55 protein-coding genes, 7 tRNA genes and 2 pseudogenes (1 of these 64 running past the window's edge) are annotated in these 57671 nt (G+C 41.9%); 43 read left to right on the top strand and 21 right to left on the bottom strand.

The genetic code is table 11. The annotated features are described in order from the left end of the window. Positions 1-942: the 5' portion of a tyrosine-type recombinase/integrase gene (locus AC25JC_RS11990; protein ID WP_486924101.1), read on the bottom strand. The gene continues 249 nt to the left of window position 1, outside the view; the window shows 942 of its 1191 coding nt (coding positions 1-942); its start codon is at positions 940-942; the stop codon falls past the left edge of the window. Positions 943-1122: 180 nt separating this feature from the next. Further along, a tRNA-Ser gene (locus AC25JC_RS11985) sits at positions 1123-1213 on the bottom strand. 122 nt (positions 1214-1335) lie between these two features. Here AC25JC_RS11985 and AC25JC_RS11980 point away from each other — a divergent pair. Beyond that, the gene (locus AC25JC_RS11980; protein WP_078193161.1) at positions 1336-3216 is read left to right on the top strand and encodes a potassium transporter Kup; all 1881 of its coding nucleotides are present in this window, start codon (positions 1336-1338) and stop codon (positions 3214-3216) included. Between the two features lie 203 nt (positions 3217-3419). Here the strand turns inward: AC25JC_RS11980 and AC25JC_RS11975 are convergent, their stop codons facing one another. Then, complete coding sequence (locus AC25JC_RS11975; protein ID WP_180116117.1) at positions 3420-4136, bottom strand: hypothetical protein; 717 nt, start codon at positions 4134-4136, stop codon at positions 3420-3422. A gap of 263 nt (positions 4137-4399) precedes the next feature. Here AC25JC_RS11975 and AC25JC_RS11970 point away from each other — a divergent pair, with 263 nt between their 5' ends. Next, positions 4400-5488 carry a DNA/RNA non-specific endonuclease gene (locus tag AC25JC_RS11970; protein WP_078193159.1) on the top strand — a complete coding sequence of 363 codons (1089 nt, stop codon included), beginning with the start codon at positions 4400-4402 and terminating at the stop codon, positions 5486-5488. Between the two features lie 117 nt (positions 5489-5605). Then, positions 5606-5854, top strand: coding sequence for a hypothetical protein (locus AC25JC_RS11965; RefSeq protein ID WP_078193158.1), 249 nt, complete (start codon positions 5606-5608; stop codon positions 5852-5854). A 98-nt stretch (positions 5855-5952) separates the two neighbouring features. Here AC25JC_RS11965 and aqpZ read toward each other — a convergent pair whose 3' ends face one another. Further along, complete coding sequence (aqpZ, locus tag AC25JC_RS11960; RefSeq protein ID WP_078193157.1) at positions 5953-6639, bottom strand: aquaporin Z; 687 nt, start codon at positions 6637-6639, stop codon at positions 5953-5955. Between the two features lie 166 nt (positions 6640-6805). Further along, on the bottom strand, positions 6806-7816 hold the full coding sequence (locus AC25JC_RS11955; protein WP_486924100.1) for an AraC family transcriptional regulator ligand-binding domain-containing protein: 1011 nt from the start codon (positions 7814-7816) through the stop codon (positions 6806-6808). A 112-nt stretch (positions 7817-7928) separates the two neighbouring features. Between AC25JC_RS11955 and AC25JC_RS11950 the strand changes: the two genes are divergently transcribed. Beyond that, positions 7929-8549: a hypothetical protein gene (locus AC25JC_RS11950; protein ID WP_486924099.1), complete on the top strand. Its 621-nt coding sequence runs from the start codon at positions 7929-7931 to the stop codon at positions 8547-8549. A 374-nt stretch (positions 8550-8923) separates the two neighbouring features. Here AC25JC_RS11950 and hisF read toward each other — a convergent pair whose 3' ends face one another. Continuing rightward, positions 8924-9682 (bottom strand): imidazole glycerol phosphate synthase subunit HisF, encoded by a 759-nt coding sequence (hisF, locus tag AC25JC_RS11945; RefSeq protein WP_078190498.1) that lies wholly within the window; start codon positions 9680-9682, stop codon positions 8924-8926. 113 nt (positions 9683-9795) lie between these two features. Between hisF and AC25JC_RS11940 the strand changes: the two genes are divergently transcribed. From AC25JC_RS11940 to AC25JC_RS11930, 3 genes are read left to right on the top strand one after another with little or no spacing between them, the layout of a single operon-like run. Continuing rightward, entirely contained in the window at positions 9796-10746 is a 951-nt protein-coding gene (locus AC25JC_RS11940; RefSeq protein WP_111884520.1) for a homoserine kinase, read from the top strand. Positions 10747-10773: 27 nt separating this feature from the next. Next, complete coding sequence (locus tag AC25JC_RS11935) at positions 10774-11400, top strand: DUF1294 domain-containing protein (protein WP_486924098.1); 627 nt, start codon at positions 10774-10776, stop codon at positions 11398-11400. 38 nt (positions 11401-11438) lie between these two features. Continuing rightward, positions 11439-11831 (top strand): DUF4870 family protein, encoded by a 393-nt coding sequence (locus AC25JC_RS11930; RefSeq protein WP_168378990.1) that lies wholly within the window; start codon positions 11439-11441, stop codon positions 11829-11831. Between the two features lie 90 nt (positions 11832-11921). On the opposite strand, the gene AC25JC_RS11925 is transcribed toward AC25JC_RS11930, so the two are convergent. From AC25JC_RS11925 to hisB, 8 genes are all read right to left on the bottom strand, one after another. After that, on the bottom strand, positions 11922-12809 hold the full coding sequence (locus tag AC25JC_RS11925; protein WP_180077980.1) for a DMT family transporter: 888 nt from the start codon (positions 12807-12809) through the stop codon (positions 11922-11924). Between the two features lie 68 nt (positions 12810-12877). Further along, on the bottom strand, positions 12878-13609 hold the full coding sequence (gene hisA, locus AC25JC_RS11920) for a 1-(5-phosphoribosyl)-5-[(5-phosphoribosylamino)methylideneamino]imidazole-4-carboxamide isomerase (protein WP_078190493.1): 732 nt from the start codon (positions 13607-13609) through the stop codon (positions 12878-12880). A 193-nt stretch (positions 13610-13802) separates the two neighbouring features. Continuing rightward, positions 13803-14567 carry a hypothetical protein gene (locus tag AC25JC_RS11915; protein ID WP_180084402.1) on the bottom strand — a complete coding sequence of 255 codons (765 nt, stop codon included), beginning with the start codon at positions 14565-14567 and terminating at the stop codon, positions 13803-13805. A gap of 433 nt (positions 14568-15000) precedes the next feature. After that, on the bottom strand, positions 15001-15666 hold the full coding sequence (locus AC25JC_RS11910) for a 3'-5' exonuclease (protein WP_180116112.1): 666 nt from the start codon (positions 15664-15666) through the stop codon (positions 15001-15003). A 155-nt stretch (positions 15667-15821) separates the two neighbouring features. After that, positions 15822-16295: a DUF805 domain-containing protein gene (locus AC25JC_RS11905; protein WP_180035467.1), complete on the bottom strand. Its 474-nt coding sequence runs from the start codon at positions 16293-16295 to the stop codon at positions 15822-15824. A gap of 228 nt (positions 16296-16523) precedes the next feature. After that, on the bottom strand, positions 16524-17033 hold the full coding sequence (locus tag AC25JC_RS11900) for a DUF805 domain-containing protein (protein WP_180009276.1): 510 nt from the start codon (positions 17031-17033) through the stop codon (positions 16524-16526). A 130-nt stretch (positions 17034-17163) separates the two neighbouring features. After that, the gene (gene hisH / locus AC25JC_RS11895) at positions 17164-17781 is read right to left on the bottom strand and encodes an imidazole glycerol phosphate synthase subunit HisH (RefSeq protein ID WP_078193147.1); all 618 of its coding nucleotides are present in this window, start codon (positions 17779-17781) and stop codon (positions 17164-17166) included. Beyond that, positions 17781-18374, bottom strand: a complete 594-nt coding sequence (hisB, locus tag AC25JC_RS11890) for an imidazoleglycerol-phosphate dehydratase HisB (RefSeq protein ID WP_180134820.1) — start codon at positions 18372-18374, stop codon at positions 17781-17783. The genes hisH and hisB overlap by 1 nt, the downstream gene beginning before the upstream one ends. 97 nt (positions 18375-18471) lie before the next feature. Between hisB and AC25JC_RS11885 the strand changes: the two genes are divergently transcribed. From AC25JC_RS11885 to AC25JC_RS11840, 10 genes are all read left to right on the top strand, one after another. After that, entirely contained in the window at positions 18472-18861 is a 390-nt protein-coding gene (locus AC25JC_RS11885) for a GNAT family N-acetyltransferase (protein ID WP_078193146.1), read from the top strand. A gap of 194 nt (positions 18862-19055) precedes the next feature. Then, positions 19056-19131: transfer RNA gene (locus AC25JC_RS11880), tRNA-Phe, on the top strand. Between the two features lie 137 nt (positions 19132-19268). Next, positions 19269-19344 (top strand) — tRNA-Phe (locus AC25JC_RS11875). 159 nt (positions 19345-19503) lie between these two features. Next, positions 19504-19953, top strand: coding sequence for a hypothetical protein (locus AC25JC_RS11870; protein WP_486924097.1), 450 nt, complete (start codon positions 19504-19506; stop codon positions 19951-19953). Beyond that, on the top strand, positions 19953-20675 hold the full coding sequence (locus AC25JC_RS11865; RefSeq protein WP_180116111.1) for a hypothetical protein: 723 nt from the start codon (positions 19953-19955) through the stop codon (positions 20673-20675). Before AC25JC_RS11870 ends, AC25JC_RS11865 begins: the two co-directional genes overlap by 1 nt. A 105-nt stretch (positions 20676-20780) precedes the next feature. Next, positions 20781-21515 carry a class I SAM-dependent methyltransferase gene (locus AC25JC_RS11860; protein ID WP_486924096.1) on the top strand — a complete coding sequence of 245 codons (735 nt, stop codon included), beginning with the start codon at positions 20781-20783 and terminating at the stop codon, positions 21513-21515. Positions 21516-21708: 193 nt separating this feature from the next. Next, positions 21709-22236, top strand: a complete 528-nt coding sequence (locus tag AC25JC_RS11855; RefSeq protein WP_257223778.1) for a hypothetical protein — start codon at positions 21709-21711, stop codon at positions 22234-22236. Between the two features lie 192 nt (positions 22237-22428). Further along, positions 22429-23178, top strand: a complete 750-nt coding sequence (locus AC25JC_RS11850; RefSeq protein ID WP_180101567.1) for a hypothetical protein — start codon at positions 22429-22431, stop codon at positions 23176-23178. Positions 23179-23257: 79 nt separating this feature from the next. Then, positions 23258-23536 (top strand): hypothetical protein, encoded by a 279-nt coding sequence (locus tag AC25JC_RS11845; RefSeq protein ID WP_078190480.1) that lies wholly within the window; start codon positions 23258-23260, stop codon positions 23534-23536. 377 nt (positions 23537-23913) lie between these two features. Continuing rightward, positions 23914-25275 carry a GGDEF domain-containing protein gene (locus AC25JC_RS11840; protein WP_486924095.1) on the top strand — a complete coding sequence of 454 codons (1362 nt, stop codon included), beginning with the start codon at positions 23914-23916 and terminating at the stop codon, positions 25273-25275. Between the two features lie 54 nt (positions 25276-25329). Here the strand turns inward: AC25JC_RS11840 and AC25JC_RS11835 are convergent, their stop codons facing one another. Then, a complete protein-coding gene (locus AC25JC_RS11835; RefSeq protein WP_180116107.1) occupies positions 25330-25950 on the bottom strand; it encodes a hypothetical protein in 621 nt (206 codons plus the stop codon). 297 nt (positions 25951-26247) lie between these two features. Between AC25JC_RS11835 and tehB the strand changes: the two genes are divergently transcribed. Then, positions 26248-27120 carry an SAM-dependent methyltransferase TehB gene (gene tehB / locus AC25JC_RS11830; RefSeq protein WP_486924094.1) on the top strand — a complete coding sequence of 291 codons (873 nt, stop codon included), beginning with the start codon at positions 26248-26250 and terminating at the stop codon, positions 27118-27120. 149 nt (positions 27121-27269) lie between these two features. Here the strand turns inward: tehB and AC25JC_RS11825 are convergent, their stop codons facing one another. From AC25JC_RS11825 to fadB, 3 genes are all read right to left on the bottom strand, one after another. Then, complete coding sequence (locus tag AC25JC_RS11825) at positions 27270-27956, bottom strand: YidX family protein (RefSeq protein ID WP_486924093.1); 687 nt, start codon at positions 27954-27956, stop codon at positions 27270-27272. A 404-nt stretch (positions 27957-28360) separates the two neighbouring features. Then, complete coding sequence (gene fadA, locus AC25JC_RS11820; protein WP_180036233.1) at positions 28361-29533, bottom strand: acetyl-CoA C-acyltransferase FadA; 1173 nt, start codon at positions 29531-29533, stop codon at positions 28361-28363. A 12-nt stretch (positions 29534-29545) separates the two neighbouring features. Next, on the bottom strand, positions 29546-31699 hold the full coding sequence (gene fadB / locus AC25JC_RS11815; protein WP_180059365.1) for a fatty acid oxidation complex subunit alpha FadB: 2154 nt from the start codon (positions 31697-31699) through the stop codon (positions 29546-29548). A gap of 471 nt (positions 31700-32170) precedes the next feature. Between fadB and lpxO the strand changes: the two genes are divergently transcribed. From lpxO to AC25JC_RS11800, 3 genes are all read left to right on the top strand, one after another. Then, on the top strand, positions 32171-33085 hold the full coding sequence (lpxO, locus tag AC25JC_RS11810; RefSeq protein ID WP_078190472.1) for a lipid A hydroxylase LpxO: 915 nt from the start codon (positions 32171-32173) through the stop codon (positions 33083-33085). 366 nt (positions 33086-33451) lie between these two features. After that, positions 33452-34534, top strand: a complete 1083-nt coding sequence (locus AC25JC_RS11805) for a diguanylate cyclase domain-containing protein (RefSeq protein WP_180182565.1) — start codon at positions 33452-33454, stop codon at positions 34532-34534. 181 nt (positions 34535-34715) lie between these two features. Further along, positions 34716-35129 (top strand): PH domain-containing protein, encoded by a 414-nt coding sequence (locus tag AC25JC_RS11800; protein ID WP_486924092.1) that lies wholly within the window; start codon positions 34716-34718, stop codon positions 35127-35129. 53 nt (positions 35130-35182) lie between these two features. On the opposite strand, the gene AC25JC_RS11795 is transcribed toward AC25JC_RS11800, so the two are convergent. Continuing rightward, complete coding sequence (locus AC25JC_RS11795) at positions 35183-36229, bottom strand: AAA family ATPase (protein WP_486924091.1); 1047 nt, start codon at positions 36227-36229, stop codon at positions 35183-35185. A gap of 178 nt (positions 36230-36407) precedes the next feature. On the opposite strand from AC25JC_RS11795, the gene uvrC reads away from it, so the two are divergent. The 3 genes from uvrC (at position 36408) to pgsA (ending at position 39830) form a co-directional block, all read left to right on the top strand. Continuing rightward, positions 36408-38207 (top strand): excinuclease ABC subunit UvrC, encoded by a 1800-nt coding sequence (gene uvrC / locus AC25JC_RS11790; RefSeq protein WP_486924090.1) that lies wholly within the window; start codon positions 36408-36410, stop codon positions 38205-38207. A gap of 136 nt (positions 38208-38343) precedes the next feature. After that, on the top strand, positions 38344-39138 hold the full coding sequence (locus AC25JC_RS11785; RefSeq protein WP_486924115.1) for a thioesterase family protein: 795 nt from the start codon (positions 38344-38346) through the stop codon (positions 39136-39138). A gap of 104 nt (positions 39139-39242) precedes the next feature. Beyond that, positions 39243-39830 carry a CDP-diacylglycerol--glycerol-3-phosphate 3-phosphatidyltransferase gene (pgsA, locus tag AC25JC_RS11780; RefSeq protein ID WP_078190467.1) on the top strand — a complete coding sequence of 196 codons (588 nt, stop codon included), beginning with the start codon at positions 39243-39245 and terminating at the stop codon, positions 39828-39830. 845 nt (positions 39831-40675) lie between these two features. Here the strand turns inward: pgsA and AC25JC_RS11775 are convergent. Together AC25JC_RS11775 and argH are read right to left on the bottom strand one after the other, a co-directional pair. Further along, on the bottom strand, positions 40676-40945 hold the full coding sequence (locus AC25JC_RS11775; RefSeq protein ID WP_078190466.1) for an oxidative damage protection protein: 270 nt from the start codon (positions 40943-40945) through the stop codon (positions 40676-40678). Positions 40946-40972: 27 nt separating this feature from the next. Beyond that, positions 40973-42403, bottom strand: coding sequence for an argininosuccinate lyase (gene argH / locus AC25JC_RS11770; protein WP_171319324.1), 1431 nt, complete (start codon positions 42401-42403; stop codon positions 40973-40975). On the opposite strand from argH, the pseudogene AC25JC_RS11765 reads away from it, so the two are divergent. The 19 genes and pseudogenes from AC25JC_RS11765 to AC25JC_RS11675 form a co-directional block, all read left to right on the top strand. Next, a pseudogene (locus AC25JC_RS11765) lies at positions 42394-43547 on the top strand (sensor histidine kinase). The gene argH and the pseudogene AC25JC_RS11765 sit on opposite strands and share 10 nt — an antisense overlap. A 53-nt stretch (positions 43548-43600) precedes the next feature. Further along, on the top strand, positions 43601-44341 hold the full coding sequence (locus tag AC25JC_RS11760; RefSeq protein ID WP_078190465.1) for a LytR/AlgR family response regulator transcription factor: 741 nt from the start codon (positions 43601-43603) through the stop codon (positions 44339-44341). 95 nt (positions 44342-44436) lie between these two features. Continuing rightward, positions 44437-45354, top strand: coding sequence for a hydroxymethylbilane synthase (gene hemC / locus AC25JC_RS11755; protein WP_486924089.1), 918 nt, complete (start codon positions 44437-44439; stop codon positions 45352-45354). A gap of 3 nt (positions 45355-45357) precedes the next feature. Further along, a complete protein-coding gene (locus tag AC25JC_RS11750) occupies positions 45358-46137 on the top strand; it encodes a uroporphyrinogen-III synthase (protein WP_486924088.1) in 780 nt (259 codons plus the stop codon). After that, positions 46134-46976, top strand: coding sequence for a hypothetical protein (locus tag AC25JC_RS11745; protein ID WP_486924087.1), 843 nt, complete (start codon positions 46134-46136; stop codon positions 46974-46976). Before AC25JC_RS11750 ends, AC25JC_RS11745 begins: the two co-directional genes overlap by 4 nt. Positions 46977-46982: 6 nt before the next feature. Further along, positions 46983-48176 (top strand): heme biosynthesis protein HemY, encoded by a 1194-nt coding sequence (locus AC25JC_RS11740; protein WP_180116094.1) that lies wholly within the window; start codon positions 46983-46985, stop codon positions 48174-48176. A 9-nt stretch (positions 48177-48185) separates the two neighbouring features. Next, a pseudogene (locus tag AC25JC_RS11735) lies at positions 48186-48618 on the top strand (acyl-CoA thioesterase). Between the two features lie 142 nt (positions 48619-48760). Further along, positions 48761-49087, top strand: coding sequence for an H-NS histone family protein (locus tag AC25JC_RS11730; RefSeq protein WP_078190459.1), 327 nt, complete (start codon positions 48761-48763; stop codon positions 49085-49087). Positions 49088-49254: 167 nt separating this feature from the next. After that, the gene (gspN, locus tag AC25JC_RS11725; RefSeq protein WP_180092862.1) at positions 49255-49998 is read left to right on the top strand and encodes a type II secretion system protein N; all 744 of its coding nucleotides are present in this window, start codon (positions 49255-49257) and stop codon (positions 49996-49998) included. Continuing rightward, positions 49998-50864 carry a type II secretion system protein N gene (locus AC25JC_RS11720; protein ID WP_180067030.1) on the top strand — a complete coding sequence of 289 codons (867 nt, stop codon included), beginning with the start codon at positions 49998-50000 and terminating at the stop codon, positions 50862-50864. Before gspN ends, AC25JC_RS11720 begins: the two co-directional genes overlap by 1 nt. 42 nt (positions 50865-50906) lie before the next feature. Further along, positions 50907-53138, top strand: a complete 2232-nt coding sequence (gspD, locus tag AC25JC_RS11715; RefSeq protein ID WP_486924086.1) for a type II secretion system secretin GspD — start codon at positions 50907-50909, stop codon at positions 53136-53138. A gap of 77 nt (positions 53139-53215) precedes the next feature. Next, positions 53216-53965 carry an FHA domain-containing protein gene (locus AC25JC_RS11710; RefSeq protein ID WP_180156584.1) on the top strand — a complete coding sequence of 250 codons (750 nt, stop codon included), beginning with the start codon at positions 53216-53218 and terminating at the stop codon, positions 53963-53965. A gap of 77 nt (positions 53966-54042) precedes the next feature. Then, a complete protein-coding gene (gene gph / locus AC25JC_RS11705; protein WP_180113619.1) occupies positions 54043-54711 on the top strand; it encodes a phosphoglycolate phosphatase in 669 nt (222 codons plus the stop codon). A gap of 117 nt (positions 54712-54828) precedes the next feature. Beyond that, positions 54829-56322: an anthranilate synthase component I gene (trpE, locus tag AC25JC_RS11700; protein WP_078193306.1), complete on the top strand. Its 1494-nt coding sequence runs from the start codon at positions 54829-54831 to the stop codon at positions 56320-56322. A gap of 98 nt (positions 56323-56420) precedes the next feature. After that, positions 56421-56496: transfer RNA gene (locus AC25JC_RS11695), tRNA-Thr, on the top strand. 52 nt (positions 56497-56548) lie between these two features. Further along, positions 56549-56632: transfer RNA gene (locus AC25JC_RS11690), tRNA-Tyr, on the top strand. Positions 56633-56670: 38 nt separating this feature from the next. Next, positions 56671-56746, top strand: a tRNA-Gly gene (locus AC25JC_RS11685). A 23-nt stretch (positions 56747-56769) separates the two neighbouring features. Continuing rightward, a tRNA-Thr gene (locus tag AC25JC_RS11680) sits at positions 56770-56844 on the top strand. A 155-nt stretch (positions 56845-56999) separates the two neighbouring features. Further along, positions 57000-57671: GTP-binding protein (locus AC25JC_RS11675; protein WP_486924085.1), on the top strand; the 672-nt coding region annotated here is incomplete at its 3' end.

Here is a 57671-nt window from a genome sequence, read left to right as displayed (position 1 = left end):
AATGGCGCTTAACAGAGCATTATTACTTAATGGTTTTGCAGTACTGTGATTATAGAAAACAAATTGCTTGTTGCCTGTAAGGGGTTGTAGAGCTTGAATGAGCTCCATAGCTTGTCTTGATAATGGAACGATATGAGGTAAAGCCATTTTCATCTTGTAGGCTGGAATTCTCCATAAATGATTCTCAAAATCAATCTCATTCCACTCCATGTTAATAAGCTCAGCAGTTCTTACAAAAGTTAAAGTCATTACTTGTAAGGCAGTTTTAACCAAAATGTTACCGTGATAACGATCCATTCGTTCTAAGAAAGGTGGGAATTCAGAAATATCTAAGCGAGCCATGTGCTTCACTTTACGAGGCTTGAGAGCTTCTTGAAGGTGAGGGGTTGGATCATTATCGATTAACCCTTTACGAATTGCATAACGGAAAATACGCCCAGCTAAAGGTATAGAGCGTTTAGCCATCTCCTGAGCACCACGTGCTTCAATTTGCTTAGCACAAGCAAGGACATCTTTCCCTTTGATTTGATCAATAGGCATATGTCCTAATGCTGGAAAAAGATCTTTTTCAAATACAGATAAGTCGCGTAAGTAAGTCCCTTCTTTAATGACAGCCTTACGATCTTCCATCCATTCCATAGCAAGTGCTTTGAAAAGAATGCTTTCATCGACTTGTTGTTTCTTTTGCTTTTTCTCTTCATTGGGATTAATCCCATCTTTAAGCTTTAATCGTGCTTCATCTCTAGCACGGCGAGCCTGTGCAAGCGTAGTTTCAGGGTATGTACCAATACTGAAGATATTCTCTTTTCCATTCAAACGAAACTTCATTCGCCAATGCATTCCTCCAGAAGGAGTGACCTCTAGATACATGCCTTTTTCATCAGAGTATTTAGTTTTCTTTTCTGAAGGTTTTATTTTTCTGACTTGAGCATCTGTAAGCATGGCAATAATTCCGCAGAATTGGGGGTATAATTTTAGGGATAAAATATTATACCCCCAGTTATACCCCCAACTACATCAAGCTTGCAATAGATCAAGTAGATTGTATGAGACGTAAAAAAAGCTTAAACCCTTTAGATTTAAGCTTTTTTAGACCTTATGAGATTCCATAAGAGTTGAATTTGGCGGTGAAAGAGGGATTCGAACCCTCGAAACGCTATAAACGTTTACACACTTTCCAGGCGTGCTCCTTCAGCCACTCGGACACTTCACCTTTTGCGCGGTGGATAATAGCGAAAAAAATATATTCTGCCAAGAGAAACAATTGAATTAGACAAAAACATCTTGAGCGGTGCTATGATTCGCAAAAATCCTGTCTAAATTGAAGACAATTATATGCAAAGTACTGCACAAAAAGCCGCATTGCCTGCCATCACCTTGGCAGCTTTGGGCGTAGTATTCGGAGACATTGGGACGAGCCCGTTATATGCGCTGCGCCAATGTTTCCTCACAGCACACTTGGCGATTAGCGAAGCGTCTGTGCTGGGTATTCTGTCCCTGATTTTCTGGTGCATCATGCTGACGATTAGTTTTAAATACGTCAGCATCATCATGCGCGCAGATAACAATGGCGAGGGCGGTATTATGTCGCTGTTGGCCTTGAATCTACGAACCACACGAATTGCCGAAAACAAAAAAATCTACCTGATCGCCCTTGGCTTTATTGGGGCATCTTTGTTCTTTGGTGATGGGATCATTACCCCCGCAATCTCTGTGTTATCTGCGATTGAAGGCTTAAGTATTGCGACGCCGATGTTTAACCAATGGCTGCAACCCTTATCGATCGGTATTTTGGCGGGGCTATTTTTAGTGCAACGCCATGGCACAGGCACGATGGGTAAATTCTTTGGTCCCTTGACGCTCATGTGGTTTTTATCCATTGGTGGTTTTGGACTATGGAGTATTTCGCAAACGCCATTTGTGTTGACCATGATCAGTCCGCATTGGGCTTTCAATTTTGTGGTACAGCAGCCTTATGTTGCGTTTTTGACCATGGGTGCGGTTATCTTGACGATGACGGGTGGTGAGGCAATCTATGCCGATATGGGGCATTTTGGCCGACTCCCAATCCGCTTGGCATGGTTTATTGTGGTGATGCCGTGCTTGCTGTTGAACTATGCAGGCCAAGGTGCCTTGCTACTGCGTAATCCAGAAGCTTTAGCCAATCCATTTTATATGCTGATCCCAGAATGGGCACTGTATCCAATGATTGCTTTGGCGACAGCGGCCGCGGTGATTGCCTCTCAAGCGGTGATCACAGGGGTATTCTCTATGGTCAATCAGGCGATTCAATTGCGTTATTTGCCGCGTTTGACAGTGAAACATACCTCTGAAGTTGAACGTGGTCAGATTTATTTGCCATTTATTAACTGGGCATTGTTTATCTCGGTGCTGATCTTGATCTTGCTGTTTGAAAACAGTGCGAATTTGGCCAGTGCGTATGGCGTAGCTGTGACCATGACCATGCTCTGCGGTACGATTTTGATCTCAGTTTTAGCTTATGGTTTATGGCGTTGGCCGGTTTGGAAAGTGGCGATTTTTGCAGTGCCATTTTTATTGATTGATTTGATCTTTGTTGCATCGACATCATTAAAAATCGCAGCGGGCGGTTGGGTTCCAATCCTGATTGGTGCGGTATTGTTTACGATTTTAATGACGTGGAAAGATGGACGGGCATTGGTGCTCAATCGGCTCGGTAAAGATGCTTTGCCTATTGACCTGTTTATTCGCAGTGTCAGCATGGGCAGTGAAACCAAGTTTGTTCCAGGTGATGCGGTATTCTTAACTGGAACGCCTGAGATCGTGCCTCATGCCATGTTGCATAATATCAAGCACAATAAAGTCCTGCATGAACGCAATATTATGGTTACGGTCAACACCCGAGATGTGCCATTTGTACCCGAAAATGAGCGGGTGATCACGGAAAAACTAGATGATCGATTCTATCGAATCACGATGTTTTATGGGTTTAAAGATCAGCCGAATATTCCTGCCGCTTTGGAGCATGCGTATCGTGAATTGGGCTTTGAATTTGATCTAATGCAAATCAGTTTCTTTATTTCCAGAGACCGTATTATTCATACCTTGGGTGAAGGCATGGCACCTTGGCGAGAAAAGCTGTTTATCTCTATGCAGCGAAATACCAGTCCAGTCAGCGATTTTTATCAAATTCCAACCAACCGTGTGGTTGAGTTGGGCAGTCAGATTGAAATTTAAGACTTAGATTGAACTTTTAGGCATAGATTTAAAAGTTAGACACGAAAAAGCCAGATCAATTCTGGCTTTTTTTTATCTGTAATAATTAAACTTTTTTAGTCCAAAGACATAGAGATCATTCTGTTGCTTTTTCCTGGGAGGAGTATGCGAGCAAAACAACAGAATGAAGATGTTGCGTTATTTCATCCTTGAAAATACGCTGATTAGTTGATTGTCGCGTCTACATCTGCAGAGGCTTCAGGCGCAGCTTGGATGGCTTCGTCAGCAACAGGTGCTTCTGGGTTGGCTTGAATTGATGCATCTGCAGGATTTGCACTTTGAGTTTCAGGTGCTGCCATAAAAGCATCTTGTTGTGCTTGAGGAGCTTCAGGCAATGCAGCCGATGCGCTATCGGCATTCACTGGCGCTTCTGCAGAAGAGGCAATGACGGGTGCAGCATTGGCATCCGTTGCTACGGCTTCAGGTGCTTGCTGTGCTGTTTCCACAGGTGCTTCAGTTATAACGGCTTCAGGTGTATTGGCCACTGCTGTTTGTTCAGTTGGAACGGACTGCTCTGTAGGTGCAGCAGCTACACTTTGTTGTTCATTTGCGAGTGCATTTTCCGCTTCAGTCACGGCTTGTTCAGCATTTGCAGGGACTGCAGGGGCATTCGGATCGATTTGGTTTGCCTGAGCTTGTTCAGGGTTTAAGGGCTGTTCTGTTGCAGCGGCATTGACTTGTCCGGCAGGAGCTTCAACCAATTGAACTTGGCCACTTGAAACTAAGTCCTGAATGGAACCAGGTTGACCATTCACGGTGGTCACAATTTTGACTTTAGATAAGCTTTCTAATGTATCACCGGGTTGAATCGGCGGCTCTGCAAATGCTGCTGCGCTCATTAAACCTGAAATTAAACCTAAACCTAAAATTTTAGAATGCATAATCACTCCGTATATTTTTATCGCAATTTTTCGTATTTTTACCTTGTCATAATTCTTGAGGCGAATTCAATGAAACATACGCAACTGCTTCATGACCTCCTATAAAGAACTGCACAACTGCGACATAAAGTTACATCAACTGCTGCTTTGTTAAACAATATTTGTGTGATTGTTAAGCAAATTAAAAAAGAAAAGTGTACTAAAATTTGCACCCTTGCTAAGCTGCGGAAAAATAGTCCTTTTAGAAGTCATTGTTGTAAGTCATGGTCAAAAAGAAACGCAATTCAGCAAATCCGCTTTCACAGTTATTTGGGCAAAATGGCATAAAAGTGCTGTTGGGTCTGGTGGCAACAGGAAGCTTTGCTATTGCTTTCGGGCAAGAAAAAATTCAACAACTTGTTTCTATGAGCAGCACTTCAAATAGCGCCTGTTTGGACCAATTTTATCGTGAAGTGCCACCTTATTTGGTCCGTGAAAGCCTACATAAAAACAGTTTTCCACTGTGTTTTAATGGCTTTAATGTCATGTATTCAGGGATATCCAAGACACCGCTTTGGGTTGCAGAAGCATTAACCCCCGCACGCCTGAGTCAAAAAATTCCGCGTGAAGATAACTTTCATGAAGAGACTCGCGTGCCGTCTGAATATCGGGCTTTGCTTTCAGACTATAAATCTTCAGGCTATGACCGTGGACACATGGCGCCAAATGCCGATATGCCCAATAAAGCTGCGCAGTTAGACAGTTTTTCTTTGGCCAATATGGTGCCGCAAGCTCCAAAAAATAATCAGCAAGTGTGGCGTGAGTTAGAAGAAGCCACACGGGCGATAGTGACCAAACAAAAGCAAGATGTCTATGTGGTAACGGGGCCGGTATATAGTGCGAAAAAATTAAAAACCATCGGGCAAGGGGTCATCGTGCCGACCGCTACTTATAAGGCGATCTATTTGCCGAAAAAAGGTGTTGCAGGCGTGTACTATGCAGACAATACCTTGCGTGATACGGCACCGACAGTCAAAGTCATGAGTATTTGTGCGCTAGAAGAACTGACTGGAATTAATTTCTTTCCAGAATTAACCGAAGACCAAAAGCGTAATACCTACCGTTTGCCACTCAAAGCCACCCAAGTCAAAGCAAATCAAGACATCGCTTATTTGCATTGGGATGCTGAAAGCCAGTGTGCTGCAGATGTCGCAGAAGACAAGATTTTAAGTTTGCAAAAAGAGTTTAAATCGAGTGGTGGTTCTGTGGGAGAGACATCCATGGCAAGCAGTGAAAATGACAACAATCAAGATGCCTTGGTCAAACAATTGATTGAAGAAATTTTGCAATATCTGCTACAAATTTTGAAATAATCGAGTAGATAATAGCGTTGAACTGCGAGCGATGAAGAGGATCATGGCTTGCAGTTGAAATCTTTTTCACGTATTTCTATTGCTGCATCACTACAAAAAGAAAGAAGGATATCCAACATGTTTAAAGCATTTGAAAATGACACAGCGTCGCATGCAATTCATGACTTAACACTAGAAAATGGCCAAGATCGAATTAATATTTATGGCAACTTACAGGTGACGAAAGACCAAGCTGGTTTAGCTGCAGCGAAAGCTTTACAGGCATTTTTCAATGATGTGGTGACCACGCTTGAGGCAGAAACCAACTTAGCTGAAAAAATAGCGCAGGGCGGTGAAGACAACGAAGTGGAAAATCCATTTCTTTAATGCTGTGTCATCGGCTGTCGAAGGACGCAATGCTCAATTCGGGATGAATGGAAAAAAGCTCACAGGTTGTGAGCTTTTTTTGTGGCGTATTTTTCTATTTATGCGTCTTTTGCCATCAGTTTATAGATGACCGCACCAATCACTGCGCCAATGATTGGGGCTACCCAAAACAGCCAAACTTGTGACAGCGCAGCAGTTTCAGCAAAGAATGCGACACCCATACTACGCGCTGGGTTGACTGAAGTATTGGTGACGGGAATGCTGATGAGATGGATCAATGTAAGCGCAAGACCGATCGCAATTGGGGCAAATCCAGCAGGGGCACGTTTATCCGTGGCTCCCATGATCACAATCAGAAAGCCAGCAGTCAGCACAATTTCAATAACTAACGCTGAGAGCATAGAGTATTTGCCAGGAGATAACTCACCATAGCCATTGGTGGCAAAACCGCCGACACCGATAAATCCGGCCTGACCTTGTACAATGATGAATAGAATAAATGCGGCGAGGGTTGCACCCAGTAATTGAGAAATAATATAGGGTGCCAGTTCTTTTGCTTCAAAACGACCGCCTGCCCACAAGCCGATACTCACTGCAGGGTTAAAATGTCCCCCTGAGATATGACCCAGCGCATAAGCAGCCGTTAATACGGTTAGACCGAAGGCCAGTGCCACGCCAGCGAAGCCAATGCCAAGTTCAGGAAAGGCCGCAGCCAAGACCGCACTACCACAACCACCAAAGACCAGCCAAAAGGTACCAATCAGTTCTGCTAAATATTTATTCATTTAAAACTCCATTTGTTTTTGTCATTTGGAATAGATTTTCAATCTTTCACTCAGCATGAGTGCAATCTAGTTGTGAAGTGTTGTTTTATTCATTTATTGAATATGCATAGATTTAATGGATTTTGCTGAAAATCACAACATTTAAAATGATAACTGTGTCACATTTTTAACTTGCTGCTTCAATTTGCGATAAGCGCCATTGCTGTGGGGTTAAGTTTCGCCATTGTTTAAACGCACGTTGAAATGCACTCTGTTCTGAATAACCCAGCAGTAGCGCAATTTCCTGCAAACTTAAATGCGGGTCTCTTAAAAATTCTTCAGCCATCATGCAGCGGACTTCCTGCATACGCTGCTGATAGGTGCTGCCTTGTTGTTGTAAATAGCGTTGTAATTGTCGGACGGAAAGATTGAGTTGCGTAGCGACATGTTCAATTTGGAACTGATTTTTTTGCAAACCCATTAAGATGGCTTGCTGTAAGCGTTGGTCGATTTGCGTGGTATTCGGCAGTTTTTCTAATAAAGACTGTGCCTGTTGCATCAACAGTTTTTGTAAGGTCTGATCGCCTTGGGAAAAAGGGCGAGACAGTTCTTGAATGGGAACGATAACCTTCGACTTTTCTTGGGAAAAACGAACTTTGCAGCGAAAATATTGTTCATACTGAGCGACATTTTTCGGTGCAGGATTATGAAAATGCACTTCGTGTAAATTGATATCTTCAAAACGCATAAATAATTTTAGAAACTGCAGCATTAACGCAATCGCAATTTCATCGGTCAATTGATTGGCCATATTCATGGGTAAATCATTCCAACCGATGGAGAAAAAATCATTTTGAATATCAATCAGCAATGGACTGCCATCGAAGATTAAGCGATGAAAATCATGGTAGCGGAGCAGCGCTTCGCCCAAGTTTTCACAGGACAGGGCAATATACGCAATAATGCCAATATGTTTGGGTTGCACATGTTCAGCAATTTCTAAACCCAGCGCCGGCTTTTGGATCTTTTGATCTAAATCCATCAATAAATCACGCCAAATGGCATAATCAAAACGCTCTAAGTTTTGAACTTTATTCAGTTTTTCAGGAATAGCAATGCCTTGAGCTTGGTGATAAGCATAGAGCAAATGGCCCAGTCCTCCATAGACCGATCCTGTATAGTCCTTGAGTTGTTGCATATTTTTTTTAATTCTAAATTTTGTCGTGTTTTGTCAATAATATTAAAAAAAACGGTCAATATCTAGCCCTTTTCATTACCTATAGTGGAGCTAATAAAAGGAGATATTGGTCATGTTAAAAGGTTTTATTGCAGGGTTGGTCGTCGCCAATGCCTTTGAATGGTTCGCACATAAATATGTTTTGCATGGGACACATCGGTCAGGCACGCCACGTTTTAGTCCAGTACCGAAAAGCATGAAATCACATTGGGAACATCATCGTGAAGTTCGAAAAACAGATTTTCATGATCATGGCTATGTTGAAGGTGTACAGAACTGGCGCACGAAAAATGAAATATTGTCACTGGTGGCAGTTTCAGCGGTATTTGTCCCGCTGTTTTATCCCATTTCCAAAGGAATGAGTTTGTCTGTGCTGTATTGCGCAGGGAATTATTATTATATCCATCGTCGCGCACATCTTGAGCCAGAGTGGGCGATGAAAAAGATTCCATGGCACTATGACCACCATATGAACTCAAATCAGGATGCCAATTGGTGTGTGACTAAGCCGTGGTTTGATTATATTTTAGGGACTCGAGTGATCTCCTCGGCAAAATTACAGGAACAGAACCCATTGGGTGTGTTACTACCGACAGCGATTGCGAAACCATTGTCACACTGGGTCAATCGGGTATTTCCTGCAAAGTGGGTCGCTGAGCGCGAAAAGCCAGTTGCACTGCTTGAAACGGTCTAATATGAATGCGCTGTGCGTTTTGACAACGAGCGTTGCTACCCATTTGAGCTGTCGCAATTTGTCAATAAATTATGAATCTACTGTCAATCAAATACAGTGTAAATGCCCTATATTTAAATCATCAAAAGGCTTGTACACGACGAGTTGATTGATGAAGTTGCTATGTATATTTTTTCATTTGTTTTACGTATCAGACCAAGTGCTGTAGTTTTTCTTGGTTTATAGGAGCCGACAAGGCTCCTTTTTTTATGTCTATAGTAAATCAATTGCATGGGCGATGCTCTGCTGTAACTCCATGTTGTTGCATCAAAAACACCAAAGCAAAAAAAAGAGCGAATCATCGCTCTTTTAAATTTTCATTGAAAACGAATCAATTAAAGGCGCATTTCAATGCCTTGTTCTGCTAGATATTTTTTCGCTTCAGGAATGGTGTGTTGACCAAAGTGGAAAATAGAGGCTGCAAGCACCGCATCTGCACCGCCTTTTAAAATACCATCGGCCAAATGTTGTAGATTACCGACACCACCAGAAGCAATGGTTGGAATGGTCACACGGTCATTAATATTACGCATCAGTTCAATGTCATAACCAGCTTTGGTTCCATCAGCATCCATAGAGGTGATAAGTAATTCACCTGCACCGAAGTCCGCCATTTTTACCGCCCATTCGATGGCATCGATACCGGTTTCTTTACGACCACCGTGGGTGAAAATTTCCCATTTATTATCGCCGGTTTTTTTCGCATCAATAGCAACCACAATACACTGTGCGCCAAAACGCTGAGAGGCTTCTTGTACAAATTCAGGATTATAAATAGCCGCAGAGTTAATCGAAACTTTGTCCGCACCCGCATTTAATAACAGGCGGATATCTTCTACTTTACGCACGCCACCACCGACTGTTAATGGCACAAATACAGACTCAGCCATACGCTCTACTGTACGGTAAGTGGTATCACGACCATTTGAGGTTGCGGTAATGTCTAAGAAGGTAATTTCGTCCGCACCTTGTTCGTTATAACGGCGTGCAACTTCAACTGGATCGCCTGCATCACGAATATCAAGAAATTGAACACCTTTCACTACACGACCGTTGTCCACGTCGAGGCAAGGAATAATACGTTTAGCAAGCATAATTTTTTCCAAAAATAACAGCCGATTATGAAACTTCGCGACTTAGATGCTACACCTTAGTAGTCGGAGCGGTTATTCTATCAAAAATATGTAAGTTTTTTCGCAGGTTTTCTATGTCGGTTTATACCACTTTGACTTTAAAGGAAGTTCAGGATTTTGCAGCACCTTATGGACTGGAGGTGATTGACCTGATTCCGATTCAAGGCGGTATTCAAAATACCAACTATTTTATTGTTTGCGAAAATGGCACGCAGTATGTATTAACCGTTTTTGAAGAGATGGACGAGCAAGGTGCAGGGGAGCTGGTCCCTGTCCTCGAACACTTGGGGCAGGCTGGTCTAGCTGTGCCTGTACCACTGAATCATTCGGGTAAAGCGATTCATAGCTTAAAGGATAAACCTGCACAGATTGCGCCACGCATGCAAGGTCAACATCCCATGCCTGCGAGCTTAGCGCAAGCAGAAGCGATTGCTGTAGCCCAAGCGAAAATGCATGTGGCTTTACAAGATTTCCCTTTGGAACGTGCAGAATATCGTGATCATGCTTATTGGTTACAAGTTTCACGTGATATTCGTCCAACATTAAATGAAGCAGATACCACGTTACTTAACAATCTGTTGGGCTTATATGACATCTTAACGGCGATGTATCCAGACCGTCCTACCGGTTTTATTCATTCTGATCTGTTCCGTGACAATACTCTATTTGAAGGCGATCAACTCAACGGCATTTTAGACTTTTATGAGTTAAATAAAGACGAACTCTTGTTTGATATTGCTATTACTTTAAATGACTTTTGTACTGAATATCCGGATGTACATTTGAATGAAGACAAAGCCATTGCCTTTTTAAATGCCTATGAAAGCGTGCGTCCATTAACCGCAGATGAAAAATCATGCCTAGAGTTATATTTGGCGATGGCGGCAGGTCGCTTCTGGATGATGCGTTTACAGGTGGCACAGAAAAATGCTGCAGAAGGCCGTACAGGGGATGATATTTTGCAGAAAAACCCTGCTGAAATGCGTAATATGCTGATTGAACGATTAAAATTCGTCACAGCATAAATTTTAAAAACAACGAGAGGGAAAAGCATGCGTGATCAAGGACGCTTAGTAGAATGGTTTGATGATAAGGGCTACGGCTTCATTCAACCGAACGATAGCACCAAAGATCGCGTATTTTTGCACATTAAAGACTTTTCCCGTCCCGGCCCACGACCAATCGTGGGCTGCGCGTTGGATTATGCTGTGATCTTAGACGAACGCGGACGCTTTCGTGCGCAGCAAGTGCATTATTTAAAAGCCTCACAAACCAAAGCTACACAACGGCCCAATAAAAAAAATGTGGTGCAGATGCCGCGTCAGGCAGAGCCGATGAAAATCTTGTGCATCATGTATATCCTAGCCTTAGCGGGCTTATCTGTGGCGGGTTTACTCAGTGGCATGGTGCTGCTTTTTGTGAGTATTATCAATGTCCTGACCTATTGGTTCTATGCTCAAGATAAAGAAGCTGCGCAAATGGGGAACCGACGTGTGCCAGAAAATACACTGCATCTTTTGTCTTTTTTAGGTGGGTGGCCGGCGGCATGGCTGGCTCAGCAACGTTTGCGGCATAAAACACAAAAACAACCATTTCGAAAAATATATTTCTGTACTATAGCCTTTAACATATTACTGATTTTATGGCTAATTTCCCCATTTAATATCCTGACTATTTAGGTGGAACGATCCACAAAATCATCATGACGGAGAGCGAAATGAATTATTCCATTGATAAAGATCCAAACCGCCTGCTCACGATTATTTTGTATATTCTTTATATTGTGGCGATTTTTTCTGCCGGCTTGCTTGCGGTCCTCGCGTTGATTATTAATTACGTCAAACGCAGTGATGTGCGCGGCACGATTTTTGAAAGCCATTTTACTTGGCAGATCCGTACGTTTTGGTGGTATCTCATTTGGAATATCATTGCTTTCGTGCCTTTTATTTTTCTGTTCTTTACTGGCAATAATGCCAATGCCTTTGCGGGTGTGGCACTGGGAGCGAGTACCTTCTGCGTCACGGTGATCGGACTGTCTTGGTTATGGATTGTGTACCGCGCGATTAAAGGTTTAATCCGTGTCAATGACAACCGACCGATGTATGAGTAATGCGAGTTCAGAACTTTTTGGCATAAAAATCTTGGCATCAAAAAAGCGACCGTATGAGTCGCTTTTTTGATCTAATAGAGGATGCAGAAATTAGCGTTTCTTTAACCATTTCGGCCGCCATTCACTCACAATCACACCAAGCACTACACACAGTCCGCCAATGAGAGCGAGCGGTGTTAAGCGTTCACCCGCAAGTCGCCCAATGATTGCGGCCCAAACCGGTTCACCTGCATAGATGATTGCCGCCTGTGCAGGATCAACCATACGCTGCGCCCAGTTCATCACCAGTTGAATCACGGCGCTGGCCAGCCCCAATCCGCACAGTACAGCGATTAATGGCCATTCAAATTTGGGCAATGTGGTTTCACCTACCAGTGGAGCAAAGCAAAAACAGAACAGTGAGGCAAATGCCAATTGTAGAACCGTCACTCTGCGTAGATTGACGCGGGGTGCAAAATAACTGATCAAGATAATTTCAAAGGCAATGGCAATCGACCCGAGCAGCGTAATGATTTGTCCAAAGTTGAGCTGAATGGCGCCAAAACCATTACCCGTTAAAAAGACCAAACCAACAAAAGCCAAACACACACCCAGCCATGTCATCACATGCGGTTTATGCCGAAAACAGAGCCACATAAAAATCGGCACAAGCGGTACATACAGCGCTGTTAAAAAAGCTGATTCACTGCTGCTGATGCTTTGCAGGCCGATTGTTTGCGTCGCATAGCCGATCGCAATCACCGCGCCGATACTTGCGCCCGCAATGACATCATATTGAGAAAAGTGTCTAAGATATTTAAGTGATAAAAGACTCACAGCCAGTGTTGCTGCGGCAAAACGTAGACCGACAAACAGCACTGGACTGCTAAAATTTAAACCGTATTGCACGGTGATAAAACTGGCACCCCAAATCATGGTAATCAGGATGAGTGCGAGCTGCGGAAACTTGGCTTTCCAGGCAGATTGTACGGTTGGCATGTGTATTTGAATGTTCAAAGAGGAGAAATAAAAAAGAGGCCCGAAGACCTCTTTTCTGCTCGGGCAAATTATAAGCTTTGTTGATCAAGCAGTAATTGAGCTTCACGAAGGTTCAATGTCCCTTCATAAATTGCACGACCAGTAATCGCACCTAAAATGCCCGGTTGGCCTTTTAAGTTACGTACGTCGTCAAGGTTAGTCACGCCACCCGATGCAATAACAGGTAAGCCTGAATATGTTGCAAGGTTTACGGTTTGTTCGACGTTCACACCTTGCATCATGCCATCACGTGCGATGTCGGTGTAGACGATGCTCGATACGCCGGCATCTGCAAAGCGTTTTGCCAAATCAGTAGCTTTCACGTCAGTGACATTTGCCCAACCATCTGTTGCTACCATACCGTTCATGGCATCGATACCGACAATGATATGGCCTGCAAATTTTTTGCACGCTTCTTCAACAAATTCAGGCTCTTTTACCGCTTTTGTACCAATAATGACAAACGAAACGCCTGCATCAAGGTAATGTTCAATGGTTTCAAGAGAGCGGATACCACCACCAATTTGAATTGGTAATTCAGGCTGTGCTTTAGCAATCGCTTCAACCACAGGCTTATGAATCGGTGTACCAGCGAAAGCACCGTTTAAATCTACCAAATGTAAGCGACGCGCGCCTTCATTTACCCAATGCTGTGCAGTTGCCACTGGATCGTCAGAAAATACGGTATCGTCTTCCATACGACCTTGTTTTAAACGGACACATTTGCCATCTTTCAGGTCAATTGCAGGGATGATCAGCATGCTTTCGCTCCTTGCTCAATCAAATTAAGAATGAATTTGTACCTAATCTTATCAAATAAACGGCTATTCACTAAATGCTAATATCAGAATTGATGAATTAAAAAAGCCTGACATAGGTCAGGCTAGTGCAAATAGAGGATTGGATTTTATTGTTGGTCTATAAAAATGCGCTGTGTATTAGTATTTTTAGTCATTAAACATAAGCGGTTGTTTGTAATAAATCGCTGTTTACGGATTGAAGTAAGCTACCGACATCGTATAGGCCTTGATTGAGGGCTGTGGTACTTTCACCGACCACTTGAACAAGATCACCCACCACAGGAAGTTCAGTGGCAATCGATGTAATCGGTACAATGTCATCCAGTAAGGCATCTAAAGTGCCTGAAACATCTTGCACGACACTACCCATACTTGCTAAAGGATCGTTCAGGACGGATGTTAATAATTCGGTAGGATCAATACTGGCTACATAGTCGCCCGTTTCAGCCAACAAGCCTGTTAAATTCCCCGTAGTTTCGCCTACTGCATCCAATAGACCGCCCAGCAATGGCAGGTCAGAAAGTACATCTGTGATTGGTGCAGCCACGCCACTGAGATGATCAACCAAACCTGCAACTTCCGTCACGGTTTGACCGACCACACCAGTTACGCCATTGAGAGCGGTTTGTACACCGCCGAGAAGATCACCTGTCGCTAGTTGATCGGCTACAGCATGTAAGCCATCACCTAAGGTGCCAACCAACTGATTTTCAACCGCGAGTACTTTTTCGATGGTCCCACCAATGAGCGGAAGCTCAGTCAGTGCATCCGTTAAGGGCGCTGTTAAGCTACTTACGGTCTCTAATACGCTGTCTACTGTATCCAAAACAGTATTTAAGACCAGTCCAACCGCTTTACTGATCCCTTGTAAAGTCAGGCTGAGTACACCGCTGATTTTTCCTGTAAATAAGTTCAACATGTCAGGTTCTCCAAGCTTTTAAATTATGATGTGTTATGTATTTGGCAGACTTGTTTTAGCAAAAGGAGATTGATGAAAACAAATTATGAAAGTATAGAAAGAATGAGATAAATCATGTAATTCTGCTAGAAAACCCAGAGAGATCAAAACCTTAGTTGAATAAAAATATAAATGTATATTAATGTAATTAAAATGAGTTAAATCAAAGATATAAATGTACTTAAAAGGTGCAAATTTATTGTTTTTAGGCTGTGCTGTGACTATTTTTAAAGCAATAACGTACTGTTCAAATCTTTAGCGCAAATAAACTGCAAATTCATTGGCACTCTTCAGCCGATCTTTGCACTTGGTCATGCCATAGATTGGGGCAATATCCAGTTACAGAGTGGTTACATCGCTGAACATAAATTAAATCATTAAAATAATTAAGGATTTAAAATTTCATGTGCGGACGAATTCTTAGTTTGAGAGACGTATTGGGAATGGTTTTAGGTAATAAGCCACGTTGTAATAATTCTTCAAAGACCAAAACAGGGGCATAGGCATCGGCAGCGGCATAACGAATTTGTTCTGGATTTAAGCGCTTTTTGGCCCAATTCGAGGTGCTGACCGATTTAGATTTTGGAAAATTCACACGAAAAAGCAGTGCCATGGCATTTTTTAAACCGACGGGTTGGGTTAAGCCAAAAGAAGCAAAGCACTTGGAGAGTTCCAATACACTATTCAGTTCGATGCCTTTTTTACGAAATAAATGTGCATCATTTTTTAAGCCAAAACCTACTTTAATTTGATCACGATTACTCAAGATTGGTCTTAAAAAATCCCAAGTGCATTCGTTCATTTGAAACAACCATGCCTGTTGCGCCGTCGCGAGTTGGATTAAATGTGGGCCGGTAGAGACCTCACCTTTACGAAAAGTCGGCTTAGATTCAGAGTCGAAACCGAATAAGGCAGTTGTCTGTAATTCATCGGACCAGTGTTGGCATTGTTCGGCATTGTGAATGACATGGATCTGCTCTGGCACTAAATTTTGGAACAATGGAAAATCTTTAATCTGTTCTTTTGTTGGCAAAATAGGTGTCAGTAAAGCATCAGTCATTGTGATTCAATTCAAAGGCTTGTTGTTGCAGCCTAGAGTGTTTAGTAGGGAAATGCAAATACCGAGATGTGGCGTTGAGCATGAGCCATTGACTCACCTGCCTGTCATAGCGCGTTGCTATGACAGTGACCAATAGGCTTCAAGTCAGTGACGACTTAAAATAGAAAACGCGCAGTAAATAATACATTTACCAAGATCAGTAAGAATAAACCGATAAAGAGAAAGGCGAGGACCACTTCCCATGTTTTGGATGTACGTGGCTCGCCATATTGATTGGCATTTGCAGACCCCGGGATGAGCATCAGCGCAATGCACATGACGATATTGAGCAACGGAATCAGCTCTAAGAGTGCAAACCAGCCTGAGAGATTAAAGTCATGCAAACGACGCACTGAAAAAATCATCAAAGGGATCAGCATTAAAATATTTAGGATCAATCCAATCACTTGCGTCATTGGATTTTCAGCATGAGCTATTAGGGCATTGAGGGTATTGGGCATCATGCTGACGATCAGTAGCATCAATATGCTCAGCATGAGGCCATAGAAGACATTCCAACCGATAAAAGACATGCGATTAAAACGACCGTCACGGTTCCAACCAGAGTTTATATTGGGTGAATTATTCATATTAAATGATCTTAAATTATCGTAAAAAGTATAGTTATCATTCATTTTTAACCGCAAAAATTGAGCTAAAAACGACATAAAAATGTGAAAAAGTACAGGATTTGATCCTGAACATAAAAAGCGCGTTGATTATAAAGGTAAAGTACAAAAAAAGCCCACATGTGTGAGCTTGTTTGAGTAGATGTATTGCTGTTTAGAGCGATCTAGGCGGCATTTAATGATTTATCATTATTGTTGTTGAATCGTGGTTTGCTGAGAGCGGATCACATAGTTTTGGTAAGACGGAATCATGATCGCAGCAAGTATCCCGACTATAAACACCACGATATACAAAACAGCCAGCACTGTTTCCCAGCCTTTGGTCGGGCGTGGTTGTCCAAAGCTATTACTACCGCTATTACCCGGTGCAAATAACACATAGAGCGCAAATAATATATTCACTACAGGAACTAAGATCAGCAGTGCAAGCCATCCAGAATGGTCTCGGTCATGTAAACGACGGATTAAGAAAATGACGCTGTAATAAATGACGATCGCATACATGATAAAGAAAATAATCATGAGTGGCGTCGACATTGCACCCTCAGTCAACGCATTTTGCGCACCGGGTATGAGCAGGCCGACTACAACAGCAATTAGCGTAAAAATAATGCCGAGAAGTAGATTCCATGCAAGATATGCGCGCCGGCTAAAGCGGCCACTGGCTTGGGTCGGTGAGTCAGATGTGAATGTATTCATTATTATTCCTAGGCTTTGGTATTTTTATAAGTAGGCAAATTCTAAAATGAATATGTAGAAAATAAAAGGATGAAAAATAAACAGTACAAAAAAGCCCGCAAGGAGCGGGCTTTTTTGCGGTGAAGGAATTTTAAATATCCCATTCCACAAAGTTTTTCAGCAATTGCAGACCGGCTGTATGACTTTTTTCTGGGTGAAATTGTGTCGCAAACAAGTTTTCCTTGTGAATTGCGGTACAAAATTCCAAACCATAGTCACAGGTAGCAGCGACAATGCTTGAGTCTTGCGGCTCTACATAGAAGCTATGTACGAAATAGAAACGTGCATCTTGCTCAATGTTTTTCCACATCGGGTGGCTTGGGTCTGCCTGATGCACTTGGTTCCAGCCCATGTGCGGCACTTTTAATCCCTCTACATCAGGGAAGCGTTTAACCGAACCTTCAAAAATACCCAATGCATCTGCACCGCCATTTTCTTCGGAATGCTGCATTAGGGCTTGCATGCCGACACAGATCGCAAGCACAGGTTTATTAAATGCCGCTTTACGGACGACTTCATCAATCCCTGCATCATGCATGCCTTGCATACAGTCACGCATTGCTCCCACACCGGGGAACACAATTTTATCTGCTTGTGCAATCAGCTTAGGATCATTGGTGACATCAACAGTTGCACCCACGTGTTCGAGGGCTTTTGCTGCTGAGTGAAGATTTCCCATGCCATAGTCAAGAAGGGCAATACGGGTCATTACAATGTTCCTTTGGTAGACGCAACAGTATTTTCGGCACGCGGGTCAACTTCACACGCCATACGTAATGCACGGGCAAAGGCTTTAAATACGCTTTCAATTTGGTGGTGGCTGTTTTTGCCTTTTAGGTTGTCGATGTGCAGCGTCATTAACGCATGGTTCACAAAACCTTGGAAAAATTCAGAGAAAAGATCCACATCAAAAGTCCCGATGCGTGCGCGAGTGAATGGAATATCCATCCAAAGACCCGGACGGCCAGATAAATCCACCACAACACGACTCAGTGATTCATCGAGCGGCGCATAGAAGTGACCGTAGCGACGTAAGCCTTTTTTATCGCCTAATGCTTGAGCAAAGGCTTGGCCAAGTGTAATCCCACAGTCTTCTACGGTATGATGATCGTCAATTTCAAGATCGCCATCACAATGAATATCAATATCAAACAGACCATGTCGCTTGATTTGATCAATCATATGATCTAAAAATGGAACACCAGTGTTTAAAGTGCCTTGACCAGTACCATCAAGATTCACACGAACTCGAATTTTGGTTTCGTTGGTGTTTCTTACCACTTCACTGATACGATCTGTCATAGACACGTTCCTCAAATACGTCAAAATGATTGATGTAAAAATATTTTCGCTGTGACGAAAAGTCACCGCATATTAGATTGCTCAGGAGGGTTTATCAATGCCTATTACCGTACATGCCTATACTTCTTTGGAAAATGATGAAGTGCGCAGCCAGCTTGAGCGACTGTATGACACCAGCCCTGAGTTTAGCGACGGTTCCGATGCGATTGAACAACTTGAGCAGAACTTAGCTCAGTATACCTTAGTTTATACTGCAGAATTTAATACAAAATTGATTGGCGCGATTTGGTGTACAGGCCAAGGTGAAAGCAAAACCCTTGAATATATTGTGGTACACCCAGCAAATCGTGGGCGTGGTGTTGCAGAACGTCTAGTGAGTGAAGCGACACGTATGGAGGAAGAAAAAGGTGTAAAAACTTTCGAGCCAGGTTGTGGCGCGATTCATCGTTGTTTAGCACACATTGGTAAAATTGACGTAGTTGAGTAAAGTTCAATTTTTAAAAGACAGTCTCCGTGCTGTCTTTTTTTCGTCTGAATAATTAAATTGACTCAGACTTAAATGTAAATAAGACAAAAAGTAAGCGATTAGTGTGAAATATTGATTTAAAAATAAACATTTGAGAAAAAAGCCCATGCTTATGCTTGACGGCATTCAGCTTAAATTGTTTAATACGCTCCATCGGCGTGATAGCTCAGTAGGTAGAGCAACGGATTGAAAATCCGTGTGTCCCCAGTTCGATCCTGGGTCTCGCCACCATATTCAAAACTGATTTTTCAGTTTATCAATCCCTGATCCCATCAGGGATTTTTTTTGCCTAAAAAATATGCATACGAAAAATATTTTTATAAATATGATTGACTAATTAACTGAGATACGGCTTAATACACCGCATCGGCGTGATAGCTCAGTAGGTAGAGCAACGGATTGAAAATCCGTGTGTCCCCAGTTCGATCCTGGGTCTCGCCACCATATTCGAAAAAACCTCAAACCATTGTTTGAGGTTTTTTTTTGCCTGTTGTTTTTTAGTTGTTGATATTTTGCACGGTTTAACTGCTACAATCTACCGAATATAATTTGACTGATAGTTAAAAAAAATTTTTTTAAAAAATAAAAGGTATGACAATGCATATGAAAAAAATGTTAATGGCTTTAACCGTAATCACAAGCGCTGTATTAACAGCATGTGGCGGTGGAAGCAGTGGGAGTTTTAATTCATCATTTGAAAAAGAATTTACTTTTGGTACTCAAACCTATATTTGCCGCAGTGAAAAAGCAGCAAATGCATGCGGTAGTGCAAGTCGAGATTGTTCAGCGTGTGATCTTAAAACACCGTCTACAAATGTGATCACGGCAATATGTACTCAACCTGTAGCAAATACCCATAAAGTGATAACAGCAGGCTGTGTATTAAAGCTAACAAATGATACCCAGACAGGAATCTGTACATCAGAAGGATTAAGATTATTGTCAGGCAGTAATCGAACTAAAGAAGAAGTGAATCAGGGAGCATTATTTACAAATGGAAGTTTGAAAATCACGCTGGCGAATAACGTGACGGAAACGATTACCTGTAATTAATGCTGATGAAATTCATTGTGCCAATGTTGATTGGCCTCGTCTGTTTGGGATTGGGCTATTTAATAGCCCCGTCTAATACTGTATCTGATGATCCTACAGTTATAGAAAGTAATAGAGATCAGACAGGGAATAGGTTTATTCAAAATTTTCAGCAGAATATACCTGAGCAGTCTGAAAATAATATCGAATTACAACAGCAACTCAAAAATCAAATGACTCAGGTGAATGCCGTCATTGATCAGGCGACACCACAACAGTTGGACCAATATTTAAAACAAGCCTTTCCTAGCTATGATTTATCGGCAATAAAAAACAAACGCGAATTTGCAAAGCATCTTGTACGCGAATTTGTTGATGCAAAAAATAATCCTCATGAGCCTATGAGTGGACGAGCCACGGTTATGGCACAACAAGAATACGGGGTTGAAAATGTACTGCCGCGTGACATTTATGCAGAACAGCAGTTGTTTGCTCACTTTGATACTTTAGGAAAAACTCCGAATAGTGAGCAGGTTTTTGTACGTTGGAGCGATCAATCTACTGGAGAAGTGCTGTTTTTTATGCCTCAACGGATTAGTGCTCAGCGTGAACAGAATTGGGTCAGTTTTAGTCCTGTCGCTGGCTGGAAGCCAGGGCACTATGATGTGAAATATTATCAAATGAATGATCAATTAAGCCCGATTGCACAGACCAGTTTTTATATACAGCACGTGATTGAGTAAATATTTGAAGCTCAAATTTTATCGCTGAAGCTAGGACTTAAGTGCTAGTTTCCGACCCTAAAAATTCGATTAAACTGATAAAAAAATAAATAATGAATTTTTACAATGAAAGACCTTTTCTCTACAGGGAGTGCGCTGTATCAACAATCACGTCCAAGTTATTCTGCTGAAGTCGTCGATAGCATCTTGCAGCATGTTGCCGTGCGTGAACTGGCATGGGACTGTGGTGCAGGTTCAGGTCAATTTACCAAAGGTTTGGCGTCCTATTTTCAACAGGTTTTAGCGACAGATCTGAGTGCCGAACAATTGGCACAAGCACCCAATTTAGACAATGTACGTTATGAGCAAGCTAGCGCAGAACATTGTCCGCTTGCTGACCATTCAGTGGATTTAATCACAGTCGCGCAAGCGATTCATTGGTTCGATTTTGCTGCCTTTTATGCAGAAGTACGACGAGTATTGAAACCCCATGGTCACATCGCCATTGTGGGCTATGGTCTGATTCAATTTGAATATGCAGAATTTAACCAGCTTTTACAGGATCTGTATTTTGTCACCTTAAAAGGCTATTGGGATGCTGAACGTCGTTACATCGACGAAGAATATCGCAGTATTCCGTTTCCATTTCAGGAGTTAGCGACACCTCAACTGTTTTTAAATTATAGGTGGAGTGCACAGCAAATTTTAGACTATTTGCACACATGGTCTGGATTAAAACACTATCAACAGCAACATCCAACACATCAACCGTGTGCAGCTTTGAACGACTTCTTTAGCCGCCATCCGCAGCAAGAGTTTGCTTTGTCATTTCCTGTGCTATTAAGAATCGGGACCGTATAAAAAAGAAAAAGTAGCCGCAATATAGATAGATAAAGGATGAAATCTTAAGTCTAGAATGAGCAATGTGAGGTTTGAATCGGCTGTACTTTCGTGCCGTTTGTCGGGGTTAAATCTAGTGAATTGATTAATTGTTGTACAATAATAGCAGTGTAAATTTTTTCAATTTTCTATTTTTAAATCTCTCGGAATGAACATGATGAATCTCTCTAAATCTGTTTCCGTTTTGGTTTTTGTTAGTGCAGCAATGACGGCTATGTGTACTTTGGCTGCGGAAAAAGCCACTACAAAAGTTGAGGATACCGAACAACAAGCTATTCAGATGCCTGCTTTAACCATTATGGCAGAGCGTGAAATGCGTGCAGAGACGGGCATTGTTGAGTATCAAGAGCAGGTGGATCGCCGTAAAGCTTTACAGCAACGGGTGATGCAACTTGAGCGCGATACGCAAAACAAAGGTGTCGATGCAACAATCGTGTCAAATGTAGATGTCTTGCCTGCCACAGCAGTGCCTGATATGTCGAATTTATCACCTTTGATGCAGCAGCATGTTTTGGATATTGCCGCAGGTTTACAGTCTTCTGACCCACGCAATGGTTTATATATTATGTTGCAACCCTTTGGGATAGACCGTAATGCAACCAATGTGCAAATCAGTCGTGATCAAATCAATCTTGGCAATATTGACCGTCAGTTAAATACCAATCCGATCAAGACCCCATAATCGAATACATCTCTACAGTAAATTGAAGGCGAAAATTCATGTTTTATCCATGAATTTTCGTTTTGATGGCATGCGTAATTTAAGTCTATTTACATTGATGTTTTCAAATAGCCTCCTTAAAAAGCATGGCTATTTTATCGTCAACCTTCAAACTTTTGGTTAAACTGAATAAAAGGGCATTCGGAGCTCATTATGCCGCGTATCTTTGTTGTCTTAGCCAGTGCTACGGTATTGGTCTTTGGATGGATGTTTTATCAATATTCAGTACAGCAAAAAGAAGCTGTGCAACTCTCGACCTATGAAACGGTTTTGCGCGAAAAAACCGAGCAAATTTTTCAGCAAGCTCAGCACTGGGAAGAGCCGATACAACTCAATGTGACAGATGCACGGCTAACGGGTGATTATAAAATCATGTCGGATTTTATTTTGAGCCAAATGCTGCAGCGTGCAGAAGCGCGGAATCAATATATTCGTGATCTTAAAGCACTGAATTGGGATAAATTTCTCGACATCGATCGCTTGTTGCAAGATAAAAAAAACCAATATCAAGAGACTGAGCAAATGCTGCAACAGGTGCATGCTGTGGTCGATGCTTATGAGCAAAAAACCACTCAGCAAGAGGAAAATGGTTTAGCTCAGGCCAAACAGTTGGCGGTCAAACAGGTGTTTCGTCAGCAAATTGCCCAGAGTTTAAGAGACAGTCGTGATAGTGATGAGTCGCATGCTTTATTTGAGTTAGAAAAGCAAAGCTTGGCGAAGGCTGATGAGCTCTTTGCTGTGCTGAAAGCCAATAAATGGGAAAAGAAAAATAAATTATTTATGTTCTATGAAGATGCGCCTTTAAAGCAGTTTAATCAGCTTTATACAGAGATGTTAGCGCTCAATGCGCAAATGGATGAAATCCGCCAAAAGAACCGTTCAGAGTTGAAACAAAAGCTTTAACTGACTGTCATCACTCTTTCAAATTTGCGCGATAAAGTGGCTTATAGCAGGGTTTTACATCATATAGAGGTCCATGCTCATGCGAGCTATTCAGATTTTTGATGATATTCAGCAGGTCTATATCGACTTTATCGCGAACCGCCAATATCCACGTTTGGAAAGTTTAAACAATTGGGGCAAGAACCGTTTTTTCTTCAGTCAGTATTTTCGCATGATTGAAGATTGGCATCTGACTGAACAAATTGTGATTGAATTTAATCAACAATTTTATAGTTTGGATACAGGGACGGCCCCTGACTTTATGGATCAAGATAAATACATGGCTTGGTTGATGGAACAATTACAAATATTAAAATAAGTCCTTTTCATTCAAATTATTCAGCACAGCTTCGAGACATGTTATACAAGTGAAAGCCATCCTTTAGCGGATGGCTTTTTTGTTGCTATCAAGCATCAATTTGGGAGCTGAGTTCCGAACTAGCATGAATAACGCAAAAAACATTGGCTTTAAAAACAGTCTTCGATTGTTTAAATTGCAAATTTAATACAACTATTAATCAATAGTGTGACTTAAATCACTTAAAATACGCCGAAAATTTAAACATAAATTTTTAGCCAGCAGCCCATAACGCATAAGAAGCTGAGCTGTATTGAACTTGCAATCATTCTAACCTTAGACCGATTGGCTTTGAATGAAAGGTTTATCGCCATTTTTAGAGACGATTTTTTTAGCGTATGAAAAAATTAATACTGCTATGGCTTGCCATATGTGCGGTTTCATTGGTGTCGATAGGCTATACCTATGAATTATTCATTAGCCCTGTTTGGGTGGTAAATGCATTCGCTGCCTATGGCATGATTTTAATGCGGAAGCATTTAAGCCACGACTTACTGATCGTGCTCTATGCTTTTAGTGCGATCTTTGTGGCTTCGCTGATGGTCGATCCCGCCAAGACATTAGAGGATAAATTTCTGCTGTGTGCGATTTCGGCATTTCAAATTTGGGTATTTATTAAAGCCTATTTGGCACTGAGCCATTTAAAAAAGCACCGCTTTAAACGAACCCTGATGCTAACTGTTCCGAGTATCGTGGGTGCTTTTGCAGGCAGTCTATTATTCGTGGCATGCTTTCAGATGGACAACCAATACTTTGCCTTTGTTGATTATTTTCTAGAGCAATTTGCAACAAGTTTGGCTGTGGTGTGTTTATTATTTGGTGTTCAGCGCTGGATGAATGTACCGTGGATAGATTATGGCTATCTGATCGTGGCATTGGCCGTGCAATATGTGATCTCAAATGATCAGATCTTCTATGCCTGCATGGTCTTGCCTTTATTGATGTGTTATTACGCGATCAAATACGACCTCAAAACTTTTTGCTGGCTGATTGGTTTAATGACGCTGATCTGTGGCTGGTATGGTGCCATGCCATTGGCTGGGGAATATTGGTCAGATGCACAGGTACATATGCTCTCGCGGATCAGTTCTTATCGTTTGGCATTGGGTATTTATCTGATCATTTTTCTGTTTATTTGTGAGCTATATGCACGAAATAAACGCCTGTATTTGGCTTTGCAACGTGTAAGTTTTTGCGATGAGTTGACGGGGCTGAAAAATCGCCATGCTTTTAAAGAACAAATATTTATAGAGGGTGCGGTTGATAAAGGCTGTGTCATTTTGCTCGATGTCGATAATTTTAAAAAAATTAATGACCAATATGGACACCAAATGGGGGACAGTGTTTTGGTGCATTTGGCAAAAATCTTAAAAAATTGTAGTCCACGCGCGAGTTTTATCAGTCGCTGGGGCGGTGAAGAATTTTTAATTTTGCTTGAAGGTGCCGATTTGGAACAGGGTAAAATGTTGTGTGAAACGATTTTGGAACGCTGTGAACATGTACCGTTTCGAAAAAATCAATTAAGGCTAGATGTCAGCTTTAGTATGGGCTTGGCCGAGTTTCAACAGTTGAGTTTATCCAATTACTCCACGACTCTACAACATGTCGATGCCTGCTTATATCAGGCGAAATCACAAGGGAAAAATCAGTTTGTTTATCAAAAGATTATTCCGTTGGCAGAAAGCAGCATTGCGGTCTAAATCGGCATAAAAAAAGATGCCGAGAAGGCATCTTTTTTAGCATTTAATCAACGATTAAGCTGCTTTTTTGAACCAAGAAAAGAAACCTTTTTTCTCAGCTTTCGCTGCTTCAGCTTTTTTCTCTGCACATTTTTTAGCACAGTCTTTTTTCGCTTCAGCTTTTACTTCTTCAGTTTTAGTTTCAACAGCTTCTTTTGCATCAGTTGCTTTTTCTACAGCTGCATCTTTTGCTTCAACAGTTTTTGCAACGACAGCATCTTTAGTTGCTACAGTTTTTGCTACAGTCGCGTCTTTTGCTGCAACAGTGTTCGCAACAACAGCGTCTTTAGCCGCTACAGTTTTTGCTACAGTTGCATCTTTTGCTGCAACTGCAGTTTCTTTAGTTGCTGCTGCTTTTTCTACAACTGCTTTTTTCATGTCAGCAGTTTTTGCTTTAGTGGTTTCTTTCACTGTTAAAGTTTTAGTTTGAGTCGCTTTTTCTGCAACAGCCACTTGAGTTTTAGCAGCATCTTTAGTTGCTTGAGCAGCAGCTACAGTTGCAGTTTTTGCTTGTGCAGCTTGAGCTTTTACAGCTTCAATAGCAGTCGCAGGTTTTTGTTCTACAGCAGTAGTTGCCATAGCAGAAGTTGTAGCAGCAACTAAAGCAACAGCTAAAGTAGTTTTGATCGCGTTCATAGTCATCACTCTATAAAACTTAGTTAAAATAAGGCATTGTAAATTTTATGCCTTATCAACAGTACTTAGGTTACACGGCACAGAGTGAGGGATTCGATTGTGTGAATATTCCACCAATGTTACAAACGGATAACATGGTGTTACGCAGAAAAACAAACAAAAACAGCGTACATTCCACAGCATTCGAAATTTTCAATTCAAAGCTGATTTAAAATCACTGTTAAAGCCGTTATGGTGAATATACATTTCCGCCATTGGTATGGCATAAAAATAACGTCGCATGAGGGATAACGACAGATGCAGCAGATTATTTGTTATAAACAGCTCCCTGTGTGGACGCAGCAGTCGATTCCACAAGGTTTTAAACAACAGCACAATACCAAAGCAGGCACATGGGCAAAACTCACCGTGCTGCAAGGTGAAGTAAATTTTGCCATGTTAGATGCGTCTGGAAATGTCCTCTCGACGCATGTATTTAGTCCAGACCTACCACCGCCGTTTATCGAACCACAGGCGTGGCACAAGATTGTCTCTGCGAGTGACGATGTGCAATGTCAGTTAAGTTTTTATTGCTTAGCACAGGATTATTTTTATAAAAAGTATCAGCTCAGCCCAACACACTCAGAACTTTTGGCAGCAACACCATATTTGCAAGGTGGTCGAGCTTTGGATGTCGGCTGTGGTCAGGGGCGTAATTCGCTGTACTTAAGTCAGTTGTCTGAGCAGCGTTTTGAGGTGGATGCATGGGATGTGAACCCACACAGTTTGTACAAGCTGGAAGAGGTAATCGCTGCGGAAGGCATTGAAAATATTCATGTACAGCAGCGTGATCTAAACGCTGACCCAAGCATTACAGGTACATACGACTTTATTTGCTGTACCGTGGTGATGATGTTTTTAGAGGCCAATACAGTCAAGCCGCTGATTCAGCAGATGCAGCAAGCGACAAGTGTAAATGGCTATAACCTGATCGTCTGTGCGATGGATACGCCTGATTTACCTGCGCAGCCTGACTTTCCATTTAGCTTTAAAGCAGGAGAGTTAAGTGCGTTGTATGAAGGCTGGAATATTGTGAAATACAATGAAAATGTCGGTGAGCTGCATCGGGTGGATGCCGAAGGGCAGCGGATTCAACAGCATTTTGCGACTTTGTTGGCGCAGAAAATTTAAGCCAAGAATTGTAGGATGTTGAGTTGAAGGATTGGTGATCAACTCAACACTTACTTTACTTAAATTGGAAAAAGGGAACCATTTTTGAGCTAGTCAGGGTGTATGTGTACTTAGAAAATTCAACCAATTGAATATGATCATACTCTGATTTAAGGCTGATAAATAAAGCCTAAAGCTTTTAAAGGCAATTGAATGATGTCGATTGTGAGTGTTAAAGGCAATAGTGGTAATTCTGCCAATTTTTCCTGCCCTGACTTTTTGACATAGCCACTTTGGTCTTCGTAATGCTGGATACGGATCTTATATGGATGGCTTAAGGGCTTTAAATCTGCGGCATTCGCAACTTTTGGGTAAACCGTACCTGCAATTTCTAAGTTAAAGAGATGATCTTGCTGTTCTGCCTTTGAACAATCACATGGTGCTACGCCATATTGGTTGAATAATGCCCTTTCCGTAGGACTTAGTGTTCCATTGGGAGGCGCATAATAAAATTTAAAGCTTCCGCTAAATTTAGTGCTGTTCGGGCTCGGAGAATTAAAGTCAAGTTCTCGATGGAGACGAATATATTGTGGATTGAGTTGGCTAATCAGTTGAATAAAATCAGCACCGCCTTTATTGATCACATAGCTGTATTTATTGCCTGCGACTACGATGCTATCGATTGGTTCATTGGGTATTGCTTTAGCGGGTTTGCCAAATGCGATCACATCATCTTCAAGGATTGTTCTCCATGCATATTTTGTTTCGTATTTTTGAAACAGATCACGGGAGAGTTCACCGATTTCATTATTTGTAGCGCAAGCTGTAAGAAAAATAAAAGTGCTTAGGCAGCTCATCTTTAAGAGGTAGTGAAGTCGTTTATTTATCATTGTTATGCATATTTAAGTTTTAGTTCAGGCCTTACCATAATTCAAAAATCGCTGAAAATCGAGAATTAACGTATTAACTTTAAAAATATGCTGAGACGTTTTTACGGTTTGTTTAGCACGGTTTATTGTTGAAGATTTTTGAACAAAATTTATTTCACTATGAAATTTCCCTCTCCTTTTAAGGAGACTTGCGCAGAATACCGCTCAGGGAGAGGATTTATATGAAAAAATTCCCTCATCCTCTTGCGGAGCATGCTGCTCATCCTAGAGGGAGAAGGGATTTTCAGTATGTATTCATGTGAGTTTAGTTAACAAATAAAAAAACCCCGCAATAAGCGGGGTTTCTTTTTATCTCAGTATTTAACTAAACATTAAACACGTTCGATAATCGTCGCGATACCTTGACCAAGACCGATACACATCGTCGCAAGACCGATTTGTGTATCTTGCTGTTCCATAACGTTCAGTAAAGTCGTTGTGATACGCGCACCAGAACAACCCAATGGGTGACCTAATGCAATCGCACCACCGTTCAAGTTCACACGGTCTTGTTGGTCATAAATGCCTAAGCCTTTAAGAACAGACAAACCTTGTGCTGCGAACGCTTCGTTCAATTCAAACGTTTGAATATCAGCAATTGACAAGCCAGCACGTTTAAGCGCTTTTTGAGTTGCTGGTACAGGACCATAACCCATGATCGCAGCATCACAGCCTGCAACCGCCATAGAACGAATCACAGCACGTGGCTTAAGACCTAAAGCTTGAGCACGTTCAGCAGACATCAGCAACATTGCAGAAGCACCATCAGACAAAGCTGAAGATGTTGCAGCAGTTACTGTACCGCCTTTCGGGTCGAATACTGGACGTAAAGCTTGGAATGCTTCAAGGTTTGCATCAGGACGAATCACTTCATCGATATCGCACAGAATTTTGAAGCCATTTGCATCGTGACCTTCAACGCCCACGATTTCATTTTTGAAACGACCTTCTTGTGTTGCAGCCCAAGCACGGCGGTGTGATTCAACACCAAACGCATCTTGTTCTTCACGAGAAATACCGTTCATACGACCTAACATTTCAGCAGTTAAGCCCATCATGTTAGACGCTTTTGCATAATGCTTAGACGCTTCTGGGTTGATGTCGATGCCGTGCATCATGCCAACGTGACCCATGTGCTCTACACCACCAATGATGAAGATATCACCTTGGTTGGTTGCAATTTGCGCAGCCGCCGTGTGGATTGCTTGCATAGAAGAACCACAAAGACGGTTCACTGTTTGACCTGCAACAGTCTTTGGAAGATCAGCCAATAACGCAATGTTACGACCAATGTTCATACCTTGCTCTAGGGTTTGGTTTACACAGCCCCAGATTACGTCTTCAACTTCATTGGTATCAAACTGGTTACGAGCAACAAGCGCGCGTACTAATTCAGCAGATAAGCTGTCAGCACGGACGTTACGGAACATACCATTTTTGGTTTTACCCATTGCTGAACGTACGCCATCAACGATGACAACGTCACGTGGATTTAAAGTAGCCATTCACGTTGCTCCTTAACCGTAGAATTTTTTGTTGTTAGCAGCCATGTCACGCAACATTTGTGGCGCTTCATAAGCCTTACCTAAATACGCATATTTGTCGCAAAGTGCTACGTATTCAGCGACACCTGTTTGGTCGATGTAACGGCATGGACCACCACGGAATGGAGGGAAACCTACACCCATGATCATCGCCATATCTGCTTCAGCAGCAGTCGCTACGATGTTGTCTTCTAGGCAACGAACAGTTTCGTTACAGAACGTCAGCATCATACGGTCAATGATTTCTTGAGCATCAAATTCACGTTTTTCCGCAGTTGCAACAGAAGCCACAAGTTCGTAAGCCACTGGATCAACCACTTTGGCTTTCTTACCTTTACGGTCAAGTTCGTATTTGTAGAAACCAACGTCATTCTTTTGACCCAAACGTTTTGCTTCATACATCGTTTGAATTGAACCTTTGAAGTCAGGCTTCATACGGTCAGGGAAACCTTCCGCCATCACTTCTGCACCGTGTACGCCTGTGTCGATACCCACAACGTCGATGAGGTAAGCAGGACCCATTGGCCAGCCGAATTTTTCCATCACTTTATCAACTTGCTGGAAGTCAGCACCGTCTTTCAGTAAAAGGTCAAATGCACCGAAGTAAGGGAACAATACGCGGTTTACAAGGAAGCCCGGGCAGTCATTGACAACGATTGGGGTTTTACCCATTTTCTGAGCAAGAACTACAGTCGTTGCAATCGCTTCAGCAGACGTCTTTTCACCACGGATCACTTCAACCAATGGCATCATGTGAACTGGGTTAAAGAAGTGCATACCTACGAAGTTTTCAGGACGCTCTAGGTTTTCAGCCAAACGTGTGATTGAAATGGTTGATGTGTTAGACGCAATGATCGTGTTTTCACGAACATTCTTCTCAGTTTCAGCAAGTACGATACCCTTAACTTTAGGGTTCTCTGTAACTGCTTCAATCACGATGTCCACTTCTTTAAACTCGTCATAGCTTAAAGTCGGACGGATGCGCGCAAGAGTTTCACCCATTTTCGCCGCAGTCATTTTTTTGCGATCAACTTGTTTAGTCAACAATTTGTTCGCTTCAGACATACCTAACGCCAATTGTGGGTTACCAATGTCTTTCATGATGATTGGTGTGCCTTTGCTTGCTGCTTGGTAAGCAATACCACCACCCATGATACCTGCGCCTAGTACAGCAGCTTGGTTGACAGGGTGAGCACCTTTTTCATATTTCTTCGAAGTTTTCTTCACAATTTGGTCGTTAAGGAATAAACCAATTAACGCACCTGCTTGTGGAGTCACAGCCGCTTTAGCAAAACCTTGCGCTTCGATTTTCAATGCTTCATCACGTGGAAGGCTTGCACCTGCTTGTAATGAGTCTAGAAGAAGTTTTGGCGCTGGGTATTGTGCAGGGTTTGCTTTAGCAAGAACTGCACCTTTCGCTGTATTGAATGCCATCATTTGTTCAAGCATGTTCAATTTAACAGGATCTAATTTTTCTTGACGTTTTGCTTTCCAGTCTACACGGCCAGCAATCGCTTGTTTCACAAGGTCAATTGCAGCGTCTTGTAGTTTGTCTGCAGCAACAACTGCATCAACAGCACCGTCTTTGAGCGCAGCAGCCGGCTTTTTCGGTGCAGCCATTGCCATCCATTCAACCGCATTGTCGATACCAATCACGCGGCTTAAACGAACCGTACCACCAAAACCAGGGTAGATACCCAGTTTGATTTCTGGAAGGCCAACTTGTGCAGCTTCTGACATCACACGATAGTCACACACTAAGCACATTTCAAAACCGCCGCCCAATGCCATACCATTGATTGCAGCAACTTTAGGAACGTTTAGATCTTCAAACGCATTGAAGATGTCGTGAACAGGCAATGCCCAATCCACAATCGCTTGTTCGCCTTGAGCGAAGTTGTCACCGAATTCAGTGATATCTGCACCCACGATAAATGTAGATTTACCTGAAGTAACGATTAAACCTTTGATGTCACCGTTTGCTTTAACAGCGTCAATTGCAGCTTTAAAATCTTCAATTGTTGCGCGGTTAAATTTGTTGACCGACTCACCTTGTAAGTCAAAGCGGAATTCTGCAATTCCGTCCGAAAGCATTTGGACGGTAATGGCATTGCCAGCGTGGATCATGCCTGATCTCCTTTATTTTGGAGGACTTCTAAGTTGATGTTGTGAAGCGAGTACGCGGTTCCTGCGTACACTATATGCCTCGCTAATCTTACGATAACTATATCTAAAAAGAACATAACAAGTTGTATCAAGCCGTGACGCTAGGGTCATCAAAATTTCTTTTGGAAATAGCCTTCGGATCTGCCTTTAAAGGCTATCGCTCTAATTAAATATGTTGAAGCTTATGTTTCAGTTCACATTTTTTTATAAATGTAAGCTATAGATTGAGATGCGAATGAAAAATTCAAGAAAAAAGCAAGTGTATTTTTCGGCAGAATGGTCAATTCACTTTTAACATTGTCATCCATCTTTGCTGAGACACAGTGTTCTATGCTGCTTATTTAGGCATCACTGAGCACTATGCTATACTCGCCGCGTTCTCAAAAGTTAATTTTTCATTAAGCACAATGCTTATTAGCACCAGGTCCTCATATGATTAAGTGGATTATCCTGGCGGTCTTTGTCATTTCTGCGTTTTATATTCAGCAACGCGGTAAAGTCCGTCATTCATTTTATCGTCAGTTTTTTGATCATTCGACATTGCTCGCACCAATCAATTTTCTCATGTACATGTTTTCAAAAGTGCCGAGTCAACCCTATATCGACACGCAGCATTTTAAAGATTTAAAAGTCTTAGATGAAAACTGGGAAATGATTCGTGATGAAGCCAAGGCCTTGTATGAAAAAGGGGGCATCAAAGCATCGAGTACTTATGATGATCTTGGATTTAACTCGTTCTTTAAAACAGGTTGGAAACGCTTTTATTTAAAATGGTATGACTCAGCCCATCCTTCGGCTGCTGAACTTTGCCCAAAAACTACGGCTTTATTAAAAAACCTACCCACCATTAAAGCTGCGATGTTTACCGAGTTGGCGCCCGACAGTCGTTTAGTCCGTCATCGAGATCCCTATGCCGGTTCATTGCGTTATCACTTGGGCTTATTGACGCCCAATGACGACCGCTGTTTTATTGATGTCGATGGTCAGCGGTACTCATGGCGTGACGGCGAGAGTGTGGTGTTTGATGAAACCTATATTCACTATGCTGAAAATAAAACGGATCAGAACCGGATCATTTTCTTTGCAGACGTTGAACGGCCATTAAAGTCGAAGTGGATGGAAGCTTTTAACCATTGGTTTGGTAAAAATGTCATGACTGCTGCAAGTTCACCGAATGAAAGCGGTGATAAAACGGGTGGTTTAAATAAAGTATTTGGCTATGTCTATCAAATTCGCATAAAAGCCAAAGCCTTGAAAAAAACCAATCGTTCACTGTATTACTTTTTAAAGTGGTTCCTAATGTTGGGGTTGTTTTTCCTGATTTTTGTACGTCCATATTTATTTTAAAAGTAGAATAAATATTGAAAAAATGCGCCCTTAGGGGCGTTTTTTTATGCTGACAGTCAGCGAAATATCAGTTATCGTGCAAGCAGAATAAAAATAATCATGCAGAGCAAATCAGCCAAAAGCAGAAATAGCGTTAGCCAGAATATGCCAGAAAAAATGAGCCAATAGACGAGGAATATGATGTTGACGTCCAAACTTAAGCCCATGCAAAACCGTTGAGCTGAAAGAAAAGTGTCATCATCAATGATAGCCAAAACCCAAGGGTGAAAACGGTGGAAGCTTTGCATGCAGGCATGAAGACCTACTGCATAGAAACCCCGTGTAAACGCCTGAAGGGATTGATTTGGCGGGAAGGGTATCCGATTCATGAAAGCAACCAACCAAACATTGATGCATCAAATGCATATTTCGATGCAAGATATAGAACGACGTAAACAGTTGCTTGGCTTGACTGATTTAGAGCTGGCGGAACTGGCTTCGATTGGTGGAATTGTGGCGCCGATACTCGACAGTATGGTCGATGAATTTTATGAAAATCAGACCTCAATTCCAGAAATTGCCACTTTGATTGGTGATCTTGATACCTTGAAGCGTTTGCAACGCGCGCAGCATCAATATTTATTGGATTTATTTTCCGGGCGCTATGACAGCGCGTATGTGAATAACCGTTTACGGATTGGTTTGGTTCATAAGCGTATAGGTGTAGAGCCGAAATTGTATCTCTCTGCGGTGCATACCCTAAAGACCATGTTGTTTCGCTTAATTCAGCGTACCTTTAATGATACGGAACAATATCAGCGGATTATTAACACCTTGGAAAAGCTCTTTATGTTCGACACTACATTGGTGGTGGAAACCTATGTGTGGAGTTTGATTAATGAGGTGAAGATCTCCCGTGAAAAAATGGAACAGTATGCGCATGCGCTAGAGTTTCGTGCACAAGAAATGGAAGAACTTTCACAGCGCGATCCATTAACAGGACTCTTAAATGTCCGGCATTTATCGACCTTATTGACCAGTATTTTATATACCGCACAGCGTAATCATGAACCCGTAACAGTAGTGTTTATTGATATCAATGATTTTAAAAAGATCAATGATGAACAAGGTCATCCACGTGGAGATCAGGTACTACAAACGGTTGCTGCGGCCATAAAGTCGGTTGCACGTTTAGATGATCATTGCTTCCGTTATGGCGGAGACGAATTTTGTTTGGTCTTGCCTGGTTGCAGTGAAAAGCATGTGGAAGGGAGTTTTATCCCGCGTTTATTAGAAGCGGTGGCTGAAATGGAAGCAGGCTTAAGTTTAAGTATTGGGCTGTGCCAAACAGACCATCAGCAAGGCTATGTAGATGCCATGAGCTTGGTACAACAAGCCGATGCTAAAATGTATCAAGAGAAAAAGAATTATAAACGTTTGCAGGAACAACCCTTGCCGAAAGAAGCGTGATCCGAGCTTAAAGAACGGCAAAAATAACAATAGATGAATAGCGGTACTTGAGCTAAATGGATCTCTATATTCTTGAAAATAATGTGATAAATACGCTTATTTCCTGCAAAAATAAAAGCTGAAATAGCAGATGCATCCTTCAAAATCTTGTATAGAATAAAAGCAGTTGATGGGGGATAAGATGCAAGTTTTTCGTTCAAAAAAAGATTGGTGGGTGGTGGCGTTTATTGTTTGTATGAGCGGTTTACTCATTCAATTATTACTCACCATGCAGGCCAAAGGCACGATGCAACAATATCCTCTTCATACTGCGGTGTATATTTTAACGGTATTACTGCTGTGGTGGCCAATATTCAATACACGTTATCAAATTTCCGCTACAGAATTAAACATCCGTAGCATGTTTCTACATTGGCAGATTCCTTTGCAGAATATCCAACGCATCAGTGCAAGTCAGGATTTATCTGCGGCACCTGCGCTTTCCATTAAACGTTTAAAAATTGAATATATACAGAATGGAGAACGCAATTTCGTCATGGTTTCACCGAAAGATCCGCAAGCTTTTGCTAAAGCGATTGGTGTTCCAATCCAATAAATATAAGAATGCTGAATAAAGGTATGTGAGCATGCCTTTTAAAGACCAGTGAATTATTTAATAATAAACAATTGTCCAAGTTGTGCATCTAGGTGTATTTTAGTTTGTTCGGGATGATTCAAAAAATACACCGCCACAATAGGTTCAAGTTCAACCCGTATTTTTCGTGCTAAATGTCGTGCGCCATAACGAATATCATGGTTCTGATAAAAATGTGCTTTGGCTGCATCTGTGAGTTTGATACTGCGTTTTTGATGCTGTAGGCGTTGATTAAGTTTTTCCAGCTCAATTTCGACCAAACGGGGCAAGGCATCATTTTGAACGGGTTGATATTGCAATACACGATCAATACGGTTAATAAATTCAGGGTCGAATTTACGTTGCATGACTTTTTCAATAATGCTGCTGACCGGCACGCGCTTGAGACAAACCTTTTGTATTTTTTCGGGCAAAAAATTTAACTTATCTAGATATTGCTGTGCCGCTTGTGCACCGACATTGCTGGTCATAAAGATCATACAATTACGAAAGTCGATGGTTTTTGTACCTGAGGTTAGGGTTAATTTTCCGCTATCTAGCACATTCATTAAGCCGCGAAGCACTTCGGTTGACGCTTTTTCCAGTTCATCAAAAAGCACGATGCCCGGACGGGTATGACTACCTGCAATGGCAACTTCATCAAATAAACTATGGCCTTCTTTAGAACCGACATAGCCCGGAGGCGCACCAGTAATGGCAGCCGCATAATGTTCCTGTGCGAGCGTGTTCATATCAATACGGCAAAAGGCATCAGGTCGGCCATAAATCACTTCACTGATTAAACGCACAGTTTCGGTTTTACCAACACCTGTCGGTCCAAGCATTAAGGTTACGGAGAGCGGTCGTTCAGGACTGGAAAAATCAGCCTTGACCACATGCAGCATTTTTTCAATTTCGTCTAATGCTGCTTCTTGTCCAATGATCCGTTGCTTTAGGCGTTGCATAACGTCATGCGCTTCAAAATGAAAACGCGGCTTACCCATCAAACGGTTTTTTTCAGCAGTGCTATGCGTCGAAGTTGTCGGGTGTACGACATGGATGGCGGGATTGGCGTTCGTCATGCATCATGTTCCTAAAGCGTGATGTTTTGAGCATAGCAAATTTAGAATTTTGCATTAATAGCTTTTAGCAATCAGATCATTGCTATGAGCAACAATAAATTTGCGGGATTGCTTGAAAATGTAGGTAAAAGCATCACATCATGTCAAAGAGCAATATCGAAGACGGAACAAGGCAAAAGTGAACGAAAACGCACGCGAACATATTGAAAAAATTCTTGCCAATATGACGACTCTACCCGGTGTTTACCGCATGCTGGGTAAAGACGGTGAGTTGCTGTATGTGGGTAAAGCAAAGAATTTAAAAAATCGTGTGTCGAGTTATTTTGTGAAAACCATTGAGCATCCCAAGACGCAAGCCTTGGTCGCCCGTATTTATGATATTGGAACCTTGGTGGTGCGTTCTGAAACGGAAGCCCTATTGCTCGAACAAAACCTGATTAAGCTGCATCGTCCACCGTATAACATCATGCTGCGTGATGATAAGTCTTATGTTTATATCTTTATTTCAGCCGATAAACCCTATCCACGAATTGCCGCAGGGCGAGGCAAAGCGAAGCATCAGGCCGGTAAGTTTTTCGGGCCTTATCCGAGTGCTTATAACGCGCGTGACACTTTGGTGGTGCTGCAAAAATTGTTTAATGTGCGTCAGTGTGAAAATAGCTATTTTTCACAGCGCAAACGACCATGCCTGCAATACCAAATTAAACGCTGTTCAGCGCCTTGTGTGGGGTTGATCTCACCCGAAGACTATAAAGAAGATGTCAATAACTCGATTCGTTTCTTACAAGGCGACACCAAAGAGCTCAATCAAGAGCTGATTGGAAAAATGGAAGCGGCGGCCGAAGCACTCGAGTTTGAAAAGGCGGTGTTTTATCGTGATCGTATGGCGCTGCTGCGTGATGTGCAAACTCAGCAAGCAATTTATAAAGTCAAAGGTGAGGCAGATATCATTGCCATTGCTTATCAAGCCGGTGTGACCTGTGTGCAAATTATGCATGTGCGCAATGGCAAAATGCTCGGCGGAAAGAGTTATTTCCCTGATATGCAGGGTGATGATCTAGGTCAAATGCTCTCGGACTTCATTGCCAATTTCTACTTTCAGGTGGCAGACGAAATCCCTGCAGAACTCATCATCAATGTCGATATTCCAGATCGCAAAGACATGGAAGATGCACTACATCAGCACTTTGATAAAAAAATTCAAATCAAACATAAGGTGCGAGAAACCCGTGCCGAATGGCAAGAACTTGCACAAATGAATGTGCAGCACGCTATTAAAGGTAAATTGGCCGATCATTTTGAATTGAATGAGCGCTTTCATCAGTTAGAGCAAGTCGTTGGGCGGCCGATTGACAGTATTGAGTGTTTTGATATTTCTCACACTATGGGGGAGGCAACTATCGCGTCTTGTGTGGTCTTTGATGCTGGCGGTGCAAGAAAGCGCGACTATCGCCAATTTTCTATCAATGACATTACTGAAGGCGATGATTATGCTGCCATGCGTCAAGCACTGACCCGCCGCTATAAAAAGCATATGTTGCCCGATTTGCTATTAATTGACGGGGGTAAAGGTCAATTACACATGGCGATGGAAGTCATGCAGGAGCTCGAGCTTGACGCCTTTATGGTCGGGGTGTCGAAAGGTGAGGGGCGTAAACCTGGTCTGGAAACATTGCACTTTACCGATGGTGAAAAAATTCAATTGCCCGAAGACCATAAAGCCCTGCATTTGATTCAACAGGTTCGTGATGAAGCCCACCGATTTGCCATTACCAAACACCGAGCGAAACGAGATAAAAAGCGCGGCTCATCGGTACTTGAGGTGATTCCGGGCTTAGGGCCAAAACGTCGTCGGGATCTGTTGACCCATTTTGGTGGCATTCAGGGGGTACTCAAAGCTTCTGAAAATGATTTAAAACTAGTGCCGGGCTTAGGCGATGTGATGGCACGTACCATTTATAAAATTCTGCATGAATAGAGTGAACTAGCCCCAATCGATGACGCGTCAAGTCTTAATTTGCCAAAATGCTCATTGACGCATGAGTCACTGATCATTCACATCATTTGATTTTTATACAATGATATAAAAATCAAAAATATGATCAGGGATGATGATGTCACTCGCACAGTTGTATCAACATATTGAACACAATGAATGGGTTGAGATTCCAGAAGGATGGTTGCAAGGACGTACGATCTATGGCGGCTTAGTGGCTGGCATGATGATGCACAAAGCCGTTGCTATCATTGCAGATCCGCAGCGACGTTTACTCAGTTGTAATGTGACCTTTGTTGGGCCAGTACAATTGGCGCCCGTGCGTTTAAGTGCTGAAATTTTAAGACAGGGCAAATCCGTCACCACTATCGAAGTTCGACTTTGGCAAGATGATGCCGTACAAAGCATTTTATTGGCGAGCTTTGGTGTTCCACGTGAATCAAGCATTGCCGTCAATCAGGAGCGTCAAGCACCCAATTTTCCTGAAGTGAGCAGCTTAAAGATTGCCGAACATCATCCACTTGCACCCCAGTGCTTTCAGCAAATGGATTTGGCCTGGGTAGATGGGCAGTATCCGTGTACAGCAAGCAAAAAGCCTGACTTTAGTGGTTGGATGCGTTTTAATCCAGAACGCCATGATAACCGTAAGATGACTGTTGCTGACTTAATGGTCTCGATGGATATGTGGCCGCCCGGCGTGCTGCCTATGTACAAAACCATGGCGCCTGCGAGTTCTTTAACATGGACATTGACCTATGTACATCTCTTGCAATCAAACTTACATAATTGGCTTAAATATAAAGTATTTACCGACTATGCCGCGGATGGCTACGCTACAGAATATGCTCATTTATGGGATGAAAATAACCAGTTGATAGCGATTGCGCGACAGACTGTTACGGTGTTTGCCTAGTGACACTGAGGGGCATTTCGTATAAAGTGAGTGCAACTAACGATGGATAAATCCTCAAATTATTTTGCATTTTCATCGTGCATGAGGGGAAAACTGGGGTGTCTATGACAACAGGTCGAATCCTGAATATTCCTAATATTTTAACATTGGCACGAATTGCTTTAATTCCTGTGTTTTTGTTGGTGGCGTACTGGCCACCTGCAATGGGCGTGGGTGAACATGCTGCCAGCATGTCACGTCATATATTGCTGACCGCTATTTTTGTGATCGCAGCTGTCACTGACTGGTTTGATGGCTACCTTGCAAGAAGTTTAAATCAGACTTCAGCATTTGGACGTTTTCTCGATCCTGTTGCAGATAAACTGATGGTCGCAACTGCGTTGATCGTCTTGGTGCAATGGCAACCGACTATTTCGATGGCCTTTGCAGCGATTGTAATTATTTCACGTGAAATCACGGTGTCTGCGCTTCGTGAATGGATGGCTGAATTAGGCGCCCGTACCAGTGTTGCGGTTTCAACCGTTGGTAAATATAAAACAGCATTTCAGATGATTGCGATTTCAGTATTCTTGCTAAATTGGCAACCCCTAGAAATGTTGGCGTATGGATTGCTCTATACAGCCGTAGTTTTAACGTTATGGTCGATGTTTATTTATTTAAAAGCCGCATGGCCGTATTTAAAGCAACCTTGATTTAAAGGTAGTTATTAAAAGCTCCGTGATCGGGGCTTTTTTATTGCCGAGTTTTTAGAAAAAATTGAGGGGTTGACTAGTTTGAATAGCGCTTCATTTGATTGGAGCTTGAAGTTAAATGTGAGATGTTAGCGCAAATTTTGGATAAAAAAATTCCCAGATTTTGGGGGAAATCTGGGAAGGAAAATCGGGGTTACTTATCGCTATTATGGAAGACGTTTCCATCTTCTTGATTGCTATTATAGGAAAGCAGATTTAGAAATACATGGAGTTTATTGTAGTGTAATGTTGTGTTTTATTGAGAAATGTATCACAAATTTACATTAAGAATTTTTGATACAAATTGGCCGATAACTTTGGTAGGTTTTGTTTGGATTTAAACAATAAAAATCGATATATGTGATGATAAAAATACATTTAACATTATTTAAATAATAAATTCATTTATTTAAGTTTAAATAAAATTGATCAATGGATAAAAGATATTTCAGTAATGATGAAGACCATTTCTGAATGAAAGCTTACACAGACATCATCTTTGTTTTGCGAAAATAGCAGTGCTCCGAAGCACAAAAAAAGAGTCTTTTTAGGCTCCTTTTTGAAGTTTGAAGTTTGAAGTTTGAAGTTTGAAGCTACGCGCTTCGCTTGTCTTGCTAATTTTTAGAGCAATAAAAAAGAATCCCCAAGATTGGAGATTCTTTTCAATTAAAGTCTACGCACGGCATAGCTGCTTGTCTTGCGGCGTGGCGGAGTATAAAAATAGGAGCCTTTTTAGACTCCTTTTTGACATTTGAAGCTACGCGCTTCGCTTGTCTTGCGTAAAACTTAAAGCAACGCTTTAAGTTTTACTCAGGCTTTAGGCCTTCGGCTTTTTCTAAAGATTCATCATTGCTGAAGAATTTTTCACGTTGCTCTTCAAGGAACTTTTTCGCGTCAGCTTCAAACACGTTTAAACGTTTTTCATTGATCAACGTCGTTTGGTGTTTTAGCCATTCTTGCCAAGCTTGTTTAGATACCGTATCAAACAATTCTTGTCCCTTCGCACCCGGGAATGGTGCAAAGTCTAAACCTTCCATTTCAGCCTGATATTTACGGCAAAAAACTTGTCGAGACATATCAATACTCCATTTAACTTGAAAAAGTTATGCGTAAAGTTTTTCTAAACGTGCATGCGCGCGTTCAATTGCTGCTTCAACTTGAGCAGGTGCAGTACCACCAATGTGGTTACGTGCATTGACAGATGCTTCGAGTGTTAAAGCTTTTTCGAAGACATCCGCTTGAATCAAGTCAGAGAACTGTTGAAGTTGCTCAAGGGTTAATTCTGAAAGGTCTTTGCCTTCTTGAACACCGAGAGCAACTGCTTTACCCACAATCTCATGTGCATCACGGAATGCCACGCCATTTTTAACCAGGTAGTCGGCAAGGTCAGTTGCAGTTGAGAAGCCACGCAGCGCTGCTTCACGCATGATGTCAATGTTTGGCACTAGTGCAGGGATCATGTCGGCAAATGCCATGAGTGAGCCACGAACAGTATCGATTGCATCGAATAGTGGTTCTTTATCTTCTTGGTTGTCTTTGTTGTATGCCAATGGTTGACCTTTCATCAGGGTCAATAGGCTCATCAAGTCACCATATACACGGCCAGTTTTACCACGGATCAACTCAGGAACGTCTGGGTTTTTCTTTTGCGGCATGATTGAAGAGCCAGTGCAGAAACGGTCAGGGATGTTCACAAATTTGAACTGAGCCGATGTCCAAAGAATCATTTCTTCTGACATGCGTGATAAATGCATCATGATGAGTGATGCTGCCGCATTGAATTCAATACCAAAATCACGGTCAGATACGGCGTCTAAAGAGTTTTCAGCGACAGCTTCAAAACCTAGTAATTCGGCAGTGAATGCACGGTCAATTGGGTAGGTTGTTCCTGCAAGTGCAGCAGAACCTAAAGGCATACGGTTGGTACGTTTACGGCAGTCGATTAAACGCTCTGAGTCACGTACCAACATTTCAAACCACGCCATTAAATGGTGACCAAAAGTCACTGGCTGTGCAGTTTGTAAATGCGTGAAGCCTGGCATGATGGTATTGGTATTTTTCGCCGCTAAGCCTAGGATGCCTTTTTGTAATTTTTTCAATAATTCTAAAATCGCATCAATTTCGTCGCGAACATACAGACGGATATCGGTTGCAACTTGGTCATTACGACTACGACCGGTGTGTAGTTTTTTACCTGTAATACCGATACGTTGAGTCAAGCGTGACTCAATATTCATGTGCACATCTTCTAGGTCAATGCGCCATTCGAAGTTACCCGCTTCAATTTCTGCTTTAATGGTGTTTAAGCCATTAATAATATCGTCACGCTCTTGTTCAGTTAGAACGCCAACTTTTGCAAGCATGGTTGCATGTGCAATTGAACCTGCAATATCTTGTTTATAAAAGCGTTGGTCAAACTGTACAGATGCTGTAAATTCAGCAACAAAAGCGTCAGTAGCTTCGGAAAAACGACCGCCCCACATGCCTGAAGTTTGGGCTTGTGACGGATTTGAGGAATTAGAAGATGTGGTCATGTCGGCTCAATAAGATAAAAAGCATAGAACTGAGCAAGAGTATAGCAAATTCGAACCCAGTTGCCGAAGGGCAAGTTGATCAAACTTTTAGACAGGGTTTAGGTCTATGACAATTTCTGTATTTTCAGGAAAAATGGGCCGTTGGCACTATCTGTGGGAGCTGTTTCTTGCGGGCAATATTGTGGCGTTAGTCTTGGCTTTGGCACAAGCTCAATCGTGGCATGCTTTAAGTTTTTCCAGTGTCATGCAGCATGTGTTGTTTATTAACTGGATTTTATTGGCATTTGCTGCATTTTCAGAGCTTTTGCAGAGTAAGACGCGTGGTTTAAGCATGAAAATGCTCATGTTTAGCGGGTTTGTTTTATTGCAAGCTTTGGTGTTGTTCACCACCTTAATTTTAAATGTCTTGATCTATTTTGGTGGAAATTTCAGTTTAACTGGCTTGAGTGCGGACGTTTTAACTGCTGGTGTGGTTTTAAATCTGAGCTATGGGGTATTACTTGGGGCATTTTGTTTTCGATATTTATATTTAAGAGAACAGTGGGGTCGACAACATCATAGTGAGTTAAACTCACGCATTCAGGCTATGCAAGCTCGGATTCATCCACATTTTTTATTTAATAGCTTAAACAATGTGATTAGCTTGATTGCGATTGACCCAGATAAAGCGGAGCAAATGCTACTGAATTTATCTCGATTGTTCCGTGCAAGTTTCCAAGAATTGAAGTTGGTAAGTCTCAAAGATGAGATCGATCTGTGTCAGCGTTATTTGGCCATTGAACAAATGCGTTTAGGTGATCGGCTTAAGGTGGAGTGGAAACTAGAAGGTATTGAACAATACGCTCAAGTACAAATTCCACTATTAACTTTACAACCTTTATTAGAAAATAGTATTTTTCATGGAGTTGAAAAGATTTTGACAAAGAGTACGATAAATATATTGATTGAAATATTACAAAATCAAATTAATATCGTTATTACAAATCCCTATACACAGGATACAATTAAATTACGTCAGGGGAATGGTATTGCCATCGAAAACGTGAAACAGAGACTTGAGGCATATTATGGTCAGCATGTCACTTTTCAAACCTACGCAGGCGAGGGAATGTATACGACTGTGGTGCAATATCAATATAAATAGAAATCTCAGTTGACCAATAAAAATAAATGACGTTAACGAGATAAGGAGGAGAAATGGACATCCTAATCTGTGATGATGAGCCTCTAGCAGTAGAGCGATTGTCACGTTTAGTCACTCAACTTGGACATCAAGTGGTTGCGAAAGCTTCACATGGTCAACAAGCGATTGACTTGGCTCAAAGCCTCGAGCCTGATGTCATCTTACTAGATATTCAAATGCCTGAAATGGATGGGTTGACTTGCGCGAAATTGTTGCGTGAATTAGACCCCATGCCCGCTATTATTTTTTGCACTGCATATGATCATCATGCACTTGATGCATTTAAGTCGAATGCAGAGGGATATTTACTAAAACCAGTTATGCAACAGGAATTGCAGCAGGTTTTAGATCATTTAACTAAATTAACCCAAGCTCAATTGAGCACGATAAAACAAAAAGAAAATATGGACGAAATTAAAATCAGCCGCCATCAAATCGCGGCAAAGACCTATCGTGGTGTAGAGTTGGTACCTGTGGAAAATATTTACTATTTTCTTGCAGATCAGAAATATGTCACTGTTCGGCACAAAAATGGCAGCGTACTCATTGATGAAACGCTGAAAGATTTAGAGCATGAATTTGGTGATCGTTTTATACGCATTCATCGCAATGCCTTGGTGTCTGTGAGCTTTTTAGATGGTTTGGAAGTCGTAAGCTCGGGGCAATATCAGGTGCGTTGTCGAGATTTAGAAGAACGTTTGGCGGTCAGCCGTCGACATTTACCGAATTTGCGTGAGCGAATACAAAAATTATAGGGCAAGGGTCAAAGCACATTGCGAATTAAGCTTGCATTTTCAACTGAGCAAGTTAAGTTTAGAATAATAGCCCTATAGACTGTATTTTAAAATTTATGAATATCCTTAAGATCGCAACTCGACAAAGCCCGCTTGCACTTTGGCAGGCGGAACATATTCGTGCACGCTTAGAAGCACTTCATGCAAATTTGAAAGTTGAGTTGGTGACTTTTGTGACCCAAGGTGACAAGATTCTAGATACCCCTTTAGCCAAAATTGGGGGAAAAGGATTATTTGTAAAAGAATTAGAAGCGGCGTTGTTGGATGGTCGTGCAGACTTAGCAGTTCATTCGATGAAAGATGTGCCGATGGTATTGCCTGAAGGTTTAAGCTTGGCCGTGATTTGTGAGCGTGAAGATCCATTAGATGCTTTCGTTTCAAATACCTATAACAGTTTTGATGATTTACCACAAGGTGCGAAGGTTGGGACATCGAGCTTGCGCCGCAAATGCCAAATTTTAAAACAACGTCCAGACCTCGAGATTATTGATCTGCGTGGCAATGTGGGTACGCGTTTATCTAAACTCGATGCGGGTAACTATGATGCGATTATTTTGGCGAGTGCAGGGCTAAAGCGTCTGGGTTTAGCAGAGCGTATTCGTCATACTCTTGAGCCTGTTGTGAGTTTACCTGCAGTTGGACAAGGTGCATTGGGCCTAGAATGTCGTAGCCAAGATCAAGCTGTATTGGATTTAATTTTGCCCTTAATGCATGCAGAGACCAATGCCTGTGTACGCGCAGAACGTGCTTTTAATGCATATCTAGAAGGTGGCTGCCAAGTACCGATTGCAGGTTATGCAACCTTAGAAAATGGTCGGATTCATTTGGAAGGTCGTGTCGGTAGTGTTGACGGTCAAACCTTGTTGAAAGCACAGCAAGTAGGTTTTCCTGAACAAGCTGAACAGCTCGGTGTCAAATTGGCACAAGACTTGTTAGCTCAAGGTGCAGGTGAAATTTTAAAGGCACTGTATTAATACATGCTTTTTATCAATACACGTCCAGCAGATCGTGCAACGCAGCTTAGCTTGACGCTGCGCTCTGCGGGTGTTGCTGTGGCTGAGCTTCCATTACTTGAGCTCAAGCCACGGGCATGGTCAGAAGCATTGGCAGCGTGCTACGCCCAGTTGAGTGCTGCGGATGTATTGGTTGTGGTGAGCCCCTCTGCGGTTACCTTTGGAATGCAAGGTTTGCGTAAGGCGGGTATTTCACTTGATCAGCTCGAACATATTCAATGGGTTGCAGTCGGTGATGCAACTGCAGCAAAGCTGGCTGATTATGGCATTCACAGTGTCGTACCGCAGGTGGAAACCTCGGAGGGAATGCTCACCTTAAGCCATTTAGAACAATTAGAGGCCGGGGCTTGCGTTGCATTTTGGCGCGGTGAAGGTGGTCGTCAATTTATGATGCAGCAGTTGCTAGCACGTGGCATTCAGATTCTCAATTTTGTGCTATATGAACGGCATCTACCAGAAGAGACCATTCAAAAAGTAAAAACACTCATTTCTGAACATCAGTTGTCATCTCCGTATTGTATGTTGATCACCAGTGAGGCCAGTTGGCTCAATTGGCTTGACTTGATTCAGTCGCATTTATCAGTGCTGAGTCATGCACATTTTTTAGTTTTAGGTGTAAGGTTGTTCGAGCTACTTGAGCAAAGTCGTATAACACTGAACAAAGATTTTAAAATTATTCAACTCGAAGATTTAAACGCGACACACATATTGCAGCATGTGCAAGTCGTGCAGGGAAATACATGAAGAAGTTGTTTGTCGTTGTGGTCATTGTCGCCGTACTTTGGTTGGCTAAACTCAGTTTTGACCTATTTCAAGTCAATGCTCAACAAACCGAACTGATGCAACAGCAAACTTTATTGCAACAGCGCAATGCAGGTTTGAATGATCAGGTCGTGGCTTTGAAACGTCAGTTGAGCGGCACAACGACCGAGATGTCGGCTGCAACGACATCGAATGCTTCGATTGCTGCTGAGGCGACCCATAGTATTGAGCCGATGTTGGTTGTGGGCCAGCAACTTGATTTGGTTGAATTTGCCATGCAGCAACAACAATTTGCTGTTGCTTTGGAAAAATTAAACCAATTAGATCAACAATTAGATCAGTTGAGCTTGGCACCTGCACTGCGCATGAGTTTGCATCAGGTAATTCAAAAAGACCGTGAAACCTTAAAGCAATATGTGACAGAGCGTCAGTTGCAGTCTGATAAAGTGAAAAATACTCTGCAATCGATCGATCAATTGTTAGAAAAAGAAATATTAAAGCCCTATAGTTCAAAAGAGCAGCAAAAAGGTCTTTCTTTTTGGCAAAAATGGATTCAAGTCGAATCAGTCGAACAACCGAGTCCCGTATTAATGCAGCGTAGCTTGGTATTAAAAGAAATGCAGTTACGTTTAATTTTGGCTCAGCAGGTTTTAAATCAAGGACAATATCCTCAGTTTCAACAAGAAATTACTGAAATTATGCAAATTATGCAGCAATTGCCAGATGCTTCATTAAAACCGATACGCCAGCGTTTAGAACAATTAAAGGACATTCCGGTTATTTCTGTACCGCTATTAAATACTCGGGCACTCATAGGATAATTGACTATGAAACATATATTATTGGCCTATTTATTTATTAGCTTATTGGTTGTTGCCATTATTAGTTTGCTGAGTTTTGGACATGGTGCAGGCTATGTGTATTTATACTGGCGTGAATGGCAAGTTCAATCTAATATTTGGTTTTTAGCATTATTGCTGGCACTACTGAGTTTGATCGTGCAAATGTTTTGGTATGCGGTTAAACGTTATTTAAGTCGAGAACAACGTAAATCTGAAACGGTCTTTAGTTTTAATAAACTACATCCCTATGAGCAATTGGCTGTCATTTGGCTTTTAAATGCTGCGCAAGATCAAAAAAACTTTATTCAGCAAGCTTTTACTGAGTCTGGATTATTAAAAGGGGTGATCGATGCGCGTTTATATTGGATTCAGCAACAATATGAAACAGCATTAAATGCATTAACTCAGACCAATCCAATGGCTTTTGAGCTTGCAGAATTGCAACGGATTGAAATTTATTTATCTCAACAAGAGGGTGAAAAGGCTTTAACGCATCTTGAATTTTTAAATCAACATGAACTATCGCCATGGTTGCAAAAAGTCAGTAGTGCCTATGAGCAGCGCCTAACCACGCTATGGGGCATGTTTGCGTTGCAGTTTCCTTGGTTGTATTTGCGTTCGACACGTTATGGACATTTAGATGAGCTGACAAAACAAGCTTGGTTGGAACAATTATTATCTGCATTTGATCAAGCTGATGTCGATGACTTACAGCATTTAAAGCAGCGTTATTTGGATCTGCAAGATCAAATTACAGAGCGTAAATATGCGGTCAAAGTGCTATGGTTGAAAGTCTTGTCTCGTATGCCAGAGATGAGTCAGGAACATGAGCAATTGGCTATTCATTTGCTGGAACAGCAATTTAACAAAGAAGTGTTCTTTTTGTGGTTCCAGCAAAAAATGCTGAAGCAAAACCCTGACTATGTGGCTGTAGAACAGCAGATTCGACGTTGGGAAGAAAAGTATCCTGCGCTGCCTGTTTTTAGTTTTGCAAAATGGAATATTTACCAAGCGACAGCACGCCAAGCTGAAGCAGATGCATTGTTAGAATTATATCCAGATGATGTATTAATGAGTTATTTACGCATCAAGTCAGCTTTAAATCAGCAGGATGACTTGATCAAACAATTAAATTTAATATTTGAAAATAATGCCAATTTTATGGAAATTCGAATATAAGGACATTATATGCAAGAAGATTTAGCTCAATATTCATTGGTTCATACTCAACACGTCGCTTGGGGGGATATGGATGCTTTTGGGCATGTAAATAACGTGCATTATTATCGTTATATGGAAAGTGCGCGGATTGGTTATTTTAGACCAGTTGGATATATTTGATCAGTCTGTGGTTACGGTTGTGGCTTCAAGCCAGTGTAAATATTTAAGCCCCGTGATTTATCCTGATATTTTAAAAGTGGCAACGCGCGTTGAAGAATTAAGGAATAGTGCATTTCGTATGAGTTATATATTATGGAGTGAAAAGCAACAAAAAATCGTTGCAACAGGCGATGCAGTTATTGTGTGCGTGGATAAAACTACCCTACAAAAAACTTCAATTCCAGAAAGTATAAAGACCAAAATAAAAGCTTTAGAGATTTCAGTGGGAAATAATATTTAAATACAATTTAACTTTATATATTTTAAGGAGTCGTGTTAAAATATTGTAGTAAAATGAAAATTATTTATTGAATAAAAATTTTATTATAATATTATGAGCGAGTTTTCATAAGCATTATTAAAATGAAATTTCGGAGTTAAAGATTATGCCTGATATTAGTAATTTATCAGTTGAAGAGTTAAAGAAGCTTCAAGTAGAAGCTGAAGCACTGATTGCATCTAAAAAAGATCAAGCGATTGAAGATGCGTACAACCGTATTGTTGAAATTGCAGAAAATTTAGATTTAAGCGTTGAACAAATCCTTGAATTTGGTTCAAGCAAACGTAAAAAATCAACTCGTAAAGCGGTTGAGCCACGTTACCGTAGCAAAACCAATGCAGATGACACTTGGACTGGTCGTGGTAAGCAACCACGTTGGTTAGTGGCTGAGTTGGAAAAAGGCGCGAAACTAGAAGATTTCTTAATTTAAGAATAATTCATGAAATCGTCATATCTTGAGTTCAGGATAATTAAACCAGGCAAATGCCTGGTTTTTTTATCTCTTTGAATTGGCTATGAAGAAAAAGTATGCATAATGTGTCTATAAAGAAAAATGTTTAAATGATGGAAAAAAATTGATGGATCGGTTGTGGTGGGATGATCAATAAAACTAATAATATTCGGTGGCTCATTTTTGCTGCGATCAGTTTTTTAATTTTCGTTATGCTGCAAGTACCTGCAGCTTGGCTCATTACAAAATTTTATAAAAATAACCAAATGCTACATAACGTCAGTGGCAATATTTGGCACGGGCAAGCAGATTGGACACGAGGAAATTTGAAAGGCTCGTTAAACTGGAGCACACGCCCGTGGGACTTGATCTTATTGCGCTTGGGTGCAAATGTTGAGATTCATAGTGGCAATACCAAACTACAAGGTGTGATGGGCTATGGTTTTGGTAAAAGTATTAGTATTAAAAACTTAGAGGGTCAAATTGCTCCTGAAACCTTAAAAAGTTTTGCCGATTGGCAATGGCCAACGAATGCCATTCAATTAAATGACGTGCAGTTTAAATATAAGCCACAACAGGGATTTAGTCAGTCATCAGGTGAGATGCAGTGGGCAGGCGGGGATTTATCCTTTAGCTTTGCACAGCGTCAAGAGTCAATGAATGTGCCTGCCATGTTGGCCCAATTAAAAGATGATAATGGCAAATTATCGATTGATGTTCGAGATCAACGTGAACAAAAAATGATGAATTTGTCACTTGAGCCAGACCTCATGTTGGATGTGCAATTAACCCAGCGCTTTTTGATGAATGTTGCTTCCTATGAAGGTAAGGCCGGATTAGATACGTATGTGATTAGTTCGCGTCAACCCCTATTGAGTGGGGTGAACTGATGGCTGACTATTTCGAAAAAATCCGCGAGATCAATTGGAAGCAAACAGATCGACTTGCACCTGTGGTCTTGGCTTTAATAATTTTGTACCTGTGCTGGAAGTTAGCCGCTTTATTTTGGTTATTGATTGCACCGCCACAAGCCATGCAGTTAGACCGAGTTGAATTGGGTTCACAGCAAACGCAAGTTCCTAATATTAGCTCTTTTGCCTTGTTTCAGGAAAATCGTAGTTCAGCAGCTGACGCGCAGTTAAATATGGTATTGCAAGGTGTGGTGGTGGGACAGCCAAGTCGCTACTCGTCAGCAGTGATTAAGGTCAATGAGAGTTCAGATCGCTACTTGGTTGGAGAAACCATTCAAGGTTCATCATATCAACTGGCTGAAGTTTATTGGGATAAGGTGATTTTAACGCAGGGTAATGGTGCACGGCGTGAATTGGCGTTCCAAGGTATTGAAAACGGATTAGATCAACCGATTGTCCCTACAGCCAATGCAACATCAGGCGGATCTTTGCAGAATAACAGCATGCAAAATACAACTGATCCTGCAAATTTAGGGCAAAGCACAACGCAGTCCGCGATTGGTCAGGCCGTACAACGCATGACTGAAAATCGTGAACAATATATGCAGGAAATGGGGGTAAATCCATCAGTTAATGGTGGGTTTGAAGTTTCAAATCGAACACCTGCAGCCTTAAGAAATAAATTGGGTTTGCAGCCGGGTGACCGCATCATGTCTTTAAATGGGCAGGCGGTCGGTGCAGGACAATCTGAGGCGCAATTATTAGAACAAGCCCGCCGTGAAGGGCAGGTGAAACTTGAAGTCAAACGTGGTGATCAAGTGATGACCATACAACAGGATTTTTAGTGATGTCTCATCACTTTATAGGGTTAGGAAACACAGGCGTATATGGCTTTATTTAATAATAACCGTTCAACTTTAGCTGCCTATGCCATGGTGCCCTTGGTTGCTATGGTCAGCACAGCAAGTTATGCACAAACATGGAAAATCAATTTACGCGATGCAGATCTTACGGCATTCATTAATGAAGTCGCAGATATCACGGGGAAAAATTTTGCAGTTGATCCACGGGTACGAGGAAATGTAACGGTTATTTCCAATAAGCCTTTAAATAAAAATGAAGTCTATGACCTGTTTCTCGGTGTGTTGAATGTGAATGGTGTGGTGGCTATTCCATCGGGCAACACCATTAAACTAGTTCCAGACAGTAATGTAAAAAGCTCGGGCATTCCTTATGATGCGCGCCACCGTGCGTCTGGAGACCAAATTGTCACTCGAGTGATTTGGCTTGATAACACTAATGCCAACGACTTAATTCCAGCGTTGCGCCCATTGATGCCGCAATTTGCACATTTGTCGGCAGTGGCGGGGACCAATGCGCTGATCGTCTCAGATCGTGCAAGTAATATTTATCAGCTCGAAACGATTATTCGTAATTTAGATGGAACGGGTCAGAATGATATCGAAGCTGTGACGCTGCAATCGAGTCAGGCCGAAGAAATGATTGGGCTGTTAGAGTCGATGAGTTCGACCGGCGCATCAAAAGACCCGAAAGGTTCACGAATTCGTATTATTGCGGACAATCGAACCAATCGTATTATCATTAAAGGTGATACAGCGACACGTAAGCGTATTCGTAAGATTATTGAGACCTTAGATGTGCCTGCGGCAGATCGATTGGGTGGGTTGAAAGTCTTCCGTTTGAAGTATGCAAGTGCAAAAAATTTGTCGGAAATCTTGCAAGGTTTGGTCACTGGGCAGGCTGTTTCGAGTACGAATTCATCGAATAGCTCAAATAGCAGCACGATGAACAGTTTAATGAATGATAGTAACAGTTCAAATTCACAGTCATTCAGTTCACAAAACAACACCAGTTCTGGCATTAACCTTAACAGCAATAACTCTTCCAATAATACGCAAAACGGTATCTCAAGTTTTAACGCCAATGGCGTGAGTATTATTGCTGATGCAACACAAAATGCACTGATTGTAAAAGCAGATCCGCAGCTCATGCGTGAAATCGAGTCTGCGATTCAACAGCTTGATATTCGTCGTCAGCAAGTGCTGATTGAAGCAGCGATTATTGAAGTCGAAGGCACGGATACCGATCAGCTCGGTGTGCAATGGGCGTTGGGTGATATCAGTAGTGGTATCGGCTTAATTAACTTTGATAACTTTGGTTCGAGTTTAAAAAATATTGCCGCAGGTTATTTAACTGGCGGTGCTGCGGGTGCAGGTAGCGCGGTGAGTGCGGGTACTTCTTTGGTCCTTGGTGATTATCGTGAAGGCAGTGATGGTTCACGCAAACTCTATGGTGCGATGATTCAGGCCCTAAAAGAAAAAACCAAATCCAATTTATTATCTACACCGTCGATTGTGACAATGGACAACGAAGAAGCCTATATTGTGGTGGGTGAAAACGTTCCATTTGTGACAGGCTCGGTCACCACCAATGGTGGTACAGCCAATCCATATACATCGATTGAGCGTAAAGATGTCGGTGTTACTTTGAAAGTTGTGCCGCATATTGGCGACGGCGGCTCTGTGCGTTTAGAGGTAGAGCAAGAAGTTTCTGATGTAAAAGACAATAAAGGCCAAGCGTCGGATTTGGTTACGACTAAACGCGCGATCAAAACCTCGATCTTGGCAGAGCATGGTCAAACGATTGTGTTGGGTGGTTTGATCTCTGACAATACCTTGCATGGACGTCAATCGGTTCCGGGGCTAGGGACTATTCCTGTGCTAGGCAAACTCTTTAGCTCTGAAGGAAAATCCAACAGTAAACGTAATTTGCTGATCTTTATTCATCCGACTATTGTTGGAAATTCTGCCGATGTGAAGAAAATGTCTCAGCAGCGCTACAGTCAGCTCTATAGTCTGCAACTGGCATTGGATAATGAGGGTAATTTTGCGAAATTACCTGAAAATGTGGATGATGTGTATCAACAGCGCATACCTGTTTCAAAAGGTACAGCACCTGCCCCTGTGTATAAGACGGTACCGACAGCACCACAAATGACACAGCCAGCGGCAGTGGTCTCCACGCCAGTCGCCATTGAACCTGCGGTGAAGCGCCAAACCATTACCGTACCGAATGGCAAAGTGGCGGGCATGCCTTAGGTTAGACAGCAGAGTGGTTTAGCTTTGAAACCACAGCATGCTATGATGAAAAAAATGAGCAATAGAGAATTAACTTCATGACTTGGAAAATTCAAGCAATTTCTGGTGATTTAACAGGACAAGAAATTAGTATTGAACGAGATATGTTGGTGGGTCGCCACCAACAAGCAGATATTGTTTTGCAAGAATCTGATGTGTCGCGTAAACATGCTGCCTTTGTACTGAAAGATCAGGCACTCTGGTTGCAAGATCTTAATTCATCCAATGGGACGTTTATTAATGATGTCCGTTTGACTGGTGAATCACTTTTAAAAGAAGGTGATATTGTACAGTTTGCCAGTGTGAAGTTTAGTTTATTGGCTCCAGCTAAAGCTGTTCAGATTCCAGTGGATATCGAACAAAGCGTTGAAGCGTTGCAAACAGAAGAAATTACACTTGTTCAGCAGCCGTCTGAAGCTGTTGCAGTTTCTGAAACTGTGGCACAAGAGTCTGTAGCAAACACGTCTGAAACTAAGGCACAAGAGCCTGTCGTTAAAACCGCAGCACAACAAATGAATGATCAAGGTATGCCAGAGTTGAAAGAGCGAGATGGCTCGGTTCAATTGACTCGTGATGGTATGCCGACCAATGTAGGTGTGCCTAAACCTGCGCCAATCCCTGAGGGGGTTGACATTACTGCTGCTCCGAAAAATGAAGCATGTGATGTAGAAATTCCAGCGACATGTGTAGAGCAAGAGCGTGAAGCGCAAAAAAATGCCTCTGTGGGCTTAATCTCAGTCATTGTTTTAATCATTCTTGCAATTATTGCATGGGTCTTGTTTAAATAAACCGAGACATTCCTCAAAAGGCATGCATGGGCATGCCTTTTTTATGGGGAAAATTTACAAAAAAATAGAGGGACATTATGTTTGAAGTTCGTTTAGCAGAACGCCAAATGATTTTATTTGATCTGGATGGAACGCTAGTCGATTCAGCATCTGACTTACATCGTGCGATGAATATGAGTTTAAATGCGTTGCAATTACCGTTGGTCACAGAAGCGCAGGTGCGAAACTGGATTGGGAAAGGAACTTCATTGTTTTGTCATAGCGTACTTGAATACTTGACCGGGAAGGTGGATGCCGCACAGCACCATCTTTTACTGGAAACTTTTCTAAAGATTTACAATGCAGATCCTTGTGTTCTGACGCAGCCCTTTGACGGCATTCTAGCGTTCTTGGATTGGGCAAAAGCAGAAGAGAAAATTCTGATTTGTGTGACCAATAAACCAGAGCAACCGGCACGCAGTATTGTGCAGGCACTAGGTATGCATGAATACTTTGATGATGTGATTGGCGGAGATCGTTTTGAAGAGCGTAAACCACATCCCAAGCAGCTAGAGTATTGTGCGGAACATTATGCCTTGCCAAAACAGCAAATTTTGATGGTGGGTGATTCTGTCAATGATGTAGAGGCAGCACGTCGTGCGGGTATTGATTGTATTGTGGTCAGCTATGGCTATAATCATGGTGAAAATATTCGAGAGTGTCAGCCGCAGCACGTGGTTGATAACTTAAAAGAATTATTGGGTTGAAATAAGTAGGGTTAAGGAAGTGAAAATGAGCAACTGTGTAGGTTTTCGATGGCGTCACTCAATCAGCATGAGAAGAAATTAACTGAAATTGACCACGCGAAATATAGAGAAACCCAAATGACTACACAAACTCAATTTGAACAACTGAAAACTGCTGGATATAACTTGATTCCGGTATATCGTCAGCGCTTGGCAGATACAGAAACTCCGCTGTCTGTCTTTGCGCGATTAAAACAACATAAACAAGCCTATTTATTTGAATCTGTAGAGGGTGGCGAAAACTGGGCGCGTTACTCCATTATTGGCTTGGGCGAGTCCACCGTATTTTCGTGTAATGAAGGGCAGTTGACCGTTCAACATGCTGATGGCTCGGTTGAAAAACAACAATGTGCTGACCCATTTCAATACATTCGTGACTTCCAAGCACAATATAAAGTGCCTACCCAGCAAGATTTGCCAGCGTTGCCGAGCTTTACCGGTGGATTGGTTGGATACTTTGGTTATGATGCTGTACGTTATATCGAACCAAAGCTCAATAACGTTCCAGAAGCTGACCCGGTCGGGATTCCGGATATTTGGATGATGCTATCAAAAACCGTCATCGTCTTTGATAACCTTAAGGATACCTTATTCTTAATTGTGCATGCCGATGTAAATGATGCTGAGGCCTATACCAAGGCGCAGCAACAATTGGATGAGCTAGAAGAACTTTTGGCAACCCCAATTGCACTCAAAGCAAATAAGCATACTGCACCACAGTTTGAATCCATCACTGGACATGACAACTTTATTGACTCTATTGCAAAAGTAAAAGAGTACATTAAGGCCGGTGATGTGATGCAGGTTGTGCCGGGCCATCGTATGGTCTCAGATTTTGATGGTGAGCCTTTGCAGGTCTATCGTGCACTACGTCACCTCAATCCATCGCCATATTTGTTCTTGGTGCAAGGGCAGACACTAGAAAATGACATTCCTTTTCATATCGTCGGTTCATCACCTGAAATTTTGTCCCGTTTAGAAAATGGTGTGGCAACAGTTCGTCCTTTGGCGGGAACGCGACCACGGGGTAAAACAAAAGAAGAAGATTTAGCGCTAGAAAAAGATTTGCTATCTGATGAAAAAGAAATTGCAGAGCATTTGATGTTGATCGATTTGGGGCGAAATGATGTTGGACGCGTTTCTAAAATCGGTAAAGTTCACGTGACTGATCAAATGGTGATCGAACGTTATTCGCATGTCATGCACATCGTGTCAAATGTGCAAGGTGAAGTACGTGATGATGTCGATGCTTTGGATGTTTTTAAAGCAACATTCCCTGCGGGCACACTTTCAGGCGCACCAAAAATCCGCGCTATGGAAATTATTGACGAAGTTGAACCAGTAAAACGTGGAATTTTTGGTGGTGCTGTTGGTTATTTAGGCTGGCATGGTGAAATGGACATGTCGATTGCGATTCGTACCTGTGTAATTCGTGAAAATAAGGTCTATGTTCAAGCTGGAGCAGGGGTGGTGTATGACTCTAATCCTGAATCAGAGTGGAATGAAACCCAAATAAAAGCTCGCGCAGTGATCAAAGCGGTTGAATTATCATCAAATGGATTGATTTTATGAGTTTTTCACGTTTTTTTTAGAAAAAACACTTGCAAGGATTTCAAGATTTGCTAAACTGCACACCGTTCCGATACGAAACGTACGAAACATTAAGAAACGCCGGCATAGCTCAGTTGGTAGAGCAACTGACTTGTAATCAGTAGGTCCACAGTTCGAATCCGTGTGCCGGCACCATCTTAAAGTTTGAGAGTGAGTAGAGAGAACAACACTGAAGTAAGTGTAAAATGGTGAGGTTCCCGAGCGGTCAAAGGGGGCGGACTGTAACTCCGCTACGAAAGTTTCGAAGGTTCGAATCCTTCCCTCACCACCAATTTTAAGACTTCAATAAGTGGTTTGTACCAACATCGTGCGGGAGTAGCTCAGTTGGTAGAGCGGTAGCCTTCCAAGCTACATGTCGCGAGTTCGACCCTCGTCTCCCGCTCCATATCTATTGAAGTGCTTATATTTGCTCTTATAGCTCAGTGGTAGAGCACTCCCTTGGTAAGGGAGAGGTCTCGAGTTCAAATCTCGATAAGAGCTCCAGATTTTACAGTTTAGCAACTTTAAATGTTGCGCAAGATTCCAGAAGCAGGCTTTTTAGTCTGCTTTTCAAGTATTGGGTGTTTATTTTTTTTAGGCGATATGTCGGAGCTGGGTTTTACTCAGAATTGTGTTCGACGTAAACGAGGAAGAAAAGCATGGCTAAGGCTAAGTTTGAACGTAATAAGCCGCACGTTAACGTGGGCACAATCGGTCACGTTGACCATGGTAAAACAACTTTAACAGCTGCGATTGCAACTGTGTGTGCAAAAAAATTCGGTGGTGAAGCGAAAGATTACGCTGCAATCGACTCTGCACCAGAAGAAAAAGCACGTGGTATTACAATTAATACTTCACACGTAGAATACGATTCTCCAATCCGTCACTACGCTCACGTAGACTGCCCAGGTCACGCCGATTATGTTAAAAACATGATTACTGGTGCTGCGCAAATGGATGGTGCGATCCTTGTTTGTTCGGCGACTGATGGTCCAATGCCACAAACTCGTGAACACATCCTGCTTTCTCGTCAGGTAGGTGTACCTTATATCGTTGTATTCCTAAACAAATGCGATATCGTAGACGACGAAGAATTAATTGAATTAGTAGAAATGGAAGTTCGTGAACTTCTTTCTACTTATGACTTCCCAGGCGACGACACTCCAGTAATCCGTGGTTCTGCTCTTGCAGCGCTTAATGGTGAAGCTGGTCAATACGGCGAAGATGCTGTAGTTGCTCTTGTTGAAGCTCTTGACTCTTACATCCCAGAACCAGAACGTGCTATCGACCAAGCATTCCTTATGCCAATCGAAGACGTATTCTCAATTTCA

This window comes from Acinetobacter sp. P37, assembly GCF_057480965.1.
The sequence above is the reverse complement of the archived record's forward strand: the minus strand, read 5'-3'. Positions and strand labels throughout refer to the sequence as shown.

What these genes read in the sequence shown, in the direction of transcription:
- AC25JC_RS11980 (WP_078193161.1), top strand. Translation starts at nt 1,336, where the DNA reads ATGCAAAGTACTGCACAAAAAGCCGCATTGCCTGCCATCACCTTGGCA.
- AC25JC_RS11975 (WP_180116117.1), bottom strand. Translation starts at nt 4,136, where the DNA reads ATGCATTCTAAAATTTTAGGTTTAGGTTTAATTTCAGGTTTAATGAGC.
- AC25JC_RS11970 (WP_078193159.1), top strand. Translation starts at nt 4,400, where the DNA reads ATGGTCAAAAAGAAACGCAATTCAGCAAATCCGCTTTCACAGTTATTT.
- AC25JC_RS11965 (WP_078193158.1), top strand. Translation starts at nt 5,606, where the DNA reads ATGTTTAAAGCATTTGAAAATGACACAGCGTCGCATGCAATTCATGAC.
- aqpZ (WP_078193157.1), bottom strand. Translation starts at nt 6,639, where the DNA reads ATGAATAAATATTTAGCAGAACTGATTGGTACCTTTTGGCTGGTCTTT.
- AC25JC_RS11955 (WP_486924100.1), bottom strand. Translation starts at nt 7,816, where the DNA reads ATGCAACAACTCAAGGACTATACAGGATCGGTCTATGGAGGACTGGGC.
- AC25JC_RS11950 (WP_486924099.1), top strand. Translation starts at nt 7,929, where the DNA reads ATGTTAAAAGGTTTTATTGCAGGGTTGGTCGTCGCCAATGCCTTTGAA.
- hisF (WP_078190498.1), bottom strand. Translation starts at nt 9,682, where the DNA reads ATGCTTGCTAAACGTATTATTCCTTGCCTCGACGTGGACAACGGTCGT.
- AC25JC_RS11940 (WP_111884520.1), top strand. Translation starts at nt 9,796, where the DNA reads ATGTCGGTTTATACCACTTTGACTTTAAAGGAAGTTCAGGATTTTGCA.
- AC25JC_RS11935 (WP_486924098.1), top strand. Translation starts at nt 10,774, where the DNA reads ATGCGTGATCAAGGACGCTTAGTAGAATGGTTTGATGATAAGGGCTAC.
- AC25JC_RS11930 (WP_168378990.1), top strand. Translation starts at nt 11,439, where the DNA reads ATGAATTATTCCATTGATAAAGATCCAAACCGCCTGCTCACGATTATT.
- AC25JC_RS11925 (WP_180077980.1), bottom strand. Translation starts at nt 12,809, where the DNA reads ATGCCAACCGTACAATCTGCCTGGAAAGCCAAGTTTCCGCAGCTCGCA.
- hisA (WP_078190493.1), bottom strand. Translation starts at nt 13,609, where the DNA reads ATGCTGATCATCCCTGCAATTGACCTGAAAGATGGCAAATGTGTCCGT.
- AC25JC_RS11915 (WP_180084402.1), bottom strand. Translation starts at nt 14,567, where the DNA reads ATGTTGAACTTATTTACAGGAAAAATCAGCGGTGTACTCAGCCTGACT.
- AC25JC_RS11910 (WP_180116112.1), bottom strand. Translation starts at nt 15,666, where the DNA reads ATGACTGATGCTTTACTGACACCTATTTTGCCAACAAAAGAACAGATT.
- AC25JC_RS11905 (WP_180035467.1), bottom strand. Translation starts at nt 16,295, where the DNA reads ATGAATAATTCACCCAATATAAACTCTGGTTGGAACCGTGACGGTCGT.
- AC25JC_RS11900 (WP_180009276.1), bottom strand. Translation starts at nt 17,033, where the DNA reads ATGAATACATTCACATCTGACTCACCGACCCAAGCCAGTGGCCGCTTT.
- hisH (WP_078193147.1), bottom strand. Translation starts at nt 17,781, where the DNA reads ATGACCCGTATTGCCCTTCTTGACTATGGCATGGGAAATCTTCACTCA.
- hisB (WP_180134820.1), bottom strand. Translation starts at nt 18,374, where the DNA reads ATGACAGATCGTATCAGTGAAGTGGTAAGAAACACCAACGAAACCAAA.
- AC25JC_RS11885 (WP_078193146.1), top strand. Translation starts at nt 18,472, where the DNA reads ATGCCTATTACCGTACATGCCTATACTTCTTTGGAAAATGATGAAGTG.
- AC25JC_RS11870 (WP_486924097.1), top strand. Translation starts at nt 19,504, where the DNA reads ATGAAAAAAATGTTAATGGCTTTAACCGTAATCACAAGCGCTGTATTA.
- AC25JC_RS11865 (WP_180116111.1), top strand. Translation starts at nt 19,953, where the DNA reads ATGCTGATGAAATTCATTGTGCCAATGTTGATTGGCCTCGTCTGTTTG.
- AC25JC_RS11860 (WP_486924096.1), top strand. Translation starts at nt 20,781, where the DNA reads ATGAAAGACCTTTTCTCTACAGGGAGTGCGCTGTATCAACAATCACGT.
- AC25JC_RS11855 (WP_257223778.1), top strand. Translation starts at nt 21,709, where the DNA reads ATGATGAATCTCTCTAAATCTGTTTCCGTTTTGGTTTTTGTTAGTGCA.
- AC25JC_RS11850 (WP_180101567.1), top strand. Translation starts at nt 22,429, where the DNA reads ATGCCGCGTATCTTTGTTGTCTTAGCCAGTGCTACGGTATTGGTCTTT.
- AC25JC_RS11845 (WP_078190480.1), top strand. Translation starts at nt 23,258, where the DNA reads ATGCGAGCTATTCAGATTTTTGATGATATTCAGCAGGTCTATATCGAC.
- AC25JC_RS11840 (WP_486924095.1), top strand. Translation starts at nt 23,914, where the DNA reads ATGAAAAAATTAATACTGCTATGGCTTGCCATATGTGCGGTTTCATTG.
- AC25JC_RS11835 (WP_180116107.1), bottom strand. Translation starts at nt 25,950, where the DNA reads ATGAACGCGATCAAAACTACTTTAGCTGTTGCTTTAGTTGCTGCTACA.
- tehB (WP_486924094.1), top strand. Translation starts at nt 26,248, where the DNA reads ATGCAGCAGATTATTTGTTATAAACAGCTCCCTGTGTGGACGCAGCAG.
- AC25JC_RS11825 (WP_486924093.1), bottom strand. Translation starts at nt 27,956, where the DNA reads ATGAGCTGCCTAAGCACTTTTATTTTTCTTACAGCTTGCGCTACAAAT.
- fadA (WP_180036233.1), bottom strand. Translation starts at nt 29,533, where the DNA reads ATGGCTACTTTAAATCCACGTGACGTTGTCATCGTTGATGGCGTACGT.
- fadB (WP_180059365.1), bottom strand. Translation starts at nt 31,699, where the DNA reads ATGATCCACGCTGGCAATGCCATTACCGTCCAAATGCTTTCGGACGGA.
- lpxO (WP_078190472.1), top strand. Translation starts at nt 32,171, where the DNA reads ATGATTAAGTGGATTATCCTGGCGGTCTTTGTCATTTCTGCGTTTTAT.
- AC25JC_RS11805 (WP_180182565.1), top strand. Translation starts at nt 33,452, where the DNA reads ATGAAAGCAACCAACCAAACATTGATGCATCAAATGCATATTTCGATG.
- AC25JC_RS11800 (WP_486924092.1), top strand. Translation starts at nt 34,716, where the DNA reads ATGCAAGTTTTTCGTTCAAAAAAAGATTGGTGGGTGGTGGCGTTTATT.
- AC25JC_RS11795 (WP_486924091.1), bottom strand. Translation starts at nt 36,229, where the DNA reads ATGACGAACGCCAATCCCGCCATCCATGTCGTACACCCGACAACTTCG.
- AC25JC_RS11785 (WP_486924115.1), top strand. Translation starts at nt 38,344, where the DNA reads ATGTCACTCGCACAGTTGTATCAACATATTGAACACAATGAATGGGTT.
- pgsA (WP_078190467.1), top strand. Translation starts at nt 39,243, where the DNA reads ATGACAACAGGTCGAATCCTGAATATTCCTAATATTTTAACATTGGCA.
- AC25JC_RS11775 (WP_078190466.1), bottom strand. Translation starts at nt 40,945, where the DNA reads ATGTCTCGACAAGTTTTTTGCCGTAAATATCAGGCTGAAATGGAAGGT.
- argH (WP_171319324.1), bottom strand. Translation starts at nt 42,403, where the DNA reads ATGACCACATCTTCTAATTCCTCAAATCCGTCACAAGCCCAAACTTCA.
- AC25JC_RS11760 (WP_078190465.1), top strand. Translation starts at nt 43,601, where the DNA reads ATGGACATCCTAATCTGTGATGATGAGCCTCTAGCAGTAGAGCGATTG.
- hemC (WP_486924089.1), top strand. Translation starts at nt 44,437, where the DNA reads ATGAATATCCTTAAGATCGCAACTCGACAAAGCCCGCTTGCACTTTGG.
- AC25JC_RS11750 (WP_486924088.1), top strand. Translation starts at nt 45,358, where the DNA reads ATGCTTTTTATCAATACACGTCCAGCAGATCGTGCAACGCAGCTTAGC.
- AC25JC_RS11745 (WP_486924087.1), top strand. Translation starts at nt 46,134, where the DNA reads ATGAAGAAGTTGTTTGTCGTTGTGGTCATTGTCGCCGTACTTTGGTTG.
- AC25JC_RS11740 (WP_180116094.1), top strand. Translation starts at nt 46,983, where the DNA reads ATGAAACATATATTATTGGCCTATTTATTTATTAGCTTATTGGTTGTT.
- gspN (WP_180092862.1), top strand. Translation starts at nt 49,255, where the DNA reads ATGATCAATAAAACTAATAATATTCGGTGGCTCATTTTTGCTGCGATC.
- AC25JC_RS11720 (WP_180067030.1), top strand. Translation starts at nt 49,998, where the DNA reads ATGGCTGACTATTTCGAAAAAATCCGCGAGATCAATTGGAAGCAAACA.
- gspD (WP_486924086.1), top strand. Translation starts at nt 50,907, where the DNA reads ATGGCTTTATTTAATAATAACCGTTCAACTTTAGCTGCCTATGCCATG.
- AC25JC_RS11710 (WP_180156584.1), top strand. Translation starts at nt 53,216, where the DNA reads ATGACTTGGAAAATTCAAGCAATTTCTGGTGATTTAACAGGACAAGAA.
- gph (WP_180113619.1), top strand. Translation starts at nt 54,043, where the DNA reads ATGTTTGAAGTTCGTTTAGCAGAACGCCAAATGATTTTATTTGATCTG.
- trpE (WP_078193306.1), top strand. Translation starts at nt 54,829, where the DNA reads ATGACTACACAAACTCAATTTGAACAACTGAAAACTGCTGGATATAAC.